Origin of the sequence: Rugosimonospora acidiphila (genome assembly GCF_039543385.1) — a bacterium.
GTDB classification, from domain to species: domain Bacteria; phylum Actinomycetota; class Actinomycetes; order Mycobacteriales; family Micromonosporaceae; genus Rugosimonospora; species Rugosimonospora acidiphila.
The window spans coordinates 9,122-66,792 of record NZ_BAABJQ010000030.1 but is presented as its reverse complement, the minus strand read 5'-3'; the positions used below and the strand labels follow the sequence as shown (position 1 = coordinate 66,792).

The 57,671-nt window shown below is 72.1% G+C and carries 48 protein-coding genes and 1 pseudogene (1 of these 49 cut by a window edge); 29 read left to right on the top strand and 20 right to left on the bottom strand.

What is annotated here, in order from left to right:
* A protein-coding gene (locus tag ABEA87_RS34580) for a GntR family transcriptional regulator (protein ID WP_345636932.1) crosses the window boundary here: on the bottom strand, positions 1-61 show its beginning. The gene continues 641 nt to the left of window position 1, outside the view; only the first 61 of its 702 coding nucleotides appear in the window; its start codon is at positions 59-61; the stop codon falls past the left edge of the window.
* Between the two features lie 143 nt (positions 62-204).
* On the opposite strand from ABEA87_RS34580, the gene ABEA87_RS34575 reads away from it, so the two are divergent.
* Both ABEA87_RS34575 and ABEA87_RS34570 read left to right on the top strand, forming a co-directional pair.
* Positions 205-1,107 (top strand): class I SAM-dependent methyltransferase, encoded by a 903-nt coding sequence (locus tag ABEA87_RS34575; protein WP_345636930.1) that lies wholly within the window; start codon positions 205-207, stop codon positions 1,105-1,107.
* Positions 1,107-1,775 carry a TetR/AcrR family transcriptional regulator gene (locus ABEA87_RS34570; protein ID WP_345636928.1) on the top strand — a complete coding sequence of 223 codons (669 nt, stop codon included), beginning with the start codon at positions 1,107-1,109 and terminating at the stop codon, positions 1,773-1,775. Before ABEA87_RS34575 ends, ABEA87_RS34570 begins: the two co-directional genes overlap by 1 nt.
* Positions 1,776-1,877: 102 nt before the next feature.
* Here ABEA87_RS34570 and ABEA87_RS34565 read toward each other — a convergent pair whose 3' ends face one another.
* Both ABEA87_RS34565 and ABEA87_RS34560 read right to left on the bottom strand, forming a co-directional pair.
* Positions 1,878-2,681 (bottom strand): SGNH/GDSL hydrolase family protein, encoded by an 804-nt coding sequence (locus ABEA87_RS34565; RefSeq protein WP_345636926.1) that lies wholly within the window; start codon positions 2,679-2,681, stop codon positions 1,878-1,880.
* 219 nt (positions 2,682-2,900) lie between these two features.
* The gene (locus ABEA87_RS34560; RefSeq protein ID WP_345636923.1) at positions 2,901-4,733 is read right to left on the bottom strand and encodes a polysaccharide biosynthesis protein; all 1,833 of its coding nucleotides are present in this window, start codon (positions 4,731-4,733) and stop codon (positions 2,901-2,903) included.
* Between the two features lie 193 nt (positions 4,734-4,926).
* Between ABEA87_RS34560 and ABEA87_RS34555 the strand changes: the two genes are divergently transcribed.
* Together ABEA87_RS34555 and ABEA87_RS34550 are read left to right on the top strand one after the other, a co-directional pair.
* On the top strand, positions 4,927-6,123 hold the full coding sequence (locus ABEA87_RS34555) for a glycosyltransferase (RefSeq protein WP_345636921.1): 1,197 nt from the start codon (positions 4,927-4,929) through the stop codon (positions 6,121-6,123).
* Complete coding sequence (locus tag ABEA87_RS34550; RefSeq protein WP_345636919.1) at positions 6,120-7,550, top strand: glycosyltransferase family 4 protein; 1,431 nt, start codon at positions 6,120-6,122, stop codon at positions 7,548-7,550. Before ABEA87_RS34555 ends, ABEA87_RS34550 begins: the two co-directional genes overlap by 4 nt.
* Here ABEA87_RS34550 and ABEA87_RS34545 read toward each other — a convergent pair.
* The gene (locus ABEA87_RS34545; RefSeq protein WP_345636916.1) at positions 7,443-8,339 is read right to left on the bottom strand and encodes a glycosyltransferase family 2 protein; all 897 of its coding nucleotides are present in this window, start codon (positions 8,337-8,339) and stop codon (positions 7,443-7,445) included. The genes ABEA87_RS34550 and ABEA87_RS34545 overlap by 108 nt on opposite strands.
* 60 nt (positions 8,340-8,399) lie before the next feature.
* Between ABEA87_RS34545 and ABEA87_RS34540 the strand changes: the two genes are divergently transcribed.
* Together ABEA87_RS34540 and ABEA87_RS34535 are read left to right on the top strand one after the other, a co-directional pair.
* Complete coding sequence (locus tag ABEA87_RS34540) at positions 8,400-9,161, top strand: class I SAM-dependent methyltransferase (RefSeq protein ID WP_345636914.1); 762 nt, start codon at positions 8,400-8,402, stop codon at positions 9,159-9,161.
* Complete coding sequence (locus ABEA87_RS34535) at positions 9,158-9,856, top strand: class I SAM-dependent methyltransferase (protein ID WP_345636912.1); 699 nt, start codon at positions 9,158-9,160, stop codon at positions 9,854-9,856. Before ABEA87_RS34540 ends, ABEA87_RS34535 begins: the two co-directional genes overlap by 4 nt.
* Here the strand turns inward: ABEA87_RS34535 and ABEA87_RS34530 are convergent.
* The 6 genes from ABEA87_RS34530 to ABEA87_RS34505 form a co-directional block, all read right to left on the bottom strand.
* The gene (locus tag ABEA87_RS34530; RefSeq protein WP_345636910.1) at positions 9,819-11,162 is read right to left on the bottom strand and encodes a lipopolysaccharide biosynthesis protein; all 1,344 of its coding nucleotides are present in this window, start codon (positions 11,160-11,162) and stop codon (positions 9,819-9,821) included. The genes ABEA87_RS34535 and ABEA87_RS34530 overlap by 38 nt on opposite strands.
* 206 nt (positions 11,163-11,368) lie before the next feature.
* A complete protein-coding gene (locus ABEA87_RS34525; protein WP_345636908.1) occupies positions 11,369-12,571 on the bottom strand; it encodes a class I SAM-dependent methyltransferase in 1,203 nt (400 codons plus the stop codon).
* Positions 12,572-12,628: 57 nt separating this feature from the next.
* Positions 12,629-13,813, bottom strand: a complete 1,185-nt coding sequence (locus ABEA87_RS34520; protein WP_345636905.1) for a lipid II:glycine glycyltransferase FemX — start codon at positions 13,811-13,813, stop codon at positions 12,629-12,631.
* Between the two features lie 31 nt (positions 13,814-13,844).
* On the bottom strand, positions 13,845-14,663 hold the full coding sequence (locus ABEA87_RS34515) for a GNAT family N-acetyltransferase (RefSeq protein ID WP_345636903.1): 819 nt from the start codon (positions 14,661-14,663) through the stop codon (positions 13,845-13,847).
* Positions 14,660-15,346 carry a sugar transferase gene (locus ABEA87_RS34510; RefSeq protein WP_345636901.1) on the bottom strand — a complete coding sequence of 229 codons (687 nt, stop codon included), beginning with the start codon at positions 15,344-15,346 and terminating at the stop codon, positions 14,660-14,662. Before ABEA87_RS34510 ends, ABEA87_RS34515 begins: the two co-directional genes overlap by 4 nt.
* A 113-nt stretch (positions 15,347-15,459) precedes the next feature.
* Positions 15,460-16,614: an aminotransferase class I/II-fold pyridoxal phosphate-dependent enzyme gene (locus tag ABEA87_RS34505; protein ID WP_345636899.1), complete on the bottom strand. Its 1,155-nt coding sequence runs from the start codon at positions 16,612-16,614 to the stop codon at positions 15,460-15,462.
* Between the two features lie 308 nt (positions 16,615-16,922).
* Here ABEA87_RS34505 and ABEA87_RS34500 point away from each other — a divergent pair, with 308 nt between their 5' ends.
* From ABEA87_RS34500 to argS, 6 genes are all read left to right on the top strand, one after another.
* Entirely contained in the window at positions 16,923-17,963 is a 1,041-nt protein-coding gene (locus ABEA87_RS34500; RefSeq protein WP_345636897.1) for a polysaccharide biosynthesis protein, read from the top strand.
* Positions 17,960-19,087, top strand: a complete 1,128-nt coding sequence (locus ABEA87_RS34495; protein ID WP_345636895.1) for a polysaccharide biosynthesis C-terminal domain-containing protein — start codon at positions 17,960-17,962, stop codon at positions 19,085-19,087. Before ABEA87_RS34500 ends, ABEA87_RS34495 begins: the two co-directional genes overlap by 4 nt.
* Positions 19,088-19,176: 89 nt before the next feature.
* A complete protein-coding gene (locus ABEA87_RS34490) occupies positions 19,177-20,412 on the top strand; it encodes a glycosyltransferase family 4 protein (protein WP_345637004.1) in 1,236 nt (411 codons plus the stop codon).
* Positions 20,413-20,431: 19 nt separating this feature from the next.
* A complete protein-coding gene (wecB, locus tag ABEA87_RS34485) occupies positions 20,432-21,544 on the top strand; it encodes a non-hydrolyzing UDP-N-acetylglucosamine 2-epimerase (protein WP_345636893.1) in 1,113 nt (370 codons plus the stop codon).
* A gap of 19 nt (positions 21,545-21,563) precedes the next feature.
* Entirely contained in the window at positions 21,564-22,304 is a 741-nt protein-coding gene (locus ABEA87_RS34480) for an arsenate reductase/protein-tyrosine-phosphatase family protein (protein ID WP_345636891.1), read from the top strand.
* 83 nt (positions 22,305-22,387) lie between these two features.
* Positions 22,388-24,130 carry an arginine--tRNA ligase gene (argS, locus tag ABEA87_RS34475; RefSeq protein ID WP_425571009.1) on the top strand — a complete coding sequence of 581 codons (1,743 nt, stop codon included), beginning with the start codon at positions 22,388-22,390 and terminating at the stop codon, positions 24,128-24,130.
* Positions 24,131-24,175: 45 nt separating this feature from the next.
* Here the strand turns inward: argS and ABEA87_RS34470 are convergent, their stop codons facing one another.
* Complete coding sequence (locus tag ABEA87_RS34470; protein ID WP_345636886.1) at positions 24,176-25,435, bottom strand: MFS transporter; 1,260 nt, start codon at positions 25,433-25,435, stop codon at positions 24,176-24,178.
* A 57-nt stretch (positions 25,436-25,492) separates the two neighbouring features.
* On the opposite strand from ABEA87_RS34470, the gene ABEA87_RS34465 reads away from it, so the two are divergent.
* Positions 25,493-26,467, top strand: coding sequence for an ArsR/SmtB family transcription factor (locus tag ABEA87_RS34465; protein WP_345636884.1), 975 nt, complete (start codon positions 25,493-25,495; stop codon positions 26,465-26,467).
* 4 nt (positions 26,468-26,471) lie between these two features.
* Here ABEA87_RS34465 and ABEA87_RS34460 read toward each other — a convergent pair whose 3' ends face one another.
* The gene (locus ABEA87_RS34460; protein WP_345636882.1) at positions 26,472-28,238 is read right to left on the bottom strand and encodes a tyrosine-protein kinase domain-containing protein; all 1,767 of its coding nucleotides are present in this window, start codon (positions 28,236-28,238) and stop codon (positions 26,472-26,474) included.
* A gap of 158 nt (positions 28,239-28,396) precedes the next feature.
* On the opposite strand from ABEA87_RS34460, the gene ABEA87_RS34455 reads away from it, so the two are divergent.
* Positions 28,397-29,623, top strand: coding sequence for a CehA/McbA family metallohydrolase (locus tag ABEA87_RS34455; protein ID WP_345636880.1), 1,227 nt, complete (start codon positions 28,397-28,399; stop codon positions 29,621-29,623).
* Between the two features lie 43 nt (positions 29,624-29,666).
* Here the strand turns inward: ABEA87_RS34455 and ABEA87_RS34450 are convergent, their stop codons facing one another.
* The gene (locus ABEA87_RS34450) at positions 29,667-30,155 is read right to left on the bottom strand and encodes an OsmC family protein (RefSeq protein ID WP_345637002.1); all 489 of its coding nucleotides are present in this window, start codon (positions 30,153-30,155) and stop codon (positions 29,667-29,669) included.
* A gap of 59 nt (positions 30,156-30,214) precedes the next feature.
* Between ABEA87_RS34450 and ABEA87_RS34445 the strand changes: the two genes are divergently transcribed.
* Positions 30,215-30,991, top strand: a complete 777-nt coding sequence (locus ABEA87_RS34445) for a crotonase/enoyl-CoA hydratase family protein (RefSeq protein ID WP_345636878.1) — start codon at positions 30,215-30,217, stop codon at positions 30,989-30,991.
* A 17-nt stretch (positions 30,992-31,008) separates the two neighbouring features.
* Here the strand turns inward: ABEA87_RS34445 and ABEA87_RS34440 are convergent, their stop codons facing one another.
* From ABEA87_RS34440 to ABEA87_RS34420, 5 genes are all read right to left on the bottom strand, one after another.
* The gene (locus tag ABEA87_RS34440; RefSeq protein ID WP_345636876.1) at positions 31,009-32,733 is read right to left on the bottom strand and encodes an MFS transporter; all 1,725 of its coding nucleotides are present in this window, start codon (positions 32,731-32,733) and stop codon (positions 31,009-31,011) included.
* Between the two features lie 26 nt (positions 32,734-32,759).
* On the bottom strand, positions 32,760-33,206 hold the full coding sequence (locus tag ABEA87_RS34435; protein WP_345636874.1) for a MarR family winged helix-turn-helix transcriptional regulator: 447 nt from the start codon (positions 33,204-33,206) through the stop codon (positions 32,760-32,762).
* A gap of 133 nt (positions 33,207-33,339) precedes the next feature.
* Complete coding sequence (locus tag ABEA87_RS34430) at positions 33,340-34,284, bottom strand: carbohydrate ABC transporter permease (RefSeq protein ID WP_345636872.1); 945 nt, start codon at positions 34,282-34,284, stop codon at positions 33,340-33,342.
* Between the two features lie 62 nt (positions 34,285-34,346).
* Positions 34,347-35,333, bottom strand: a complete 987-nt coding sequence (locus tag ABEA87_RS34425; protein WP_345636870.1) for an ABC transporter permease — start codon at positions 35,331-35,333, stop codon at positions 34,347-34,349.
* 100 nt (positions 35,334-35,433) lie between these two features.
* Positions 35,434-37,146, bottom strand: a complete 1,713-nt coding sequence (locus tag ABEA87_RS34420) for an extracellular solute-binding protein (RefSeq protein ID WP_345636868.1) — start codon at positions 37,144-37,146, stop codon at positions 35,434-35,436.
* A 199-nt stretch (positions 37,147-37,345) separates the two neighbouring features.
* On the opposite strand from ABEA87_RS34420, the gene yicI reads away from it, so the two are divergent.
* The 10 genes from yicI (at position 37,346) to ABEA87_RS34370 (ending at position 51,077) form a co-directional block, all read left to right on the top strand.
* The gene (yicI, locus tag ABEA87_RS34415) at positions 37,346-39,769 is read left to right on the top strand and encodes an alpha-xylosidase (protein ID WP_345636866.1); all 2,424 of its coding nucleotides are present in this window, start codon (positions 37,346-37,348) and stop codon (positions 39,767-39,769) included.
* 168 nt (positions 39,770-39,937) lie between these two features.
* Positions 39,938-41,212, top strand: a complete 1,275-nt coding sequence (locus ABEA87_RS34410; protein ID WP_345636864.1) for an ROK family transcriptional regulator — start codon at positions 39,938-39,940, stop codon at positions 41,210-41,212.
* A gap of 229 nt (positions 41,213-41,441) precedes the next feature.
* On the top strand, positions 41,442-41,720 hold the full coding sequence (locus ABEA87_RS34405; RefSeq protein WP_345636862.1) for a hypothetical protein: 279 nt from the start codon (positions 41,442-41,444) through the stop codon (positions 41,718-41,720).
* A complete protein-coding gene (locus tag ABEA87_RS34400) occupies positions 41,717-42,061 on the top strand; it encodes a hypothetical protein (RefSeq protein WP_345636861.1) in 345 nt (114 codons plus the stop codon). Before ABEA87_RS34405 ends, ABEA87_RS34400 begins: the two co-directional genes overlap by 4 nt.
* A gap of 415 nt (positions 42,062-42,476) precedes the next feature.
* Positions 42,477-45,362, top strand: a complete 2,886-nt coding sequence (locus ABEA87_RS34395; RefSeq protein ID WP_345636859.1) for a glycoside hydrolase family 3 C-terminal domain-containing protein — start codon at positions 42,477-42,479, stop codon at positions 45,360-45,362.
* On the top strand, positions 45,359-46,405 hold the full coding sequence (locus tag ABEA87_RS34390) for a LacI family DNA-binding transcriptional regulator (RefSeq protein WP_345636857.1): 1,047 nt from the start codon (positions 45,359-45,361) through the stop codon (positions 46,403-46,405). The genes ABEA87_RS34395 and ABEA87_RS34390 overlap by 4 nt, the downstream gene beginning before the upstream one ends.
* Before the next feature lie 120 nt (positions 46,406-46,525).
* Positions 46,526-46,924, top strand: a complete 399-nt coding sequence (locus ABEA87_RS34385) for a VOC family protein (protein ID WP_345636855.1) — start codon at positions 46,526-46,528, stop codon at positions 46,922-46,924.
* A 52-nt stretch (positions 46,925-46,976) separates the two neighbouring features.
* A complete protein-coding gene (locus ABEA87_RS34380; protein WP_345636853.1) occupies positions 46,977-47,804 on the top strand; it encodes a PHP domain-containing protein in 828 nt (275 codons plus the stop codon).
* A gap of 5 nt (positions 47,805-47,809) precedes the next feature.
* Positions 47,810-48,916: a galactose-1-phosphate uridylyltransferase gene (locus tag ABEA87_RS34375; RefSeq protein WP_345636851.1), complete on the top strand. Its 1,107-nt coding sequence runs from the start codon at positions 47,810-47,812 to the stop codon at positions 48,914-48,916.
* Positions 48,917-49,082: 166 nt separating this feature from the next.
* Positions 49,083-51,077, top strand: coding sequence for a S53 family peptidase (locus ABEA87_RS34370; protein ID WP_345636849.1), 1,995 nt, complete (start codon positions 49,083-49,085; stop codon positions 51,075-51,077).
* Between the two features lie 75 nt (positions 51,078-51,152).
* Here the strand turns inward: ABEA87_RS34370 and ABEA87_RS34365 are convergent, their stop codons facing one another.
* Positions 51,153-51,488 carry a Rossmann-fold NAD(P)-binding domain-containing protein gene (locus tag ABEA87_RS34365; protein ID WP_345637009.1) on the bottom strand — a complete coding sequence of 112 codons (336 nt, stop codon included), beginning with the start codon at positions 51,486-51,488 and terminating at the stop codon, positions 51,153-51,155.
* Between ABEA87_RS34365 and ABEA87_RS34360 the strand changes: the two are divergent.
* The 3 genes and pseudogenes from ABEA87_RS34360 to ABEA87_RS34350 all read left to right on the top strand — a co-directional run.
* Positions 51,483-51,611, top strand: a pseudogene (locus tag ABEA87_RS34360) (helix-turn-helix domain-containing protein); the annotation flags it as partial. The gene ABEA87_RS34365 and the pseudogene ABEA87_RS34360 overlap by 6 nt on opposite strands.
* Positions 51,612-51,903: 292 nt before the next feature.
* Positions 51,904-52,458 (top strand): GNAT family N-acetyltransferase, encoded by a 555-nt coding sequence (locus ABEA87_RS34355; RefSeq protein ID WP_345636846.1) that lies wholly within the window; start codon positions 51,904-51,906, stop codon positions 52,456-52,458.
* A 63-nt stretch (positions 52,459-52,521) separates the two neighbouring features.
* Complete coding sequence (locus tag ABEA87_RS34350; protein ID WP_345636844.1) at positions 52,522-53,547, top strand: LacI family DNA-binding transcriptional regulator; 1,026 nt, start codon at positions 52,522-52,524, stop codon at positions 53,545-53,547.
* Positions 53,548-54,025: 478 nt separating this feature from the next.
* On the opposite strand, the gene ABEA87_RS34345 is transcribed toward ABEA87_RS34350, so the two are convergent.
* Positions 54,026-55,081, bottom strand: a complete 1,056-nt coding sequence (locus ABEA87_RS34345) for a glycosyltransferase family 4 protein (RefSeq protein WP_345636842.1) — start codon at positions 55,079-55,081, stop codon at positions 54,026-54,028.
* 920 nt (positions 55,082-56,001) lie between these two features.
* On the opposite strand from ABEA87_RS34345, the gene ABEA87_RS34340 reads away from it, so the two are divergent.
* A partial coding sequence (locus ABEA87_RS34340; protein WP_345636840.1) for a hypothetical protein occupies positions 56,002-57,671 on the top strand: 1,670 nt, incomplete at its 3' end.

Sequence of the window (57,671 nt, the reverse complement as noted above, 5' to 3'; positions counted from 1 at the left end):
TGCCCGGAGACCCCGCCCGGATCTCCCGAGCCAGCGTCTCCGCTATGTGCCGATGCTTCACCGGCTGCACCTGTCCAGACATGTTCAGAAGAACCTAGGCCGGGGCTCGGGCATTCCGGTATGACCCGGGCCTGTCGCCCCGATCACAGATCCGACCCGGACACCGGTATCGAAAATGAGCGCTCATTCATTAAACTTCGCGGCATGGATGCCGATCGGGCGAGCCGCACCGCCGAGCACGTGGCACTGTTCCGGGCCCTGGAGTCGCGCCGGCGCGGCGACCGGCTGTTCGACGACCCGTACGCGGCGGCGTTCCTGACCGGGCAGTACCGGCTGGTGGCCCGGCTGGCCGCCGTCGCGCCGCTCGGTCGGCGCCTGGAGCGGTACATCGACGGGCGGTGGAACGGTGGCCCCCGCGCCTCCGCCGTGGTGCGCACCCGGCTCATCGACGACCTCGTGACCGAGGCCCTGGCCGGCACGGCTGGCGACCCAGACCGGTCGTGCCAGCTCCTGCTGCTCGGCGCCGGGTACGACAGCCGGGCGTACCGGCTACCGGCGGCGAGCACCACCACGGTCTTCGAGGTCGATCACCCCGCGACGCAGGCGGCCAAGCGGCGGCTGCTGCGCGGTCGGCTGCCGGCGGGGAGGATGTCGCACGTCCACTTCGTCCCGGTCGACCTGCTGCACGACGACCTCGGAGCGGCGCTGCGACGGGCGGGCTTCGCCAGCGCCCAGCGCACGGTGGTGATCTGGGAGGGCGTGACCAACTACCTCACCGCCGAGGCGGTGGACGCCACGCTGCGCCTGCTGGCCGGCACCACCGGACCCGGCAGCCGGATCATCTTCACCTATGTCGACCGGGCCGCCCTGGACGGCACCGGACGGTTCGCCGGATTCGAGCGGTGGCGCGACTCGGTACGCGACGCCGGTGAGCCGTGGACGTTCGGCTTCCACCCCGACGAACTGCCCGGGTACCTGACGCACCGGGGGCTCGTACTGATGTCGGACCTGTCCACCCGCGAGGCCGCCGTGCGGTACCTGGCCCCGCTGGGGCGCGACGAGCCGACCGCCGAGTTCTACCGCGTCGCCGAGGCGGAGGTCCGATAGTGCCGAAGGTCAGCGACGCGCACCGGCAGGCCCGCCGCCGCGAAATCCTGGACGCGGCGGCGGCGTGCTTCGCCCGCGACGGGTTCCACCGCACCTCGATGCAGGACATCGTCCGTGAGTCCGGGATCAGCGCCGGCCTGGTGTACCGCTACTTCGCGAGCAAGGACGAGGTGATAGCGGCGATCGTCGGGCAGTGGCACGAGCACCGCGCGGCGCTGCTGACCGGCGACTCAGCGACCGACAACCCCGCGACCAGCGACTCCGCGACCAGCGACTCCGCGAGGAAACACCCGGCGGAGCGGGCCACCGCGGCGGCGTTGCCCGCCTACCTCGACATGCTGCGCGCGATCGGGGCGCCCGAGTCCGCCGCCGACCTGCGGCTGGGCGTGCAGGTCTGGGCCGAGGCGCTGCGCTCCCCCGCCATCGACGCGCTGGTGCTCGGCGGCGTCGAGCGGTTCCAGGAGTTCGCGGCCAGGGTGATCCGTTCGACGCAGCGCGACGGCGGCCTGCCCGCCACGCTCGACCCCGACGCCCTGGCCCGGGTGCTCATCGCCATCTACCAGGGGCTCATGCTGCAGACCGCCTGGGACGGGACGGTCGACAACGACGCGTTCGTGCACGCCGTCGCCGACCTGGTCGGCCCGCTGATCGGACCCGGACAGGCCTGACCCCGACCGTCCATTCGAGATCATGGTGGCGAACCTCCCCCGGAGGGTGGGATCGCCACCATGATCTGAGTGGGCGGACGCCGGACGGCGCCGGCGGGATGATCAGCCGGCGGCGGAGGTGAACACCGGCAGGAAGCCGCCGGACTGGCCGTCTGCGGTCGGGTGGTACGACTCGCTGATGTCGAGGATGTTCAGGGAGTGCAGCCAGTTGGTGCCGCTGGCGCAGAGCTGGTGCCCGACGAATTTCGAGCGCACGTCGCCGAAGGTGAAGCCGTGCTGGGACGCGGCCGTGCTCAGGATGCCGTCGAGCAGGTTGATGCCCTCGTCGATCTTCGAGTGGGAGGTGGCGCTCAGCCCGATGCAGGTCGTGCCGAGCTGGTAGAAGACCGGGTAGTCCAGGACCACCACGCGCGCGCTGGGCGCGTGCGAACGGATCCCGTTGTAGACGTTGTTGAGCAGGCCCGGCAGCGTCGACTGGGCGGAGTTCTCCGCGCTCTGCACGGCGCTGACGCACGCGTCGGTACCCTGCAGCGCGCAGGTCTTCATGATGTTGGAGAACCCGACATCGTTGCCGCCCACCGTGACGCTCACCAGCGTGGTGCTGGAACTCAGCGCCGACAGCTGGGAGTTGATGACGGTGGCGGTGGTCGCCCCGGAGCAGGCGACCGAGGTGTAGGAGGCGGGGGCGTGGGCCGCCGCCCACAACGCCGAGTAGGCCTTGGTGCTGCGGTCGCACGAGCCGCTGGAGCTGATGTAGCTGCCAGAGCCGAGGCCGGACGCGTAGGAGTCGCCGAGGGCGACGTAGTGGACGGCGGTGGCCGCCTGCGCGGGAACGGCCATGGCCAGCGCGGCGACGGTGGCCGTGGCGACGCCGATGGCAAGGGTGACCAGACGCGTGCTTCGCACTTGTCCTCCTGGGGGATGGAGACCGGTGCCGTATAGATAACATCTGATCAATTCGGAAGGAAGGCCTCCGGCCAACTATTTGCGATCTTCGCCGAACCGGGCGGGAGCCGTTCGCCGCTGGCCCGCAAACCCTTACCACACAACGTTTCCATCACCGATGAACGTTGGTCGTCCACCCGCCCGCGCCGCCGTGAACGCTTCGGCCGCCGACGTCGCCCGCTAGGGGCGGGGCGGCTGCCCGCACAGCCACGCCAGCTGATGGATCAGCTTCTCCGGCTCGGCGAACGGATCGAGGTCGACGACCTCCCGCGGATCCAGCACGGGTACCGAGACGTGCGAGATCAGCGGATGGAGCGGGCGCACGTCGTCCTCGCCCTCGCCGAACAGGTCCTCGTGCAGCTTCTCGCCCGGCCGCAGGCCGGTGTACACGATCTGGGCGGGGCCGGGGCTCAGGGCGGCGAGTTGCCGCGCCACGCTGTCGATGCTGACCGGCCGGCCCATGTCGAGTACCAGCGCCTCGCCGTCCCGCCCGATCTCCGCCGCCTGCAGGACGAGGTGCACGGCCTCCTGGACGGTCATGAAGTACCGGGTCACCTCGGAATGGGTGACGGTGATCGGCAGTCCCGCCTCGATCTGCGCCCGGAACGCGGTGACCACGGAGCCGCGGCTGGACAGCACGTTGCCGAAGCGCACGCTCAGGAACGTGCCGTCCGCCGCCTCCGCCGCGTGCGCGGTCAGGCGCTCGGTGATCCGCTTGGAGTAGCCCAGCACGCTGACCGGGTTCGCCGCCTTGTCGGTGGAGATGTTCACGAACCTCGCCACGTCGCGGCACGCCTCCAGGACGTTCAGCGTGCCCCAGACGTTGGTCTTGACGGCCTCCGCCGGATGCCTCTGCAGCAGCGTGAGGTGCTTGAGCGCGGCCGCGTGGAACACCACGTCCGGTCGACGGTCGGCGAAGATCCGGGCTATGCCCGCCCCGTCGCGCAGGTCGGCGAGGATCAGCTCGGGGCCGTCGAGCAGCGCCCGGCCGGACAGCGACATCTGCAGGCTGTGCAGCGCGGACTCGTCCCGGTCGAGCATCATCAACTCGCCCGGGTTGGCCCGCATGATCTGCCGGCACAGCTCGGAGCCGATGGAGCCGCCCGCTCCGGTCACCAGCACCCGGCGCCCGGCCAGCCCGGCGTCGCAGGCCAGGTCGGCCACCACGTGCCTGCGCCCGAGCAGGTCATCGATGCTCACGTCCCGGACGTCCGCGACGCTGATCCGGTGGTTGACCAGTTCGCGCACCGGAGGCACCACCTTGAACTGCGCGCCGGCGCGCAGGGTCTGCGTGCGCACCTCGCCGATGAGCTCGGCGTCGGCGTTGCTGACCGAGAGGATCACCGTGCTGGCGCCGGTCTGTTCGACCGCGGACACCACGTCGCGCCGGCCGCCGAGCATGCGCACGCCGTCGATGCGCAGCTGCCGCTTGCCGGGGTCGTCGTCGAGCAGCCCCACCGGCAGGTACCCGCCGTGCGGGTCGGAGACCATGGCGCGCAGCAGGCCGCGACCCGCCGAGCCGAGGCCGAACAGCAGGACCGGGCGCGCCGAGTTGGCGTCGGGCCGCAGCAGCCGGTCCTGGTGGTGCCGGTACATCGCGCGAACGGACAGCATGAGCAGCAGCGCCACGGCCGCGCCCAGCGCCGGGGTGCTGGCCGGGACCGGCCGCTCCCCCAGCGGTACGACGGCGCACAGCATCACCAGGGCGGTGCCGGCGGCCGTAACGGCCAGCGACCGGGCCTCCTGCAGGCTGCCCAGGGGGTCCCGGCCCCGGCGCGCCCGCAGCGCGGTCGCCGCCGCCAGGTACAGCACGGCGGCGACCAGGCCGCCGAGGAGCACGGGTACCACGTGGCTGCTCAGGTCGAACTCGAACCGGGCCCACGCGGCCAGAAGGAAGCCGCCGATCCAGGCTGCCGTGTCGGCGATGAACAGCGTCGATGTCCGGCGCCACGACTCCGTTCGGGGGCGGGCCGCGCCCGAAGGACGGGTGGCGACGGGCGCGATGACCTGCATGCACGTGCTCCTGGTCGATCAATGCCGATTAATCGAACGACGGCAGACCCATACGAAACATGTCTGATTTCGCCTGAAAAGGACGTATGAACCACTCTAGCGGCTTTGAGGAATTACGGGGCCTATAAGGGGCTTCAGTCACTTTTGGGGCGTCGTCTCGTTGAACGGGGTGCCTCGACGACGGGAGGACCCGATGGACGCAGTGTCCCGATCCGGCCTCGACGGGCCCGGGTTCCGGGTGCTGAGCACGTGTGGCGCCTTCGAGCCCGGCTTCCGCGGCGGCGGCCCGGTCCGGTCGATGGCGCACATCCTCGACACGCTGCCGGAGAACACCGCCCTGTCGCTGGTCACCCGGGATCGCGACCTGGGCTCCCCCGAGCCGTACCCGGGGCTGTCCGGCCGCTGGGTCAGCCGCCCCCGCGCCCGCGTCTTCTACCTCAACACCGGCCGGCCCGACCAGTGGCTGCGGCTGTGGCGCGAGCTTCGCGGCGAGCGCTTCGACCTGCTGTACCTCAACAGCCTCTGGGCCCCGACGTACACGGTGATGCCGGTGCTCGCCGCACGGCTCGGGCTGATCCACGCCACCCGGATCCTCATCGCGCCGCGCGGCGAGCTGTCGCCCGGCGCGCTGGCCCTCAAGGCCGGCAAGAAGCGGCTGTTCCTGAGGTGGTGGGGGTCGTACCTGCGGCGGGCGGACGTGGTGTGGCACGCCTCCACCAACCGCGAGGCCGACGACATCAGGTCCGTCTGCCCCTGGGCGCGGGTCGAGATCAACCAGGATCAGAGTTCACTGCCGGTCGAGCCGGTACCGGCGACGGACACCGTCGACGGCCCGGCCCGCCTCGTCTTCATCAGCCGGATCACCGCGAAGAAGAACCTGGAACTGGTCCTGCGCGCGCTGCCGGCCCTGCGGGGGCGGGTCGACCTGGACATCTACGGGCCGCTCGAGGACGCCCGATACTGGGCGCGCTGCCAGCGGCTGACCGAGTCGCTGCCCGCCCCGATCCGGGTCAGGTACCGGGGCGAGCTGGCACCGGAGGCCGTCCGGCAGACCTTCAGCCGCTACGACGCCTTCGTCTTCCCGACCCTCGGCGAGAACTTCGGGCACGTGATCGCGGAGAGCCTCTCCGCGTCCTGCCCGGTGATCTGCTCCGACCAGACCCCGTGGACGGACGTGCTGGACAAGGGGGGCGGGACGGTGGTGCGCGACCTGACGGTCGCCGGCCTGGCCGAAGCGATGCAGCGCGTGGTGGCCATGAGCCCGCCGCAGCGCCTGCTCGCCCGGCAGTGCGCCGGGGCGGCGTACCGGCAGTGGCGCGAACAGACCCGGGGGCGTGAGGTCAACATCGTCGAGCAGGTCCGGCGGGCGCTGTGGCCGGCCGCGACGTGAGCGCGCGGATCGCGCTCGTCACCCACGGGTTCGACACCACCGGCGGGGTCGGCACGGTGACCCGCTGGCTGCGCGACGGGCTGCGCTCCACCGGCGAGTACCGCGTGGACGTGCACAGCCTGGCCACCTCCAGCCGGGACCGGCACAGCCGGCGCCTGGCCGCACCGGGCTCCTGGCTGCGCCGCAGCCTCGACGGCGGGGATGCCGGCCCGCGCGGGGACGCGCGCGAGCACCGCTGGGGCGCCAACGCGGTCGAGGTCGAGTTCATGCGGTACCGGCCACGCCACGAGCTGACCGAGGTGCTGCGCGGGTACGACCTGGTGCAGGTGGTGGCCGGCGGGCCGGCGTGGGCGGCGGCCGTCGCCGGGGCCGGGGTGCCCGTGGTGCTGCAGGTCGCCTCGCGGGCCTGCTGGGAGCGGGAGTCGCAGCGCACCGGCCAGCCCCTGCCGCTGCGCGGCTGGCGTGCGGCCATGACCCGGTGCACCACGCGGATCGAGCGCACGGCCCTGGCCCGGGTCGACGCCGTACTGGTGGAGAACGCGGCCATGTACGACTGGGTACGCGGCGCCGGGCCGGCCCGCGTGATCAAGGCCGCACCCGGGGTGGACACGACGCTGTTCGCCCCCGCCGACCGGCCGTGGCGCCCCGACGGCCACCTGCTTTCGGTGTGCCGGCTCGGCGACCCGCGCAAGGGCCTGGACCGGATGATCCACGCCTACGCCGCCCTGGTGCGCCGCCACGAGCCCACCCCGGACCTGGTGATCGCCGGCCGGGGAGCGCTGCCCGGGCCGCTGCGCGAACTGGTGGCCGGGCTCGACCTGGGCGCGCGGGTACGGGTACTGGCCGACGTGCGCCCGGACGAACTCGTCGAGCTGTACCGGGGCGCGTCGGTGTTCCTGCAGACCTCGCACGAGGAGGGACTCGGGATGACCGTGCTGGAGGCGATGGCCTGCGGGCTGCCGGTGGTGTCCACCGAGACGGCCGGCAGCCGGGAGACCGTGCGGGACGGGGCGACCGGATGGCTGGTGCCGCAGTCGCCGGCCGGCGGGGTCGCCGCGGCGGTCGCCGACCGCACGCTGCGGGTGCTGTCCGACCCGGGCTGCGACTTCGGCCGCCGGGGGCGGGAGCGCTGCCTGAGCCTGTTCTCCTCGCGGGTCGCCCTGCGCCGCTTCACCGACGTCTACGACGACCTGCTGGGCCGCGGCCCGGGTGGGCGGGTGGGGACCGGCGATCCGCACGGGGCCGGCGATCCGCACGGGGCCGGCGGTGCGCGCGGTGCGCGCGAGGCCGGCGCACCGGGGTGGACGGCCGGCCGGCGGTCAGGAGCGCAGCAGCCGGTCGGGCAGGGGCTCCCCCGCGAGCGGACCCTCGGCGGCGGTCGGCTTGCGCCACCAGGCGTGCGCGAGGGCCAGCAGGCACAGCCGTGACGCGGTCATGTCGCCGCGCTTGACCAGGTCGGCCAGCGCCACCCGGGGCAGCAGCGCCGCCGCGCTCAGCCAGTTGAGCATGGCCGGGCCCAGGCCGAAGCACGACCGGGTGTACCAGACCCGGTTGCGCGTGGAGTAGTAGTTCCACCGCGCGCCGATCACCCGGGACCCGTGGTGGGTGGCCACCGCGTCGCCGCAGCACAAGATCCGCCAGCCGGCGCGCCGGGCGCGGATGCACAGGTCGGCGTCCTCGGCGCCGAGGAAGAACGAGCCGTCCATGCCGACGCCGTCGGCCACCTCCCGGCGAATGAACATCACCGCCCCGGTGACCCAGGCGCACTCGACCGTGACCGGGCCCGGGTCGACCAGCACCTTGGGTACCCGGCGCCAGCGGGTCAGCCAGGCCGCCCCGGACTGCAGGGTGTTGTCCTCGTGCCGCAGCACCGGCCCGACGATGCCGGCACTCTGGTCGGCGAGCAGCACGTCCAGGCAGCGTTCGAAGGTGTCCCGGGGCAGCGCGATGTCGTTGTTGAGCAGCACCATCGCCTCGGTGCGGCGCCCGCGTACGGCCGTCGTGAACGCCTCGCCGTAACCGAGGTTGCGCCCGGGCACCAGCCACTCCACCGCCGACCGCAGCGCGTCCGGGCGGGCGGCGCCGTCGTTGGCCACGACGACGACGTCGGTGTCGAAGTCCGCGAGATGGTTGGCCAGCCGGAGGGTCGGTTCGACATCGCCGTAGTGCACGACTACCGAGGTCGACCGGGGCACCGGCCTTTCCGAGCGCGTCATCAAGGTACCCACGTTAGCCTAGAATACGGATACAACGCCCAGATGACGCTAAGAGGTTCGATGTCGTATGAAAAGTGGCGGCACCAGGTCGCCGAGCGCACCCCGGCGCCCGTCCGCAACTGGGTGGCCGCGGCCCGGCTGGCCCGGCTGCGCCAGCGCAACGCCTCCCGGTCGGCCCAGGAGGTCTTCTCGGAGGTCTACGCCGCCCGGCAGTGGGGCCTCGGCGACCGCTTCGACTCCGGCACCGGTTCGCGCGGCGACGCCCCGATGCGCTACGCGGACTTCATCCGGCGGCTCATCGAGGACAGCGGGGCGCGCAGCGCCGTCGACATCGGCTGCGGCGACTTCCGGGTGGCGTCCATGTTCGTCGACGCCCTGGAGCGGTACGAGGGGGTGGACGTCGTACCGGATCTGATCTCGCGCAACCTTCAGGCGCACGGCCGGCCGGGGGTGAACTTCTCGCTGCTCGACGCGGCGAACGACGACCTGCCCGAGGCCGACGTGTGCCTCATCCGCCAGGTGCTCCAGCACCTGTCCAACGCTCAGATCACCGCGATCCTGGACCGGTGCCGCCGGTACCCGCTGGTGGTGGTGACCGAGCACGTGCCGGCCCCCGACCGCGCCCGGGAACCGAACCGCGACAAGCCGCACGGGCCGGACACCCGGCTGGACACCGGCTCGTGGGTGGACATCGAGCTGTCCCCGTTCGGCTGCGCACCGGTCCGGGAGGTGCTGCGGATTCCGGCGCCCACGCCGCTGTACAGCCCCGGCGAGATGCTGCGCAGCCAACTGTGGCGCCCGGTCCAGGGCGGCCAGTGGTGATCGAGGTCGCCGACAAGGTCTACCGCAACCGGGGCAACACCGCCGTGCTCGACCTCGTCGACCGCGACGCGGTGACCGTGCTGGACGTGGGGTGCGGCGCCGGCGACAACGCGGCGTCGCTGCAGCGGCGCGACCCGCACAAGCGGATCTTCGGGATCACCGGCTCGCCGAAGGAGTGCGCGCTGGCCGGCGAGCACATGGAGCTGTGCTGGGTCGCCGACCTCGAGGCGGAGCTGCCGCCGGAGATCGACAAGATCCAGTTCGACTGCCTGGTCTTCAGCCACGTGCTCGAACACCTGCGCGACCCGGCGGCCCTGGTCGCCCGGCTGGTGCCGAGCCTCGCCCCGGGCGGCACCTGCGTGATAGCGGTGCCCAATGTGCTGAACTGGCGCGACCGGCTGGACTTCCTGCGGGGACGGTTCGAGTACCGGGACATCGGCACCCTCGACGCGACGCACCTGCGCTTCTACACGTACCGCACGGCGGCGCGGCAGCTGCTGGCGACGGCGCCGGAGCTGGCCGTCGAGCTGGTGACCGTCTCCGGCGACGTGCCGCTGTGGCGGCTGATGCGCAGGCTGCTGCCCGAGCGGACCTGTGTCGGGATCCGGGAGCTGGGCCGCCGGCGGTGGCCCAACCTGTTCGGCTGGCAGGTGCTCATCAAGGCGCGGCGGGTCGAGGCGGCCGGCAACCCGTAGCCGCCGTCGCCGCCGTCGCCGAGCGCCGCGACCGCGCCGCCGCCAGGAACACCACCGAGGACACCGCGTACCCGACGCCGGGGATCACCGCGATGCCGGTGGTCGGCCAGTGCCACAGGATGGCCAGGCCGAAGCCCGCGGCCACCACGGCGAGCCCGGGCACCCGCAGCAGGATGACCCGGCCGCCCAGCCCGGCGATGAGCGCCTCGTGGCCCAGCAGATAGTCCACGGACTGCATGACCCCGACGCCGCAGAGCACCGCCACGATCGGCGCGGCGGGCAGGAACGCCGACCCGTACGCGCCGCCGATCCACAGCCGGACGGTCAGCGTCAGGGGTACGGCCACCGCCAGCGAGGTGCCGGCGGTGCGCCACAGCTCCCGGCGCAGCGCGCCGGCTCCGGCGGCGAACGTGCCGCCCTGCCGGCGGGAGAACCAGTGCATCCCACGGGACTGCCCGGCGGCGAGCACCGCCCCCTGTGCGGCCACCCCGATCGCGTAGAACGCGACCACCTCCGGCCGGAACAGCGCGGTGACCGCCAGCAGGTCGAACCGGTACTGCAGCTGGGTCATCCAGTTGCCAGGCGCCAGGCGCACCGAGTCGGCGAGCGTACGGCCGATCGGGATGTGGCCCACCCGCCCGCGCTCGCAGCAGCGCCACAGCCACAGCGCGGTCGCGGCGGCCTGGGCGACGGACACCGCTACCAGCCAGCCGGCCAGCCCGGTGGAGCCGGCCACCAGCAGGCCGCCCATGGCCAGCAGGGCAGCGGCCTGCGGCACGATCCGAGCGGCGTTGAACTCGACGCTCATCCGGCCCATCCGCTGGGCCTCCGCGGCCCCGAGCGAGCTGAACTGGTTGGCCAGCACGATGAGCACCGCGGCGACGAACACCACCGCCGCCGGGCGCAGGAACGCCGCGACCCCGGCGAGGGCCGCCAGCGCCGCGGCGATCGACAGCAGCAGCGGCGTGGCCAGCTCGCGCAGCTTGTGCCGGCCGGGCGTCCAGTCGTCGAGCACGAGCACCTGCGGCAGCCCGCCCAGCGCGAACACGCCGATGGTGGAGGCCCAGGTCTGCCAGGTGACGTACTGGCCGCGCCCGGCGGGGCCGAGCACGCGGGAGACCAGGACGCTGGACAGCAGCCCGCCGACCAGGAGCCCGCCGTTGGTCAACAGGGTCGACGCGCGCCCGGCAAGCGGGCGCAACAGCAGGCGCGGCAGCCGGCGGGCCGGCCGGGATCCGCCCGGCCGCCGAACCGCCGACGGCTCGGCCACCTCGGGCGCGTCGGCTACCGCCGGCGGATCAGTCACCGTTGGCGGATCGGCCGCCGTCGGCGCGTCAGCCACCGTCGGCGGATCAGCTACCGCCGCCGGATCGGCTACCGCCGGCGCGTCAGCGGCCGTCGGCTGATCGGCCAGCGCCGCCTGGGGAGGCTGGAAGGGTTGGGGAGGCTGGGGTACCGGCGGCCGGGCGGCCGGTGCCGGCGGGACCGGATCGGCCCGCTCGTCCGCGACGCTCATGCCTGGGGGCGGCGATCAGCGGGCTCGCTCCCGCCATCCGGATCGCCCGGGGGGCGCGGTGCGACCGAGCGCCTGGGCCGGGGCGTGAGGCAGGCGGCCAGCGTGGCCGGCCGGTGTCCGCGCCCGGCGTCCGGGATCTCGCGGAACCGGGCGCGGTCGACCGCGTGCGACATCAGCGCCAGGGATCGGGCCACCCCGCGCCGGGCGCGGCACGGCAGGCTGCGCTCCCGGCGCAGCGCGATCGACAGCTCGCCCGACGCGGTCAGCAGCGGCGGCCAGGCGCCGCGCGGCGACCGGCTGGGCCGCAGCGCCTCGATGACGCGCCCCGGCACGGCCGGTAAGACCACGTCGCAGTTGACCTGCGCGGCCAGCTCGCGCAGCGCGCCGACACCGAACCACAGCAGGTGTACCGGCGGCAGGTCGGTGTCCCAGATCGCGTGGGCCGGGCTCGCGTCCCGGTTGGGCGTGGTCACCAGCACGCTGCCCCCGGCGGCCAACGACGCCAGCGCGCCGGTCAGCAGGTGGGTCGGCGCCGCGACGTGCTGGATCAGCTCCAGCGCGATGACCAGGTCGACGGCCTCCGGCGGTCGGGCGGCGAACTCCTCGGTGGTCAGGAACCAGTCGTCGTGGCCGAACCGGGTGCGCGCCCGGGCGACGGTGGTGGCCGAGAGGTCCACGCCGACGCAGGCGATACCGGCCCGGCGCAGCGCGTACGTCAGGTGCCCCTCGCCGCAGCCGAGGTCGACCACCCGGGCGCCGGGGCGCAGCCGGTGGCGGACGTGATCGCGGACGTACCAGTAGGGCAGCTCGCAGGAGGCGAGCAGGTCCAGCGGTTGCGGGTGGCGGGTCACCGCCGCCGCGTACCCGGCGCGCTGGTCGTAGCCGGGCAGCTTGCCGGTGTGCCGGTAGATCGTGTCGTACAGCCCGGCGGGTACGTCCAGGCGGCTACTGAACCGCAGCAGGCACCGGGGGCATTCCAGCACGCAGACCCGGTAGCCCTCGACGTAGCCGTCGAAGTCTCCGGAGACCCGGTCGCTGCCGGTGCGGCAGGTCGGGCACGGGGTGCCGACCGGCGGCGGGTGCCGCCGGTCCTGCCACGTCCGCTGCTCGCCCGCTCGGCCCGGCCGGGCGGGCCGCAGAGTCGTCGCCCCGGCATCCGATCGGCCGCCGTCCCCGACGGGACGCTGTGCATGCTCCACCTGAAGCCCCAAACCCCCGTGAGTAACAGGTACCCGTAAAGCACGCTATAGGGTCTTTCAGGCTCCTTGGGCGTTTTCCGGGGAGACGGGGTCCGGCAGCGGGCAGCGGTACCCGGGGAAAAAGGCCGGGCCGGGCCGCCAGCCGGGATCGCGGCGCAGCCCCTCGGCATGGTGCGCGCCCAGCAGCCGCGCGTACCCGGGCTCGTCGAGCACCCTGGTTCCGACCGAGTACGGCACCAGCCCGGTCGGGGCGAACGCCCGCTTGTACCGGAAGATCCCGTCGTCCGGGGCGTACCCGCCGCCGAGCACGAACCGGCTCGCGCCGGCCGCCCTCCCCCACCGGCAGACCTCGAACTTCAGCAGGTCGTTCGGGCGCAGGTCGAACGCGTCACGGTCGGTCCCGCCCAGGTACGAGTAGAGGGTGTCCGCCGAGACCAGCACGAGTTCGGTGGAGACCACGCGCCCCGCGTGCAGGGCGTGGAAGAACGCGAACCGGCCGGGCATCCCGGCGACGATGGTCTCGAAGAAGGCGCGCGGGAAGTAGAAGCCGTCCGCCGCGCTGCGGCGGTCCATGGTGCCGGCGTAGACGCGCAGGAAGTCGTCCAGCCGGGCGCCAACCTCGTCCACCTCGACCGTCACGCCGGCGCGCCGGGCCTTGTTGACGTTCTTGCGCACCTTGTGGTCGAAGCCCCGCCACTGCGCGTCCTCGGGCATCCGCAGGTCGCACACGACGTTCGTGAGCCTGGGCTCGACCCGGCCGGGGTGAGCCAGCCGCTGGTCGTCGAGCAGTGACAGCCGGGTGAACTCCGAGACGACCCGCCGGTCCCGGCAGAACTCGTCGAAGGCCACCCAGAACTGCTTGGCGTCGGGCTCGTCCAGCGGGGCCTGGCAGAACGCCCCGGCGTACCCGTACGCGCTGGTCACGTCGAAGGCCGGCGGGCCCTCCCGGCCGCTGGTGGGGCCGCTGGCGGGGCCGAGGAACGAGGCGTCGCGGTCAATCGGCCGCTGGCGCGTCAACCCCGCGGCGAGGTGGGGCGCGTCGACCGGGCGCAGGACGAACGGGTACAGCACCGGGCCGGAGTCGGTCTCCGCGAACGCGGCCAGCGCCTCCTGCCCCTCACCGGCGAACAGCCCCACGTAGGCCGGGTGGGCGAACACCTCCCGGGTCGGCCAGGCGTCGTGAACGGCCTGCCAGCGCTCGCGGTCGCGAGGGACCCGGGCGTTGTAGATCTCGAATCTCATCTCGTCTTTCCGTCGCGCTGCCGGGGCGGGGTCAGATGCGCCGCGCCGAGCGCCGCTCACCGTACTCGACGCGGCCCCGGCCGGGGTCGCTCAGCGACATCCGCATCCGCACGAAGCGCGCGAACCACGCCGTGGCGCAGCCGGCCGCGGAGCCGGGCCGCACCGCGTAGACCCGGGACGGCGCCACCAGTTCGGCGAGCCCGTGCGCGATGCCGGCGCCGGTCGCGCCGGGCTCGACCCGCAGCACGCTGCCCACCATGCGCACCCTGCTCACCTGGCCGTCGCCGTGCCGGACCGACAGGTCCCCGAATCCGTAGGCCGCGCGCTGCGCCTGGAAGGTCGGCCAGTCGAGGATCCGCAGCGGCGTGCGCGCCGCCCCGGCCCCCGGTGTCGGCACGTCCTCCCACCACGAGTACCCCATCTCCTCGAAGCCCAGCTTCTGGTAGAGCGCGTACGCGCCCACGTTGTCCACCTCGACGTCCAGCCCGAGCGCCGACACGCCGAGGTCGCGGGCGATCCGCACCCCGTCGTCGAGCAGCCGGGTGCCGTAGCCGTGCCCCCGGTACTGGGCGCGCACCGACAGGCCGTTCAGGAACAGCTGGGCGTGCATGATCCGCCAGTCGGCCACGGCGATCACCTCGCCGGCGACCCGGGCCGCGCGCAGGATGACCGTGCGCTGCCCCGGCGCCGGGGACAACGCGGCGCCCAGGTACGCGTCGGCGCCGGTGGCGTGGTACGCGACCAGCCCCTGGCACTCGACGGGTACCGACGCGGCCAGCAGCCGGGCGGCGGCCCGCCGCCCGTCGCCGTCGTGGCCATCAATGGACTGGATGTCCGTCTCCCCGATCATGGGCGGGACATCCCCCTCTCCTCATCCAGGTCGAGCATGTCGCCGGCCGGGTCGGCCGACACTCCGGAACTCGCGAAGACCCGGCCCACCGTGCGCAGCGCGATCCGGGCATCCAGCCACAGCGACCACTGCGCGACGTACCGCGCGTCCAGCGCGAGCCGGTCGTTCCAGCTGGCCGCGTTGCGCCCGGTGACCTGGGCGAGCCCGGTGATGCCCGGGCGCACCGCGAAGCGCAGCAGCTCGGGGCCGGCGTAGCAGCTGTCGTACCGGGGCAGCAGCGGCCTCGGTCCGATCAGGCTCATCTCGCCGCGCAGCACATTGATCAGCTGGGGCAGCTCGTCGATGCTGTACCGGCGCAGGAACCCGCCCAGCGGGCGGGCCCGGTCGCGGTCGGGCAGCAGCCGGCCCTGGGCGTCCCGGGCGTCGGTCATCGTGCGCAACTTGAGCAGCCGGAAGTGCCGCATCGAGCGCCCGGTCCGCTCCTGGACGAACAGCACCGGGGCGCCCATCCGCACCCGGACCAGGCCCGCCGCGACGAGCAGGATCGGCCCGGCCAGCACGAACACCAGCCCCGCCAGCATGACGTCGACCAGGCGCTTGACCGCCGCCGGCAGCCCGGCCGGCCCCACGCCCGACGGCGCGGCCGTGCCCGGCGCGCCAGCGGCATCCGCCGCGCGGTTCACGCCCGACGACGCGACTGACGACGACGTGGCCGGCGACGACGTGGCCGGCGACGACGTGGCCGGCGGCGCGGGCGCGTTCAGCGGTCCGGCGGGGTGCGCCGGACCGGCCGAACTCACCGTTCGTCCAGGAACTGGCCGATGGCGCCGAACACCCGCCCGAGCTGCTCCTCGCCGAGCGCCGACCCGCTGGGCAGCGCGAGCCCGGTCTCGAACAGCCGCTGCGCCGCACCCGTGATCAGCGCGTGCGCGCCGGAGAACAGCGGCTGCAGGTGCATCGGCTTCCAGAGCGGTCGGGTCTCGATCTCGGCGGCGGCGAGGTGGGCGGCCAGGTCCCGGGCCTGCCAGCCGGCCCGCTCCGGGTCCACCAGGATCGTGGTCAGCCAGCAGTTCGCCCCCGGATCGCCGTCGCCGAGCAGGCGCACGCCGGGGACCGAGGCGAACAGTTTCGCGTACCGCTCGCGCAGTTGCCGGCGGCGGGCCAACATGCCGTCCAGGCGCACCAGCTGGGCGCGGCCGAGGGCGGCCAGCACGTTGCTGAGCCGGTAGTTGTACCCGACCTCGGTGTGCTCGTAGTGCGGCACCGGCTGCCGCGCCTGCGTGGACAGGTACCGGGCCCGCTCGGCCAGCAGCGGGTCGTCGCAGACCAGCATGCCGCCGCCGGAGGTGGTGAGGATCTTGTTGCCGTTGAAGGACAGGATTCCGGCCCGGCCGAACGACCCGGCCGGCCGGCCCCGGTAGGTGGCGCCGAGGTACGTGGCGCCGAGCGCCTCCGCCGCGTCCTCCAGCACCGGTACCGAGGCGGCGGCGCACACCGGCAGCAGTGCGCCGTAGTCCACGCAGGCGCCGAACATGTCCACCGGCACCACCGCGGCCACCCGCCGCCCGCTGACCCGCAGCTGGCGCAGCAGCTGGGCGACCAGGCCGACGTCGATGTTGCCGTTGACCGGGTCGCAGTCGACGAAGACCGGCTCGGCGCCGGTGTAGCGCACGGCGTTGGCGGTGGCGACGAAGGTGAGCGTCGGCACGATGACGACGGTGCCGGGGCACGCGCCGTAGGTCTGCAGGGCGAGGTGCAGCGCCGCGGTGCCCGAGCTGAGCGCGACCGCGTGCGCCCGGCCGACCCGGGCGGCGACCTCCCGCTCGAACGCGTCCACCTGCGGACCGAGCGGCGCGACCCAGCCCGAGCGCAGAGCGTCCATGACGTAGGCCTCTTCGACGCTGCCGACGTCCGGGGCGGACAGGTACACCCGGCGGGCATCAAGCTTCACGGAATCTGGCCTCCGACCGCAGAAGACACGTTGTAGCTCCCGAAGGCGTTCTATCAGCCCAGCGGCCCGGATATGGCGTCTTTCCGGATACTTGTCTGTTTCGGCGCCATTTACGGTCAAAATCGGGCGAGCAGTGGCCAGTCTGCCTCTATCGCCCGTTGACGACCATGATGCCCGATATTATGTCTTTCGAGGTAACTATCTGCTTTGATGGTCGTTGACCCAAACGCTGGCTAAATGCGCGTAGTGGAACCGGGTCGGCCAGCCGAGCCAGCCAGAGGCGTCGAGCCAGTCAGAGGTGTACGCGAATGAGCTTCCTGCCAGCGGGATGCCGGGTATTGATCACCGGGGGAACCGGCTCCTTCGGCCAGACGATGGTGCGCCGGCTGCTCGGCCACGACATCGGCGAGGTGCGGGTACTCAGCCGCGACGAGGCCAAGCAGGACCTGATGCGCCGCCGGCTCGGCGACGACCGGGTGCGCTACCACGTCGGCGACGTACGCGACCCGGACACCGTGCTGCGGGCCACCCGGGAGGTGGACTTCATCTTCCACGCCGCCGCGCTCAAGCAGGTCCCGTCGTGCGAGTTCTTCCCGCTGGAGGCCGTGCGCACCAACGTGCTGGGCAGCGCGAACGTCGTCGAGGCGGCGCAGGTCAACGGGGTGCGCTCGGTGGTCGTGCTCTCCACCGACAAGGCCGTGTACCCGGTCAACGCGATGGGCATGAGCAAGGCGCTGATGGAGAAGGTGGCCCAGGCGCACGCCCGCAACAATCCGCGCAGCCGCACGACCGTCGCCTGCGTGCGGTACGGCAACGTGATGTGCTCCCGGGGCTCGGTCATCCCGCTGTTCATCGAGCAGATCAAGGCCGGCCGGGCGCCCACGGTCACCGATCCCGCGATGACCCGGTTCCTGATGTCGCTGGACGACTCGGTCGAGCTGGTGGAGCACGCGTTCACCCACGCCCGGGCCGGCGACGTGTTCATCCGCAAGGCGAGCGCCTGCACCATCGGCGACCTGGCCACCGCGATCTGCCAGCTGTTCGACGTGCCGGCCAAGCTCGACGTGATCGGGGTGCGGCACGGCGAGAAGCTGGACGAGACCCTGGCCAGCCGCGAGGAGCTGGCCCAGGCGGAGGACTTCGGCGACTTCTTCCGGGTACCCCTGGACGCCCGCGACCTCAACTACGCGCTGTACGTCTCGGACGGCGACCCGGCCGGGGCCAGCTCCTCGGCCTTCAACTCGGCCAACGCGCCCCGGCTGGCGGTACCGGAGATCGTCCGGTTGTTGCGCACCCTGCCCGAGGTCAACAACGAGCTGGTGGCCGCCGAGCTGGAGCTGGCCTCGTGAAGATCGCCCTCACCGGAGCCGGCGGCTTCCTGGGCTGGCACGTGCGGGTGTTGCTGCACGCGCTGGGCTGGCCCGAACCGGTCGTGCTGGGCCGCGCCGAACTGGCCGACCCGGTGCTGCTCGCGAGCCGGATCAGCGGGGTCGACCGGGTACTGCATCTGGCCGGCGTCAACCGAGGCGGCGACGAGGACGTGGCCGCCGGCAACGTGGAGCTGGCCGGCGCGCTGGCCCGGGGCCTGCGCCGGTGCCCGGTGCCGCCCACGGCGGTGGTGTTCGCCAACTCGACCCAGGTCGGCAACGGCACCGCGTACGGGGACGCCAAGGCGGTCGCCGCGGCCACCCTGGCCGACGCCTGCCTGGGGGCCGACTTTGTCGACGCCCGCCTGCCGAACCTGTACGGGGAGCACGGCCGGCCGTTCTACAACTCGGTGGTGGCCACGTTCTGCCGGCAGCTGGCCGACGGGGGCGAGCCCGGCGTGCACGGCGACCGCGAGCTGGAGCTGGTGCACGCGCTCGACGCCGCCGCCCGGCTGGTCGGCGCACCGCCCGGTGGCGCCTGGGACGCGTCCATGCCGACCAAGCGCACAGGGGTGCGGGAGCTGGCCGCCTGGCTGGCCACCGCCGCCGCCACCTACCGGGCCGGGGAGATCCCGCCGCTGCGGGACCGGCACGACGTGCGACTTTTCAACACGTACCGGTCGCACTGCTTCCCCGCCCACTACCCGATCCCGCTGGTGCGCCACGCCGACGCGCGCGGCGACCTGGTAGAGGTGATCAAGGTGCACGGCCCGGGCGGGCAGGCGTTCCACTCCACCACCCGGCCCGGCGTCACCCGCGGCGAGCACTACCACCTGGCCAAGGTCGAACGGTTCGCGGTGATGCGCGGGCGCGCCGAGATCGCGCTGCGCCGCATCGGCGGCGACGAGGTGGTCAGCTTCACGGTCAGCGGCGACGAGCCGGTGGTGGTGGACATGCCCGCGATGTGGGCGCACAACATCACCAACACCGGCCGGGACGAGCTGCTCACCCTGTTCTGGAGCAACGAGATCTTCGACCCGCGGTACCCGGACACCTACCCCGAGCCGGTACGCGAACCCGGGCTCGAACTGATGGCGGCGGCATGACCACGGCCAAGGCCCGGGCACGCAAACGCGACGCCCCGCCGCCGAACGCCCCACCGGACACGCCGCCGCCGGACACCGGCGGTGCCCGGATGAGGGTGGGCATCCTGTCCCAGTGGTACCCGCCGGAGCCCGCCTTCATCCCCGGGGAGCTGGCCCGCGAGTTGGCCACCCGTGGCCACGAGGTACGCGTGCTCACCGCCTTCCCCTCCTACCCCGAGGGCCGGGTCTACGCCGGGTACCGGCAGCGCTGGAACGACCGCACCACCACCGGCTCGATCACGGTGCGGCGGGTCCCGGCGTACCCGAGCCACGACAACTCCGCCGCCCGCCGGGTGGCTAGCTACCTGTCCTTCGCGGCCACCAGCTCGCTGGCCGGGCTGCGTTACCTCAACGGCGTCGACGCGATCTACGTGTACCACCCGCCGCCCACCGCGTACGCGGCCGCCGGGCTGCTGCAACTGGCCCGGCGCATCCCGACCGTCCTGCACGTGCAGGACATGTGGCCGGAGTCGGTCACCGCCTCGACCATGGCGCCGGGCGGCCGGGCCGGGTCCGCGCTGCACCGGGCCCTGGCCGCGAGCATGCGCCGGCTGTACCGGGCCGCGTCCGGCATAGCCGTGATCGCGCCGTCGATGGCCGCCCTGCTGATCGAGCGGGGCGCGGATCCCGGCAAGGTCCGCACCGTGCTGAACTGGACCGACGAGAACCTGTTCCGCCCGGTGCCGGCCACCGCGGCGGCGCGGCGCGCGATCGGCCACCGCGACCGGTGCACCGTGATGTTCGCCGGCAACCTGGGCCCGTTCCAGCGGGTGGAGACGGCGGTGCGGGCGGCGGCCGCGGCCGGCGACCGGATGGATCTGGTGATCCTTGGCTCCGGCACGCAGGAGCCCGCGCTGCGCCAGCTCGCCCGGCAACTGCGCGCGACCAACGTGCGGTTCCTCGGGCACCGCCCCGCGCAGGAGATGGCCTCGCTGTACGCCGCCGCCGAGTACCAACTGCTCACCCTGCGCGACCTGCCGGCGTTGCGGGGCACCGTACCGTCCAAGCTCCAGGCCGCCCTGGCCTGCGGCCGGCCGGTCATCGCGTCGGCGGCCGGCGACGTCGCGCGGCTGGTGGAGTCCGCCGGCGCCGGACTCACCTGCGCCCCGGAAAACTGGCAGAAGCTGGCCGAGACGTTCCTGACCGCCGCGGCCACCCCACCGGCGCAGCGCGCCGAGACCGGCCGCCGCGCCCTGGCGCTGTACCAGGACCGGATGTCGCTGCGGGTCGGCGTCGACCAGATCGAGGACATGCTGGCCAAGGTCGGCACGCGTGAGGCGGTGTGAGCGCGGCGTGAGCCGGGTCATGACGGTGGTAGGCACGCGGCCGGAGATCATCCGGCTGTCCCGTGTGCTGTCCAGGCTGGACAGCACCGTGGACCACGTGCTCGTGCACACCGGGCAGAACTGGGATCCGAACCTGTCCGACGTCTTCTTCACCGAGCTGCGGCTGCGCCCGCCCGACCACTTCCTGCGGGTGGACACCAGCTCGCTCGGGCGCGTGCTGGGCGGGGTGCTGACCGGGATCGAGGAGGCCATCGCCGACCTGCGGCCGGACGCCCTGCTGGTACTCGGCGACACCAACAGCTGCATCGCGGCGCTGATGGCGCGCCGGATGCGGGTACCCGTGTACCACATGGAGGCGGGCAACCGCTGCTTCGACCTCAACGTGCCCGAGGAGACCAACCGCCGGCTGGTCGACCACATCGCCGACTTCAACCTGGTGTACACCGAGCACGCCCGGCGCAACCTGCTCGCCGAGGGGCTGCATCCACGCCGGATCCTGCACACCGGCTCGCCCATGCGCGAGGTGCTCGACCACTACTGGCCGGACGTCGAACGCTCGACCATCCTCGACCAGCTGGGGCTCGAACCCGGCGGCTACTTCCTGGTCAGCGCGCACCGGGAGGAGAACGTGGACGACCCCGCCCGGCTGCGCCGCCTGCTCGGCTGCCTGCGCGCGGTGCGCGGTACCTGGTCCCTGCCGGTCCTGGTCTCCACCCACCCGCGTACCCGCAAGCGGCTGGAGGCGCTGGCCGGCGACGGCATGAGCCTGGACGGCGTGGCGTTCCACGAGCCGTTCGGACTGTTCGACTACGTACGGCTACAGACCTCCGCCCGCTGCACGCTGTCCGACAGCGGCACCATCAGCGAGGAGGCCGCGATCCTCGGCTTCCCGGCGGTGACCCTGCGGGAATCCATCGAGCGCCCGGAGGCGCTGGACAGCGGCAGCATCATCATGACCGGCCTGGAACCCGAGGGCGTGATCGAGGCGGTCGCGGTCACCGTGGAGCAGGTCGCCGCCGAGGGGGTCCGCTGCCCGGCCGATTATCAGGTTGCCGACACCTCTCGCCGGGTGGTCGACTTCATCTTGTCCACCGTACGCCGCCATCATGACTGGGCCGGGATCCGGCGCTAGACCGACCACGAGGACCGCCGTGCTTACTTCCGCGGGCATCCGCGACACGCACCTGCCACTCAACTCGGCCCCGCCGCCAGACCCGGCCGCGCCGCGTGACTCGGCCGTGGAGTCGCAGCCCCGAGCCGGCCGGGGAGGTGCGGCGACGCTGGCCTCCGGGATCCTGTTCGTCTGCTACGCCAACATGTGCCGCTCGCCGATGGCCGAGTACATCGCCCGCGACATGTTGGGCCGCCAACTCGGCGCCCCGCGCACCCCGATCGCCGTGGCCAGCGCCGGCACCCACGCGCTGACCGGGCACGGGATGCACCCGCACGCCGCCGAGGTGGCCGCGGGGCTCGGCGCCGACCCGACCGCCTTCCACAGCCGGCGGCTGAGCACCGACGTGCTCGCCGAGGCAGGACTGGTACTGGCCGCCACGCGCCGGGAACGGGCCGCGTGCGTGTCCCTGCTTCCGGCCGCCGTCCACCGGACCTTCACCCTCCGGCAATTCGCCCGGCTCGCGGCGGCGGCCCGACAGACATCCAATGTAGACGGACGCAGCGGTGGCGCCCCGCCCAGCGACCGGGACGCGGCCGTGCGGCTGGCCGCCGCGGTGGCCGCGGCCGCCCGCGCGCGCGGCCGGCTCCAGCCCGTCGATCCCGAAGAGGACGACCTTGCCGATCCCATCGGCCAGCCGATGGTGGCGTTTCGCGAGTGCGCCGGGCAGATCGAGGCCGCCCTGGCTCCGGTGATGCGGCTCATCGTGGCCTGCGGGTAGCCGCCCGTCCGCGCCCGAGCGAGGTATCGTCCCGCCAGTCGAGCAGAGAGGGCGCCAGGGTGAACGACGACGATGTCCGCTCATTGAACAGCCAGGTCGAGGCCGCCGTATCCGGCGCCATCGGCCGGCAACTGCCCGACCTGGCCGATGCCGATCCGGTGGTGCGTCGATCCGAGCACGCGGACTTCCAGGCCAACGCCGCTCTCGCCCTCGCCAGGCGCGCTCGCACCCGCCCCGCCGAACTGGCCGGTACCCTTGCCGACGCGCTACGCACGGCGGAGGCGACACCGGTCGCCGAGGTGACCGTGTCGGGCCCAGGTTTTCTCAACCTCGTCGTGAGCGACTCGGCGATCTGGGGACAGATCGCCGCGCGGCTGGCCAGCACCCGACTCGGTGTCGCGGCCAGTGAGCAGGGGCGCCGCACGGTGGTCGACTACTCCGGGCCGAACATCGCGAAGGACATGCACGTCGGTCACCTGCGTACCACGATCATCGGCGACTGCCTGGCCCGCGTGCTGACGTTCCTGGGCGCCGACGTCATCCGGCAGAACCATCTCGGCGACTGGGGCACCCAGTTCGGCATGCTCATCCAGTACCTCGAGGAGCACCCGGACGCGCCCTGGCACCACGACCAACTCACCGACGGTGCCTCCACCGTCTCCGCGCTCGACGGCCTGTACCGGGCCGCCCGCAAAGCGTTCGACGCCGACCCGACATTCGCTGACCGGGCGCGCGCCCGAGTGGTGGCCCTGCAAGGCGGTGACGGGGCCACCGTCGCTCGCTGGCGAGAAATCGTCGCCGAGTCCGAGTTCGCGTTCCGCGAGATCTACGACCGCCTCGGGGTGCTCCTGCAACCCGAGGACTCGGCCGGCGAGTCGTTCTACAACCCGTGGCTGCCCGAGGTCGTCGAGGAGCTGACCGCGGCCGGCATCGCGGTGGAAAGCGACGGCGCACTCGTCGCCCTCTCCAATGAGATCACCGGCCCCGACGGCAACCCGGTCACGCTCATGGTCCGCAAGACCGACGGCGGCTACGGCTACGACACCACCGACCTCGCCACCATCCGCTACCGCATCCGCGACCTCAAGGCGGACCGGATCCTCTACGTGGTCGATGCCCGGCAGGCCCTGCACTTCACCCTGATCTTCGAGGCTGCCCGCCGCGCAGGCTGGCTCACCGACGACGTCGACGTCACCCATGTCGCCTTCGGAACCGTGCTCGGCCCCGACGGGCGACCGTTCAAGACCCGCTCGGGCGACACCGTCAAACTCATGGACCTGCTCGACGCCGCCGTCGATGCGGCCTCCGCCACCGTCCTCGACAGGAGCCACGACCGCAGCGACGAGGAACTGGCCACCATCGCGGCGCAGGCCGGCATCGGGGCCGTCAAGTACGCCGACCTGTCTACGTCCCGCATCAAGGACTACGCCTTCGACGTCGAGCGCATGGTGTCCTTCAACGGCAACACCGGCGTCTACCTCCAGTACGCGCACACCCGCATCTGCTCCATCCTGCGCAAGGCCGCGGACGCCAACGCCGAGATCGACCCGACCATCCCGCCGCACTCGGCCGAACGTGTTCTCGCCCTGCAGTTGGATGCCTTCGGTGACGCCGTGGCGGAGGTCGGCCGGGATTTGGAGCCTCACCGGCTGGGCGGCTACCTGTTCGACCTCGCGAAGGCGTTCACGGACTTCTACGAATCGTGCCCCGTGCTGTCGGCCGAGCCGCCGGTCAGGAACAACCGCCTGGCGCTGTGCCAGCTCACGGCCCGTACCCTCGGCCAAGGTCTCGACCTGCTCGGCATCGCGGCCCCTGAACGCATGTAGCGTGCCCCATGACGACGGGAACACTGATACTTCGCGGCGCGACGGTCAGGCGGCCACTCGTCGTACCTGCCGGTGGACAAGCGCCATCGTCGATGACCCCGCGACGAGGAAGAGCACGCCGAGCACGGCCCAGCCAGCCAGGCCATGCTCGATCGCGGTCGCGGTGACGACCAGCGGCGCGAGCATCGACCCCAGCGCCGCCCCGGTTTGGCTGACGCCCTGGTACGCGCCGGCGTTGGCGGGGTCGGCGAGTTCGAAGGCGAGCGTCCAGCTGCCGGCCTCCGACAGGATCTCGGCGAGGCTGTGCGCCACGGTCGCGAGCGTCAGTACCGTCACGGCGGCCGCGACCGCGCCGTGGGCCGCCGCGGCGTACAGGCCACAGGCCAGGGCGAGCAGCGCGCCGGCCCCGGCGACCGCACGCCCGGCCGAGTGGAGGTCTCTTGCCCCACGTGCCGCCCAGATCTGCAGCAGGGACACGATGGCGGTGTTCAGTGCCAGGAGCGCCGCCACGGTCACCGTCGGCACCCTCGTGGAACCGGCAACCCACAGCGGCACACCCACCGTGAGCAGGCTGAACTGCATGGCTATCAGGGCGTAGAGGCCGGTGACGATCAGGTACGTGCGATCGCGCAGCGGTGATCGGCGCCTTTCGGCCATCCGTGGCCCGTCGGCCACACCGGGTTCGGCGGTGCCCTTGACCCGCCGCAGCGGAAGCGCGGAAACCAGCAGCAGCGCTCCCGTGACGAGCATCGCCAGCAGGTACGCCGATTTCGTGTCGATGGCGAGGGCGATGGCCGCCAGCGCGGTTCCCACGCCGATGAAGGCGTTGGTGATCGCGCGCAGCCGGGCGCGGACCTCCACCCGGTCCGGCCCGACGAACGACTCCGCGATCATCGTCGTCAGCGCGGTGCGTTGCATCGCTTGTTGACCCACCGCGGCGCAGGCGACGAGGACGAAGGCGGTCGGCGTGCGGACCACGAGGTAGGCGACCAGCGCCAGGCCCTGGCCGGCGGTCGTGGCGAGCAGCACCCGCCGGGCGCCGAACCGGCGGGCCAGGTAGCCCGCGCCCAACGCGGCGACGACGGCGACCGCCCCGGCGACCGTCAGCCCGAACCCGACAGTGGTCGCCGTGAACCCGGCTACCCGGGTGAAGAACAGCACGCTGACGCTGAAGAAGACTCCCCTGGACAGCGAACTGGACATGGTGGCCCAGGTCAGCGCGCGGGCGACCGGATCGTCGGGACGCAGGTAACGCCGGACCCAGCCGGCCGCCCTCGACTCGGAACGGTTCGTGAGAAGCACCATGGCAACAGTTCTCGCAGCATGCCGCCCGGCAACACCAACGATGTAGTGTTTTGCTTCATGGTTCGGTACGAGCTCCTGGGCATGGACGCGGCCGATGTCCGGTTCGCGGTGTCTCCGCTCAACGAACTGGTGCTGTCTCTGCGCTCCTGGCGTGACCCGGGGAGATTTCCGCTGCATCTGCGCTGGCTACACGCGCTTGACGGAGCGCGCGACGGGCTCGACGAGCCCCTGCTGCTCGCGCTGACCAACGTTCGCCTGTGGACGCCCGACTTCCTCAATCCGCGCCCGTACTCGCCGTTGACCCGGATCGCCGACGAGCTGGAAAAACTGGCGCACGTCGACCCAGCCGTCGTCCGGCGGGACCTGCGGGCCGTACATGGCGGGGCGCTACCCGGTCCGCTGCGCGGCCCCGCGCCGCGGGTGCTCGCCCGGATCATCGACGCCCTCGGCGAGTACTGGCGGCTGTGTTTTGAGCCGTACTGGCCACGGATGCGCGCGCTCCTGGAAGGCGACGTGACCTTCCGGGGGCGACAGATCGCACAGCGCGGTCTCGCGGCGATGCTCAGCGGGCTGTCGGACACGGTGCGGCTCGTGGACAACGTCGTCGAGGTCCACCTGCGCTCCAAGCTCGACTACTCGCGAGCGGCCACCGGCGGACTGACCCTGGTGCCGACCCTGTGGGCCCTCATCGCCTCGACGCCCATCTCGGCCGACGAACCCCCGATGATCCTCTACCCCGCGCGCGGCATAGCGACCCTCTGGGAGCCGCAGTCCCTGCCCACGCCGGACAGCCTCGCCGGGCTGCTTGGCGCCACTCGGGCCGGCCTGCTCATCCACCTCGACACGCCCGCCTCCTCCACCGAGTTGGCCGTCCGCCTCGGCGTCACCCCGACGGCGGTCAATCAGCACCTCCGGGCGTTGCGCGCGGGTGGGCTGCTGGTCAGTACCCGGTACGGCCGGTCGGTGCTCTACCGCCGCTCCGACCTCGGCGACCTTCTGGTCGCCTCGGCCCGCCCGAGAACTGCCAACTAGTCGATCACATCGAAGTTACCTGGTCCTCGTCCGAGCCAGACGCGTGGCGCGCGTGGGCCGGCTCGACCGGCTCCCCCGCCCCCGGCTCCATCGCCCGGGACTCCATCGCCCGGGACTCCGCCGCCAGGAACTCCGCCGATCGGGACTCCATCCCCCGGGACTCGATCCCCCGGGATTCCGCCGTCCGAAGCTCCTCGGCGTCCGTCGGCTCCGGAGTCGCCCGCGAGTCCTCGCGAACAGCGCGCGGATCGTCGCGCACAGCCCGCGGGACCTCGTCGTGCACCGACTGCCGGTCCGGGGTCGCCGCCGGCGGACGGGGCTTCTGTGCCGGTGCGGGCAGGCTGGTGGCCTCGCCGGAGGACTCCGCGACCAGGGTGTCATCCGGGCCGGCGGCGTCCGGCCGGGCCGTCGACGCCGCGTCGGGGGCCAGGATCTTGTACGACTTGTAGTAGTAGGCGTCCGCCCTCGACGCCTTGGTCATGTTGAGCACGCAGCCCAGCAGCCTCGCCGGCACCGTCTGCAGCGCCCGTACGGCGGCGGTGACCTGCGCCTGGGTGGTCTTCCCGGCGCGGGTGACCATGAGCGTACCGTCGGCCTGCACCGAGACCACGGCACCGTCGGTGACCGACAGCAGCGGCGGGGTGTCGATGATGACGATGTCCACCCAGTCCCGGAGCTCGCGCAGCAGGTCCGTCATGCGCGCCGAGCCGAGCAGCTCGCTCGGGTTCGGCGGCACCGAACCGCTGGTGAGCACGTACAGCTCCTTCTCGCCCCACGGCTGCGCCGCAGCGCGCACCGTGACCTCACCGATCAGCACGTCGGTCAGGCCCACCTCCGACGCCAGGCCGAAGTAGTGTCCCACCTTCGGTCGGCGCAGGTCGGCGTCGATGAGCAGCACCCGGGATCCGGTCTCGGCCAGCGTGATCGCCAGGTTGCAGCAGGTCGTCGTCTTTCCCTCGCCCTGTGTGGCGCTGGTGACCGCGATGACCCGGCTCGGTTCCTGGATGTCCACGAACCGCAGGTTGGTGCGCAGCTTGCGGAGCGCCTCGGCGCGCAGCGACTGGCCGGCGGACCCGACGATCAGCGGCGTCGTCTTGCTCTCCCCGTCGTAGGGCACCTGGCCGAGGACCGCGGCGGAGGCCACCCGCTGCAGTATGGCGGTGCTGCGCACCGTGTTGTCGAGCTGCTCGCGCAGGATCGCCCCGATGACGCCGGCCAGCAGGCCGAGCAGCCCGGCGAGGGTGAGGTTGCGGGCCGGGCGCGGGGAGACGGGGTCGTTGCTGAGCCGAGGGCCGTTCACCAACTCGACCTTGACGGTGGGCTGCGACGCGCCGGGAGGCGTCTCGATCTGCTGTACCAGGGCCGGGAAGGTCTTGGTGAGCGCCTCGGTGAGCTTGAGAGCCCGCGCCTGCTTGGTGTCGGTCACGGTGGCCTGCAGCAGGACGGTATTGGTCTCGGTCGATCCGCTGACCCGTTTCCGCACCGCGTCGGTGGACAACCCCACCTTGGAGCTGGCGGCCAGGCTCTGCGCGAGCCGGTCACTGCTGAGCAGATCCACGTAGGACTTGACCCGCTGCTGGGTGAACAGGTTGCCCTGGTAGGCGTCGGTCACCCCCTCGTTCGGGGTGTTGACGAAGAACGTCACCGTGCTGGCGTACTCCGGCTGGGCCTGCATCGTCAGCGCGGTACCGATGCCCAACGCGATCAACACCGCCGCGAGCACGACCCACCACCGCTGCCGTACGGCACGCAGATAGCTACGCAAGTCCATGAGTTACCGGCCTCCCATCTCGGGTAATAACGGTGTATCGGGCTAAAGGGTGACGACTTGTGCAAAGAGGAGATACCGGAGGGAGCCGCCGGCCGGGAGCGCATGGTCCCACCGGTGATACGGCTTGCGGGGACGGGCGTTGGTGGCACCCTTGTCGGGTGAGCAGCAGCGTCCGCAATGGGGTATGGCGGCCGGAGGACCGGGCCGCGTCGATCTACCAGTACCTGCCGGTCGAGATCGACCCCGGACAGCACGCGCTACGGGTGGAGTTGGCCTACGACCGGTCGGCCGGCGTCCTCGACCTGGGGTGCCTGGATCCGACCGGCGCGTTCCGCGGCTGGTCCGGCGGGGCGCGCGACGAGTTCACCATCGCCGAGACCTGGTCGACCCCGGGCTACCTGCCCGGCCCCCTGCCGGCGGGGCATTGGCAGGTGATGCTGGGGCTGCACCGGATCCCGGCCGACGGGATGCCCTGGCAGGTGACCGTGTCCACGTCGCCGGAGCCCGGCCCGGCGCCCGAGGCCGCGGCACCGCTGGCGCCCTGGCCCGAGCGGCCGGCCCGGCCCGGTCCCCCGCTGCCGGCCCCGCCCGGGTACCGCTGGCTGGCCGGCGACCTGCACGCGCACAGCGTGCACTCCGACGGGTCGCTGACGGTCTCGGAGCTGGCCCGGCTCGCCGTGTCGAACGGCCTGGACTTCCTCGCGGTCACCGATCACAACACGGTCAGCCATCACCCGTGGCTGCCCGACGAGTCCGGCATCGTGCTGCTGCCCGGCCAGGAAGTGACCACGACGCGCGGCCACGCGAACGCGTACGGGGACATCGGTTGGGTGGACTTCCGGCTGCCCGCCGAGGAGTGGCTGTCCATTGTGGATGATCGCGGTGGACTGATGTCGATCAACCATCCGCTCGCCGCCGACATGGCCTGGATGCATCCGCTGCACGGGCGGCCCCGGCTGGTCGAGGTGTGGCACTCCGGCTGGAGGGACCGCACCTGGGGGGCCCCGCTGTCCTGGCTGCTCGCCTTCGATCCGGACGCGCTGCCGGTGGGCGGTTCGGACTTCCACAGCCCGTCCGACGGCGGGCCGCTGGGCAGCCCCACGACGTGGGTACTGTGCCCGGTCGGCGATCCGCGCGAGGCGACCGTGGGCGTGCTGCTGGACGCGCTGCGCACCGGCCCGGTGGCCATCGGCGAGTCGCCGCAGGGGCCGGCCCTGCTGCGGCTGGGCGACGAACTGGTGGCGGTCGGCGCCGACGGCACCCTGCTGACCGACTTCACCGGGCAGCGCCGGCGGGTCATCGGCGACCGGGTCACCTTCCCGGCCATGCCCGGCCCGCACTGGCTGGAGGACGAACGCACTCAGGTGCTGGCCATCGCCGGATAGCTGGCCTCCGGCGCGGTGCGGATTCCCGCCGGCGCGGTGCGGCTCAGTCGGTCGCGACGGCGGTGGTTACCAGCGTCGTCGGCTCGTGCCGCACCGGGAAGTTCACCGAGTTCGCGATGAAGCACAGCCGGTGCGCCGTCTCGTGCGCCTCCGCCGCCCGCTGCGCCATGGCGGCGTCGGCCACGGTGACCTGGGGGCGCAGCAGCACCTCGGTGAAGTGGCCGGCGCCGTCCGGCGTCTCGACCATCTGCCCGAGCGGCGTGTCGGTGTAGCCGACCACCACCACTCCCGCGTTCACGCACGCGTGCAGGTAAGCCAGCAGGTGACACTGCGCCAGCGCGGCGACCAGCAACTGCTCCGGGTTCCACCGATCGCGATCGCCGCGGAACGTCGGATCGGACGAGCCGGCGAGGGTGGGCAGCCCCGGCGCGGTCACCTCGTTGGTCCGGTCGTAGTCGCGGTACCCGCTGGTGCCGCTGCCCCGGTCGCCGGTCCACGTCACGGTCAGCTCGTAGCTGTGCGTCCTGCCCAGGTTCACGTCCGTCACGTTAATATCTGCCGGATGCGAACGGGCTGCCGGGGGCCGGGCTGATGGCCGGCGACACGCAAGCGGTGCGGGTGGAGCGGTCCGGGCCGGTGACCACCGTCATCCTCGACCGCCCGCGGGTGCGCAACGCGGTGGACGTCCAGACCGCCGCCGCGCTGGCCGACGCGTTCCGGGCCTTCGACGCCGACGAGCGGGCCCGGGTGGCGGTGCTGTGGGGAGCCGGCGGCACCTTCTGCGCTGGGGCCGACCTGCACGCGATCGCCGCCGGCCGGCGCAACCGGTTCGAGCCCTCCGGCGACGGGCCGATGGGTCCGACCCGGATGCGGCTGGCCAAGCCGGTCATCGCGGCGGTCAGCGGGTACGCGGTGGCCGGCGGGCTCGAGTTGGCGCTGTGGTGCGACCTGCGGGTGGTCGAGCGGGACGCCACGTTCGGCGTGTTCTGCCGGCGCTGGGGGGTGCCGCTGGTCGACGGCGGCACCGTGCGGCTGTCCCGGATCGTGGGCGTGGGCCGCGCCCTGGACCTGATCCTCACCGGCCGGCCCGTGGACGCCGAGGAGGCGCTGGCCATCGGCCTGGCCACCCGGGTGGTACCCACCGGTACCGCGCGCCAGGCGGCCGAGGAGCTGGCCGGAACCCTCGCCGCGTTCCCGCAGACCTGCCTGCGTTCCGACCGGGCCTCGGTGTACGACGCCGAGGGGCTCGACCTGGACCGGGCGCTCGCGGTCGAGTACGAGCACGGGCGGGCGGCCCTGGACACCGACGCGGTACCCGGTGCCGCCCGCTTCGCCGAAGGGAGCGGCCGGGGCGGGGCCTTCGAATAGCCCCGCCACCGGCTGGCTCAGCGGCGGCCGGAGTCCGAGGCCTCCACCCGGTCCGCGTCGCGCTCGCCCGTGGTCTCGTTGTCCGGGTGCGTGTACCGCTTGCCGCGCAGCACCGAGGCCAGGGCGGTGATCAGCGCCATGATCATCGCTGCCACGAACACCGTGACCAGCCCGTGGTGGAACGGGCCCGAGATGATCTGCGGGAACAGGTGGTTACCGGTGAGCGTGGACACGGCGTGCGCCGGCAGGGAGGTCAGCACCCCGGTGCCCTTGAGCAGCGTACCGATCGGGTTGTACCCGAGGAACGCGGCGAACAGCGCGCTGACCGGGGGCAGGTGCGAGATGTTCGAGGCGACCGAGCCCGGCACACCCTGAGCGGTCAGGCCGCTGGCCAGCGAGTGCGGCAACGAGCTGGCCAGCCCCGCGACCATCAGCGAGAAGAACACGCCGATGGACAGCGCCTGCCCCGAGTTCTGGAACGTCGAGCGCATGCCCGAGGCGACCCCGCGCCGGTTGTTCGGCACGCTACCCATGATCGACGAGGTGTTGGGCGAGGAGAACATGCCCATGCCGATGCCGACCAGTGCCAGCAGCGCGGCGAACAGCGGGTACGAGAAGTTGACCGGCAGCTCCATCAGGCCGAGGAAGGACAGCCCGACCAGCAGCGCCCCGCCGGTGGCCAGCGACCGGGCGCCGAACCGGTCGGACAGCCAGCCGGAGACCGGCCCGGCCACCAGGAACCCGAAGGTCAGCGGCAGCATGTAGATGCCCGCCCACAGCGGGGTGTCCTCGAAGCGGTACCCGTGCAGCGGCAGCCAGATCCCCTGCAGCCAGATGATGAGCATGAACTGCAGGCCGCCGCGGGCGATGGCCATCAGCAGCGCGGCGATGTTGCCGAACGCGAAGGCACGAATCTTGAACAGCGCCAGGTCGATCATGGGGTCGGCGACCCTGGTCTCCACGAGGCAGAAGCCGGCCAGCAGGACGACACCGGTGATCAGGCCGCCGAGCACCCACGGGTTGCCCCACCCGGTCGCGCTGTTGCCGTACGGCTGGATGCCGTAGGTGATGGCGGCCAGCAGGCTGGTGGTGCCGCAGACGAAGGTGATGTTGCCCATCCAGTCGATCCGGGACCGCCGCGCCACGCTGATCTCCCGCAGGCTGCGGTAGGACCAGATGGTGCCGAAGATGCCGATCGGCACGTTGATCCAGAACACCGCCCGCCAGTCGATCGCCGCCAGCAGACCACCGGCGACCAGCCCGAGGAACTGCCCGGCCAGCGCGGTGACCTGGTTGATGCCCAGCGCCATGCCGCGCTGGCGCGCGGGGAACGCGTCGGTCAGGATCGCCGCCGAGTTCGCGGTGAGCATGGCGCCGCCGACGGCCTGCACGATCCGCCAGCCGATCAGCCAGAGGGCGCCCTTGGCGTGGGTGAACGGGTCGACCGACAGCGCGAGGGAGCCGAAGCTGAAGATCAGGAAGCCGAGGTTGTACATCTTGACCCGGCCGAACATGTCGCCGAGCCGGCCCAGCGCGACCACCAGCACGGCCGACACCAGCAGGTATCCGAGGATCATCCAGAGCAGGTAGCCGATGTTGCTCGGTGCGAGGGGGTCGAGTCCGATGCCCCGGAAGATGGCCGGCAGCGAGATGATCACGATCGATGCGTCGAGGGTCGCCATCAACACACCGAGCGTGGTGTTGGACAGCGCGACCCACTTGTACCTGTCCGGGGTGCTCACCGGGGACGTACTCCCTTCCGAAACGCTCACAGCTGGTCCGCCAGCCGCTCCAGTAGCGGGACCGCCTCCGCCAGCAGCCGCAACTCGGCCGGGGTGAACCCCTCGGCCAGCGCGCCCCCCATGCGCTGGGCGCTCGCCGAGGCGCGATCCATCAGCAGCCGCCTACCCGCATCGGTCACCGACAGCACGACGCGCCGGCCGTCGGCCGGGTCGCCCGCGCGGGTCACCAGGTCACGCCGCTCGAGGGCGGCGAGCGTGACGCCCATCGCCTGCGGCTGCACGCGCTCCAGCTCGGCCAGCACGCTCGGGGTCGCCGGTCCGTCCCGGTTGAGCCGGGACAGCACCGATGCCTCGGACAGTGTCAACTCGCCGGCCTTGTGCCCCTGCCGCACCCGGCGCACCACGCGTCCCAGCGCGAGGCGCAGGTCTTGACCGAGGTTCACCGGGTCGGCGGCATCCTTCTCCGCTTCCACGGATACTAATCGTAGACTTATCAATCTGGCTTTACAAAATGTGGCCGGCGAAGACGTGACGAGGGGCACGCTCCGCGCGGGCGTGCCCCTCGCCGGATCCGCGTGTCCCAGTCGCGGCCCGCCTGTCCGGTTCTCAGCCCTTGATGGCCCCCAGCAACATGCCCTTGGTGAAGTGCCGCTGCACGAACGGATAGATCAGCACTATCGGCAGCAGGGTGAGAGTGACCACCGCCATCTGCAGCGACAGCGGCGCGATCTGCTGCTGCCCCGCGTACTGGCCGGTGTTGGTGACCCCGGTACCGGCCATGGAGCTACCGTGCAGCGTGTAGGTGTAGATCACCAGTTGCAGCGGCCACATCCCGTTGTCGGGCACGTACAGCAGCGCGTTGAAGAAGGCGTTCCAGTATCCGACGGCGTAGAACAGCGCGATCACGGCGGTCACCGCGCGGGAGGTCGGCAGCACCACCCTCCACAGGATGCGCCACTCCCCCGCGCCGTCCATCCGCGCCGCGTCGATCAGATCCGGCGCGGTGCTGGCGAAGAACGCGCGCATCACCAGGATGTTGAACACCGACACCGCGCCGGGCAGGATCAGCGACCAGTACTGGCCGTATCCGCCGAGCGAGGAGACCAGCAGGAAGGTCGGCACGATGCCGCCGCTGAAGAACAGCGTGATGACCAGGATCATCAGGATCGTACGGTGCCCGAACGTTCCCGCGCGTGACAGCCCGTACGCGCACATCACCGTCACCGCCATCGAAAGGGCCGTGCCGACGATGGTGATCCCGAGGCTGACCAGCAGCGAGTGCACGATCAGCTCGTTGGTGAAGATCTGCTGGTACGCGGCCAGGGTGACGCCGTGCGGCACCAGCACCAGGCCGCCGGCGACGTTGATCGACGCCTGCGTGGAGAAGCTGGTGAGCACGACCGCGTACAGCGGCACCAGGATCAGCGCGAGCACCACCACGAGGGTGACGCCCTTCGCCGCGTTGCCGGCCGCGGTGGGCTTCTCCTCCCAGATCGGGCGCTCGGTCGCCGGTCGACGGCCGGTGCCGGGCGGCCTCGGCCGGAGGCTCATCGCCGTCATTCAACGCACCGCCCAGTCATGTGAGATAGCCCAGTCAGGTGAGGTTCGGCCAGTCATCTGCGGTACAACCCGTCCTCGCCGAAGGCGTGCGCCAGCCTGTTCGCCGCCAGTACCAGAATCAGCGACAGCACGCCCTTGAACAGGCCGGCCGCCGCGCCGTAGCTGAAGTTGTTGGCCGCCACGCCGTAGTAGTACGAGAAGGTGTCCAGCACCTCGGAGGCGTCCCGGCCCACCGCCTGCCGCTGGACGAGCATCTGCTCGAACCCGACGGTCAGCGCGTTGCCCAGGCGCAGTACGAGCATCAACACGATCACCCCGCGCATGCCGGGCAGCGTGATGTGCCACAGCCGCCGCCACCGGTTGGCTCCGTCGGCCGCGGCGGCCTCGTACAGCGACTGGTCGACCGCGGCCAGGGCGGCCAGGAACACGATGATGCCCCAGCCGGCCTCCTTCCAGACCGCCTGCGCCGTCACCAGGTACTTGAACGTGGTCGGGTCGGTCATCACGTTCCAGACCCCGAGGCCGTGGCGGCGCAGGATCGTGTTGAGCACGCCGGCACCACCCAGCATCTCCTGAAAGATGGTGACCACCAGCACCCACGAGAAGAAGTGCGGCAGGTACACCACCGCCTGCACGAACGAGCGGACCCTGCTGTTGAGCACCGAGTTGAGCAGCAGGGCCAGGACGATCGGGATCGGGAAGTAGAGGATCAGCTGCACGGCGCTGATGACCAGCGTGTTCTCGAAGGCGTGCCAGAAGATGCGGTCACCGAACAGGTTGACGAAGTTGGTCAGCCCGACCCACGCGCTGCCCCGGAAGCCCTGGTAGATGTCGTAGCTCTGGAAGGCGCTGACGTTGCCGGCGATCGGGACGTAGGTGAACACGGCCAGCAGCAGCACCGCCGGCGCCGTCATGATCAGCAGCGACCGGTCCCGGCGCAGCCGCACCCACCACCGGGTCCGCCGGGCCGCGGGAGCACCGGCCCTGGCGGCCTCGCGCGAGGCGCCCGGTGCCGCGCCGTCCTCGGTGATCGCGGACATGTATCTCCTCACCTTCCCGACCGGTCTGGGTCGTCACTCGGCGCCGGACGCGCGGATACCGGCCCGCGCCTGGGCAAGGGCGCGGGCCGGAGTCTGCCCGCTACTGGCCGGTCCCGTACTTGCTGCGGATCCCGTCGTAGAAGGTGCGCAGCGCGTCGCCACCCTGCTTGCGCCAGGTGTCCACGGCGTCGGTGAAGGCGGAGATCGGCTTGCGGCCGAACCGGACGTCGTCGATGGTGTCGTCGACCGGCTTGTTGATGGCGCTGTACTGACTCGGCTCGGCGATGTTCATGTCGAAGAACAGCGGCTTGACCGCGTGCTTGACGGCGTCGCCCTGCCAGGCGGCGTAGTCCTTGGCCACCTGGGTGAACCCGTTCTTCGGCACGGTCGCGGCGGGCGGGCAGGCCAGGAACTGGAAGGTGGTGGCCACCTCCTTGTTACCCTGCGCATTCAGCACCGGGTTGCCGTCCTTCATGGTGTAGTCGACGCCCTCGTCGCCGAAGTTCACCTTGAGCCACTCCGCCGAGCCGTAGGGCGCGGCCAGGTAGTTGGCGATGGCCAGACATTCCTTGATCTGCGCCGCGGAGAGCTTCTTGTTGAGGTAACTGAACATGGCCGCGCCGTTGCCCAGTTCGATGGTGGGTGGCTTCGCGCCGTCCGGGGACAGCAGCGGCAGGGCCTGCCGGACGTAGCCGGGGTTGGCGGCCACGCCGGACTGCGCGTCCAGGCCGTCCCAGGCGCCGGTGCCGTCCACCTGGATCAGCACCTTGCCGCTCCAGAACCGCTGCTTGGCGTTCTGGTTGTTGTTGGCTATCGCGTCCGGGTGCACATAGCCGGCCTTGACCAGCTTGACGTACCAGTTGAGCGCCTCGACGATGCCCTCGGTCTCGTACTTGTAGATGAGCTTTCCGCTGCCGTCGATGCCCCAGTGGTTCGGAAACTGGAACAGCTGGCTGACGTACGCGGCGCTCTGGCCGAACAGGTCATCGAACGCCCACACCCCGCCCTTGGCGTTGGTCAGCTCCTTGCCCAGGCCGGCCAGGTCGTCCGCGGACTTGAAGCCGGTCACCGACACGCCGGCGGAGTCCAGCAGGTCCTTGCGGTAGAAGTAGGCGCCGTTGAACACGGCCGCCGACGGGTAGCTCGGGATGCCGTAGAGCTTGCCGTCCCAGACCCCGGCGGCCCACGCGGCCGGCGGCACGTTGGCCAGGTTCGGGTACTGCTTGGCCTTGTCGCCGGCGAGGTACGGGGTCAGGTCGGCGAACTGGGTGGTCATCGCCTCGCCCAGGTTCAGCTGCACGTTGAGCCAGCCCGGGATCATGATCCAGTCGGGCAGCTTGTTGGCCGCGAACACCGGTGGCAGCGCGTCGCCGTAGGTGTTGCCGTCGGAGGGCTGGAGCTTCAGGGTCGCGCCGATCGCCTTGTTGACGGTGGCGTAGTAGGCGTTGCCGCTCGACGCCGGGATGGCGCCCCACAGCGGCGTCATGGTCGTGTAGCTGCCGCCGGACCCGACCAGCCCGCTGACCGTGGTCACCGGGCTGGTCGGATAGCTCAGGAAGCAGGGATCGGAGATCGCACCGTTGACGCCGGTCACGCTCGGGACGTCGGCGTTGACCGAGTTGTTGGCCAGGTAGGCCGGCAGCGCGCGGTCCACGTCGCTCTTGCTGGTCGTACCGGGGCCGCCGGACTTCTTCCCACTGCACGCCGACAGCAGGGGTGAGGCCACCGTCGCGCCGACCGCGACCGCCGCCGCGGACAGCAGACCGCGCCGGGACAGGCCGTGGGGTAACGATGGCGAGGCTTCGGGTGGCATGACGATCACCCTTCGAGGTGTCTGGATATGGGGGTGTGGGCGCGGCGAGCTGGCTGCCGTCGAGTCAGTGAGAAGGTCGAATTAGTTGGGAGGATCGTTAAACAAATTAGCCCACCCCCAGTGCGCACCACAAGCGTCGGGCACTCAAAGAGTCGTTCGGGAGGTTGACGTTTGTTTGGTTAGTCGGAAAACTAATTCCATGCCCTACCGCCCGCCGCTGGTACCCCACGAGACCTTCGTCGCCGACCCGGTCGACCTTCCGGTGCGCCCGCCGGGCACGGGAGGACTGTCCGCGCTCATCCGCGCCGAGTTGCTGGCCACCGATCCCCACGGGATCAGCGTCAAGGCGGTCACCGCCGACGGCCAGGTGCTCACCGCCGAGATCAGCGCAGCCGGCGAGGGCGTGGTCCGGGTGCGGCTCGCCCAGGATCTGGACGCCCGATCACGCTCGGCCGCGGTCGCCACGCTGGTGCGACCGGACACCGATCCGCGGGCCCGGGTCGAGGTGGACGACCGGCGGGTGCGTCTGCGCACCGGCCCGCTCACCGCCGAAATCACCCTCGACCCGTGGCACCTGCGTTTCCTCGACGGGTCCGGCCGGGTGCTGGTCGCCGAGGACCGCGGAGAGGTCGACATCAGCGGCCGGATGCGCACCCTGCCGCTCGGCCGGTCCACGGTGGACGGTTCGGTGGTGGCGTACCACGAGAGCTTCGCCGCCGCCGCCGACGAGCACTACGTCGGGTTCGGCGAGAAGTTCAGCGGCTTCGACAAGCGCGGCCAGCGCGTGGTGATGTGGAACTACGACGCGTTCGGCGCGGAGTCCGAGCGCGCCTACAAGAACGTGCCGTTCTACCTGTCCAGCCGGGGCTACGGCGTGATAGTCGACAGCGGTACGGCGACCGAGTTCGACGTCTGCCACTCCACCCACAGCAGCCTGCAGATCGTGGTGCCGGACGACCTGATCGACTACTACGTGCTGGCCGGGCCCACCCCGGCCGAGGTGATCGCCCGCTTCGACCGGCTCACCGGCTCACCGGCGCTGCCGCCCAAGTGGGCCTTTGGCACCTGGGTCTCGTCCGGTTTCTTCGTCGACACCCAGGAGGCGGTGCTCGCCCGCGCCCGCGGCCTGCGGGACCGGGCCATCCCCAGCGACGTGCTGCACCTGGACTGCTACTGGCAGACCGAGCGGCACTGGTCGGACCTGCGCTGGGACGCCGAGCGCTTCCCCGACCCCGCCGGGATGCTGGCCGCCCTGGCCGAAGCCGGGTTCCGGGTGTGCCTGTGGATCAACCCGTACATCAGCCAGTTCAGCCCGGACTTCGAGGACGCTGCGCGGCACGGGTACTTCCTGCGCCGCGAGGACGGCTCGGCCTACGTCGCCGACGTCTGGCACGGCAGCCATCCGGCCTGCGGCATCGTCGACTTCACCAACCCGGCCGCGACCGCGTGGTACTCCGACCGGCTGCGTGCGCTGCTGGAGCAGGGCGTGGCGGTCTTCAAGACGGACTTCGCCGAGGGAGTACCGGTCGACTCCGTGGCCAGCAACGGGATGAGCGGCAACAGCCTGCACAACGTGTACAGCCTGCTCTACAACGACGCGGTGGCGCGGGTGACCCGGGAGGTGGCCGGGCACTCGATGGTCTGGGCGCGCTCGTCGTTCCTGGGCGGCCAGCGGCACTGCGCCCAGTGGAGCGGCGACACCAACGCCACGTACCCGGCGATGGCCAGCAACCTGCGCGGCGGCCTGTCGCACGGGCTGTCCGGGGTCCCGTTCTGGAGCCACGACGTGGGCGGGTTCCACGGCACCCCGGGCCCGGATCTGTACGCCCGCTGGGCCCAGTTCGGCGCGCTCTCGCCGCTGGTGCGCTTCCACGGCACCACCTCCCGGCTGCCCTGGGAGTTTCCGCCGGAGGCGGCCCGCGACGCGGTCGACGCGCTGCGGCTGCGCTACGAACTGATGCCGTACCTGTACTCGGCGGCCGTGGACTCGGCGCGCACCGGGCTGCCGATGATGCGGCCGCTGCTGGTCGAGTACCCGGACGACCCGAGCGCCTGGCACGCCGACCTGGAGTACCTGCTCGGCCCAGACCTGCTGGTCGCGCCGATGACCGACCCGGCCGGCGTGCGGCGGGTCTACCTGCCCGAGGGCGACTGGATCGACTACTGGACCGGCGTCCGCACGGCCGGCGGCCGGTACGTCACCGCCGCCGAGACGGACGGGAACCTACCGCTGTTCGTGCGCCGCGGCGCGCTCATCCCGACGGTCGACGCCGGCGACACGGTCGACGAGCACGCGTTCGGGGAGCTGACCCTGGTCTTCTGGGGCGACGGCGCGGCCGGGGCTGCCGAACCGGCCCCGGCTGCCGAACCCGCCGGGACGGGCGGACCGGCGCGCGAGAGCGAAATGCGCGAGACCGTGGTGCGCGACGTGGACGGCGACACCGGGATCAGCGCCGAGTACCGGGACGGCCGGCTGGAGATAACCGTGGCCGGCCCGGCACGGGTACGGCGGGTGGTCTTCGCCGCGGTACCTCCGGACGGGGTACCCGCGTCGGTGAGCGTGAACGGGGTGGTAGCCGCCATGGTGACGGTCGACGGACGGACGACCGCCGAGGTGCCCTGACCCGAGGTCCCCTGACCCGCCCGACACGCGGGCCGTGATGGATGATGCGGTGGCGGTGACCGGCCGGTACAGTTTTGTTTGGTTCACAAACAAAAGAAAGGTGCCGGCGCAAACCCGGACAGGCAGCAACCGGACCGGCGCCCAGCCGAGCGAGAAGCGGGACAGATTTTGACCACGACGTACACCGGCCCGGCCCCGGCGGACTTCGCCGACGTGCGCGCGACGAACCTCGCCGTCGTGCTGGGCTACGTGCGGGGCAACGCGCCCTGCTCGCGGGCGGACATCGCGGCGTCCACCGGGCTGAACAAGGCCACGGTGTCCAGCCTGGTCGGCGAGCTCATCGACCGGCGGCTGCTGCGCGAGACCGGACTGACGGAGCGGCGCATCGGCCGGCCCGCCACGATGATCGTCCTTGACGGTGCCCCGTACGCCGCGATCGGCCTGGACGTCACCGCCGACCACCTCACCGCCGTCGCCATGGACCTGGGCGGCGAGCAGCTGCTGGCCTGGCGACGCTCGCTGAACGGACGCGGCGCTCCCGCCAGTCGGTCGGTGGCCGCCATCGCCGCCCTGGCCCGGCGCGCCCTGGCCCGAATGCACGAGCAGGGCCGGCAGGTGCTCGGCCTGACCGTCGGGGTCGCCGGGCTGGTCGACCCGGCCGGGGTGGTCCGCCGGGCGACCGGCCTGGACTGGCGCGACGTGCCGCTGCGTGAGCCGCTGACCCGGGCACTCGGCCAGCCGACCTTCCCGGTGACCGTGGAGAACGGCGCCAACCTCGCGGCCCTGGCCGAGTACCGGTACGGGCCGTACGCGGGCACGCCGGACCTGGCGTTCCTGCACGGCGAGGCGGGCGTGGCGGCCGGCATCGTGACGGGCGGCCGGCTGCTGCGCGGGGCGGGCGGCTACGCCGGCGAGATCGGCCACCTGACGGTCGACCCGGAGGGCCCGGAGTGCGACTGCGGCCGGCGCGGCTGCCTGCAGGCGGTGGCGAGCGTCGAGGCGCTCATCCGCCGGCAGAGCGGCTCGGGGCAGGGCGGCTCGGGGCTGGGCGGGTCGGGGCAGAGCGGCCCGGGACAGGGCGGCTCGGAGCCGGACGCCGACCTGGAGCCCGCGGTGGCCGATGCCGTGCGCCGCGCCCGCGCGCAGGAGCCGGCGGCGCTCGCGGCGCTGCACGAAGGCGGCCGGCGGCTGGGCCAGGGCGTGGCGGTGCTGGCCAACCTGGTCAACCCCGGCGTGGTCATCCTCGGCGGATACTACGTGCCGCTCGCACCGTGGATCCTGCCCACGGCGGCCGAGGAGTTGGACCGACTGGTGGTCGCGCCGAGCCCGCCCGGCGTGCGGCTGGTCGCCTCGGCACTGGGCCACGACGCGGCGGCGATCGGCGGAGCGGCCGCGGTGCTGGACTCGGTCGACGCGGGCCGCCTGCCGCTGCCCGCCGCCTGACCGGCCCCGCCGCCCGCTCACCCGTTTCCGTCTCGACTGACGGTCCGGCCGGCGCATTCCGTCTGGACCGGAATGTCGCCCGAACGACGGGTATGACCTCTTTGTGCGCGTGATTCGCTGCGTTCGGCGACGTCGGATCCCTGAACGGTCCGGTTGGTCACCCGGGTGATCCGGATCCTCGGCCTCGGTTCCCGGCCCCTATGTAATACTGGCGTAGTACGCTGGCATCGTGCCGTACGAGTGGGAAGAATGGGCCATCCGAGCCCTCCTGGGCATCGAGCCTTATGAGGTTCGCCAGGTACTCGAAGCCAAGCGCCGGTGGCCCCGGCCGGCTCTCGACCGCTCGGTCGGACTCCAGGTACTGACGATCTGGGGCCGGACGCTCACCGGACGTCCCCTGATCGTGGCCGTGCATCACGTTAGTGATCTCACTTGGAAGATCATCGGGGCCAGGGACCTGACGCCCGAGAACCTGGTCGAATTCGAGCGCTGGGAGGAGACGCAATGACAGACGAGCAAGGGTTGCCGCGCAGCCCCGAGCAGACGCGTGAGCTGATGGAGAACCTCGACTTCGAGCCGGCGCCCGCCCCCGACCGGGAGGCGGCACTGCTGGCGACGCTGCCGCCGCCCGGTTCCGAGGTCATGGTCGTCCGGTCTCTACGCCTGTCGATGGAGCTCGACGAAGCGGTCACCGCCGCGGCCAACGCCTCGGATGTAGCGAAGAGCACGTGGATCAGGCAGGCGATCGAGATGGCGCTGGCCATGCAGGCGGATGAGGATCAGCCGATCTCTCGCGCCGACGCGCTACGCGCGCTGACGCTGCTCCGCACGGTCAGGCACGCCGCCTAGCCACCCGGTCGCTGGGCTACGTCTGACCCCGCACCCTGAAGCATCGCGCCGGACGGATGGTCGTCGCGGTCGAGAGTTCGGGCGCGGGGGAACTGGGCCGTCCGGACCCAGAAGTGGCGCCCACGTTGGTTGACCGATCTTGACTTGCCCTCACCTCCCGGTACCGACCCTCCATGCACGGTGGCGGCAGGCAGCGTCGCGCAGCGGGTGACGGCGCCGGGCGTCAACGCGAATCGATGTCGCCTCTTGACGTGGCGCTGACCGCGGTGCAACCTAACGGAAATCATTAATCGAAGCGCTTCGAAGGCTCATCGCGGCGTCAGCGGCCCGTTCGCGATGATCGAAGCGCTTCGACTGCCGAGCATCCGGCGAGTGGCGCCGACGCCGGCAGCGTCACCGGCCGGGAGGATTCGACATGGGTGAGCCGGACAGCTTCCAGAACGCGGACCTGCCGCTGGCGCAGCGGGTTTCCGACCTGATGAACCGGCTCACGCTGGCGGAGAAGGTCGGGCTGCTCCACCAGCACCAGGCGCCGGTCGACCGGCTGGGCATCGGCCCGTTCCACACCGGCACCGAGGCGCTGCACGGGCTGGCCTGGCTCGGCCCGGCCACCGTCTTCCCCCAGGCCATCGGATTGGCGAGCACCTGGAGCCCCGAGCTGGTCCAGCGGGTCGGCGCGGCCGTCGGCGACGAGGCGCGCGGATTTCACCACAAGAACCCGGACCGGGGCGGCCTGAACGTCTGGGCGCCGGTGGTCAACCTGCTGCGGGACCCCCGGTGGGGCCGCAACGAGGAGGGGTACTCCGAGGATCCCCTGCTGACCGGCGTGCTCGCCACCGCGTACGCGCGCGGCCTGCGCGGCGACCACCCCACGTTCCTGAAGACCGCGCCCACGCTCAAGCACTTCCTGGGCTACAACAACGAGACCCGCCGGGACACCACCTCCAGCAACCTGCCGCCCCGGGTGCTGCGCGAGTACGAGCTGCCGGCGTTCGCCGCACCCGTGCGCGCCGGCGCGGCGGTCGCCGTGATGGCCTCGTACAACCTGGTCAACGGCCGGCCGGCGCACCTGTCGCCGCTGCTGGCCGCCGAGCTGCGCGGGTGGAGCGAGGACGAGATCCTGGTGGTCAGCGACGCCCAGGCACCGTCCAATGTGGTCGACGCGCAGCACTACTACCCCGATCACGTATCCGGGCACGCCGCGCTGGTGCGGGCCGGGGTGGACAGCTTCACCGACAACGGCGAGCACCCGACGCTGACCGTCGAGCGGCTGTCCGCCGCGCTGGCGAGCGGCCGGCTCACCGAGGCGGACGTGGACGCCGCGGTGCGGCGATTGCTGGCCATCCGGTTCCGGCTGGGCGAGTTCGACCCGCCGGGGTCCAACCCGTACGAGGAGATCACCGAGGAGGTCATCAACTGCCCGGCCCACCAGGACCTGGCGGCGCGGGCCGCACGGGAGGCGATGGTGCTGCTGAAGAACGACCGGGCACTGCCGCTGCCCGCGTCCGGGCTCGGCAGCGTCGCGGTGCTGGGGCCGCTCGCCGACAAGGTGTACCCGGACTGGTACAGCGGCACCCTGCCGTACGCGACGACGGCGCGTGGCGGGCTGGCCGCCCGATTGCCCGACCCGGGCGCGGTGCGCTACGCCGAGGGCGTGGACCGGATAGCCCTGCGGGTGGCGGCGGGCGCCGGTGCCGCAGCCGGCCGGTACGTGACGGCCGACCAGGCGCCCACCGGCGGACCGCTGTGCGCCGGGGCCGACCGCGCCGGCCCGGACACCTGGCTGGACGTGTGCGACTGGGGCCGGGGAGTGCTGGCCCTGCGCTCGGTGGCCAACGGGCGGTACCTCACCGTCGACGCCGGCCGCGCGCTGGCCAACGAGTCCGCGTGCCCCGGCGGCTGGGTGGTCAACGAGACCTTCGAGCTGGTCGACCGCGCCACCGAGGTGATCGTGCGGCACCTGGCCAGCGGGCGGTTCATCACCATCGCCCCGGACGGAACGCTGCGCGCCGACGCCGGCAGCGCGGCGGAGGCCACCGGGTTCACCGTCGAGCTGATCGACGACGGGGTCGCCGAGGCCGCCGCGGTGGCCGCCACGGCCGACGTCGCCGTCGTGGTGGTCGGCAACCACCCAATGATCAACGGGCGGGAGACCGAGGACCGGGTCGACCTGGGCCTGCCGCCCGACCAGGAGCGGCTGGTCCGCGCGGTGTACGCGGCCAACCCCCGGTGCGTACTGGTGGTCACCAGCAGCTATCCGTACGCCATCGGCTGGGCAGACGAGCACGTGCCGGCCATCCTGTGGTCCGCGCACGGCGGGCAGGAGTTCGGCCGGGCCCTGGCCGACGCGCTGTTCGGTGACGCGGCACCCGCGGGGCGGCTGACCCAGACCTGGTACCGGAGCGCGGCGCAACTACCGGACCTGCTCGACTACGACATCGTCGCCACCGACGCCACCTACCTGTACTTCCGCGGCACCCCGCTCTACCCGTTCGGCCACGGGCTGACCTACTCCCCCGTCGAGTACGGCGGCCTGCGCCTGTCCGCGCCCGGCGCCGGCCCGGACGGCTCGGTGACCGCTGGCGGCGAGCTGACCGTCAGCGTTGAGGTGAGCAATGCCGGCGACCGGGCCACCGACGAGGTGGTCCAGCTCTACACCCGGCAGCGCGGCTCCCGGGTCAAGCAGCCGATCCGGCAGCTGCGCGGGTTCCGCCGGGTGCACCTCGCGCCGGGCGAGCGCCTGACCGTCCGCTTCGTGCTGAGGGCCGCCGAGCTCGCGTTCTGGGACGTGACCCGGCAGCGGTTCGTGGTGGAGCGGGCCACCCACGACGTCCTGGTCGGCCGCTCCAGCGCCGACATCCGGTGCGCCGCCGCGCTGAGCGTGGCCGGCGAGACGATCCCGCCGCGCGCCGCGCTGGGCCGGACGCTGCAGGCCGCGGACTTCGACGGGTACGCGGGGATCACCCTGTGCGACGCGGGCCCGGAGCGCGGCGACGCGGTCACCGCCACCGAGCCGGGCGGCTGGATCTGCTTCGACGGTACGGACTTCGGCGACGGTGCCGCGCGGTGCCGGGCCGAGTTGGCGCGGGTCGGCAGCGGCCCGGCGGCCGTCACCCTGCGCCTGGACGACCCGCTGGACGGTCCGGTCGTCGGCGCGCTGGCGACCGAGTGCCGGTCCGGCCGGTACGGGTTCGCCACCGCCACCGCGCCGTGCGCCGCACGCGGGATCCGCGACCTGTACGCGGTGTTCGACGCCCCCGGGGTCGCCCTGCGCACCCTGAGCTTCGAGGCCCTGCCGTGATCCCGCGGCGGTCGCAGCGCACCGGCGTGATCACGATCCTGGACGTCGCCCGGCACGCCGGGGTCGCACCCAGCACGGTCTCCTACGTGCTGAGCGGAAAGCGGACCATCTCGGCCGGCACCCGGGCCCGGGTACTGGCGAGCATCCGTACGCTCAACTACCACCCGCACGCCGGGGCGCGGGCCCTGGCCAGCAACCGTGCCAACGTGATCGCCCTGGTGCTGCCGCTGCGGGCCGGCATGCACGTCCCGGTGGTGATGCAGTTCGCCGTCTCCGTGGTCACCACCGCCCGCGAGTTCGACCAGGACGTGCTGCTGATGACGGCCGACGAGGGCCCCGACGGGCTGCGCCGGATGGACGCCAGCGCCCTGGTCGACGGCCTGATCCTGATGGACGTGGAGCTGAACGACGCGCGCATCCCGCTGCTGTGCGAGCTCGACCGGCCCAGCGTGCTGATCGGCTTCCCCGCCGAGCCGGACGGGCTGACCTGCGTGGACCTCGACTTCTACCGGGCCGGGCAGGTATGCGTGGAGCACCTGGCCCGGCTCGGGCACCGGGAGGTCGCCCTGATCGGCGCGCCCCGGGCGGTGTACGAGCGGGGCACCGGGTTCGCCCGCCGCACCATGACGGGGTTCCTGGACCTGGCCGCGACGCTGAACCTGGCGGCCGACGCCGGGCCGTGCGAGGAGGACCCGGTCGCCGTGGAACAGCGGGTCGGCGAGGTGCTCGCACGGCGCCCGTCGCTGACCGGGCTGGTGGTGCACAACGAGGCGGTCGTCGACCAGCTTCTGGCGGCGCTGCTGGCGCACGGCCGGCGGGTGCCCGAGGACGTGTCGGTGGTGGCGATCTGCCCGGACGGGCTGGCGCTGCGAGCCACCCCGGCGCTGACCTCGGTGCTGATTCCGGCGGAGGAGGTGGGCACCCAGGCCGTCCGGCTGCTGATGCGCAAGCTGGCCGGTGAGGCGGTGCCGGACTCCAGCCTGCTGCCGCCCCGGCTGACCGTCCGGGACAGCACGGCGGCGGCGCCACTGCCCGCGCGCTGAAGGCCCACACCACTGCCCGCTCGCCGAAGTGAGCCCCGCGCCGCCGCCGGCGCTCTGTGGGCCCGCGCCGCCGCCGCTGAAGTGGCACCGCGGCGGCGGGTTCCGGAGGATGATCGTGGCGTGGAGGTACTCGGCAGCCGCATCCTGCTGCGCCCGACCGACCCGGCCCGCAGCCACCGCTTCTACCGGGACGTGCTGAGGCTGGCCGTGTACCGGGAGTTCGGGCCGCCGGACGGTCCCGCGAGCGCTGGCGGTGTCGTGTACTTCCTCGGGCAGGGGTTGCTCGAGGTGTCCGGGCGGGGCGAGGAGCGCCCGAGCCCGGCCCTGCGGATCTGGTTGCAGGTGCGCGACGTGCGCGCCGAGCACGGGCGGCTGAGCGCCGCCGGGGTGAGCGTGCTGCGCCCGCCGCTGCGGGAGCCGTGGGGCTTGATCGAGATGTGGATCGAGGACCCGGACGGGGTACGGATCGTGATCGTCGAGGTACCCGATGATCATCCCCTCCGCCGCGATCCGAGGTGAGGCCCGACACGACCGGGGGCAGCGGGCCGGTGCGCGTGGCAGACTCGGCAGCGTGCTGCCGGTTGACAATCATGTGCATTCGCAGTGGTCATTCGATACCGACGGACAGGGGTCGATGGCCGCGACCTGTGAACGCGCGCTGGAGCTGGGCCTGCCGGCGGTCGCGTTCACCGAACACGTCGAGTGGACCGACTGGCTAGCGGACGACGCCATCGCGGCCGGACCGCTGACGCTGGACTGGTGGGAGAAGATCCGGCCGCTGGACGTCACCGGCTACCTGGCCGACATCGAGCAGTGCCGGGAGCGGTACAAGCCGCTGCGGGTCCTGTCCGGCGTGGAGGCCGGCGAGCCGCACCTGTTCGGGGCCAGCATCGCCGGCCTGCTGTCCACCGGCCCCTTCGACCGCGTGCTCGGCTCCCTGCACGCCCTGCCGCACAAGGACCACCTGGTCGGCGCCGAGCAGCTGTTCTACCTGCTCGACGACGGCGAGGACGAGGTGATGCGCCGCTACTTCGCGGAGCTGGTCCGGATGATCGAGGGCCCCGGCCAGTTCGAGGTGCTGGCCCACCTGGACTACCCGCGCCGGTACTGGCCGAGCGGGCCCGCGGCGTACGACGAGGCGGTCTTCGAGGAGGAGTACCGTGCGGTGCTCCGGGCGCTGGCGACCTCCGGCCGGGTGCTGGAGATGAACACGAAGTCGCCGCTGGCCTCGGTGTCCCTGCTGCGGTGGTGGCGCGAGGAGGGCGGCCGGGCGGTGTCGTTCGGCAGCGACGCGCACCGGCCCTGGCTGGTGGGCGGCCGGTTCGACCTGGCCGTCGACATCGTCGAGGCGGCCGGCTTCCGGGCCGGCGAAGATCCGCTGGACTTCTGGCTACGGTAGGGCGCATGGTCGAGGCCCGCATCGACAGCGAGACCGGCGGCTGGAGCGTCATGGCGCCCCGGCGCGCCGCCCGACCCGACGACGGGCGCGCGCCCGCCGCGCCGGGGTCGTGCCCCTTCTGCCCCGGCAACGAGGGCATGACGCCGCCCGAGGTGCTGCGGGTGCCGGCCGGTGCGCGGGACTGGCGGGTCCGGGTGGTACCCAACCTGTACGCGGCGACCGGCGAGCGCGGGCCCACCGATCCGGCGGGCACCGGCGGGCCCGGGCTTCCCGGCAGGCCGGAGCCTTCGCCCGGCGGGCCGGCGTCCTCGCCCGAACCGGACCTCGCGATGCCGTTCACCGGGCGGCACGAGGTCGTGATCGAGTCCGCCCAGCACGATTGGGACCTGCGCCGGGGAGACCCCGACCAGGTCGCCGAGATCCTGTCCGCGATGCGCGAGCGCTGCCGCGCCCTGGCCGACGGGGGCGCCGCGGCGATCACCGTCTTCCGCAACTACGGTGCGCGGGCCGGCGCCTCGCTGGCCCACCCGCACAGCCAGATCGTCGCGCTCGACCTTGCCGACGGGGCTGGCTCGGCGCGTCTCGCGCCGCGCCACGACCCAGACGAGTCGCGCGATCACTGGCTGCCGCCGGGGCTGGCCGACCGCTGGCGGCGGGCGCGGGAGCACCATGAACGGACCGGTGAGTGCCTGCACGACACGCTGGCCGCGGCCGAGCGCCGGGCCGGCGACCGGGTGGTCCTGGACGACGGCGGCGTGCTGGTCTTCCAGCCCCGGGCCGCGTCCGTGCCGCACCAGACGACGCTGCTGCCCGCCGGGCGCGGCGCCGGGCTCGCCGAGGCCTCCGACCGGGATCTGACCGCGCTGGCCGCTACCCTGCCCAGGGTGCTGTCCGGCCTCGCCGCGGTGCTCGACGACCCTGCGTACAACCTGGTGGTGCACGCCGGTCCGGTCGGTGACCCGACCGGCCACCGCTGGTACCGCTGGCATCTCACCATCTACCCGAGGCTCACCACTGTCGGCGGCCTGGAGTTCGCCACCGGCGTGTCGGTCAACCCGAGCCCGCCCGAGTCGACCGCGCCGGTCTTACGGCAGGCCATCGCGGGTCGCTGACTGGTCGGCGACCCGGCAACCCTCGTCTTCACCCTCGCCGGCCCACCCCGCAGCCGCGATCTCCGGATTCGCCGCAAACACGCCGATGTTTGAATCTTGACCGAGACTCATCAATCTGTATTTGCTTAAGCCATCGAACACCTTCCGTGTGAGATGGAGGAATCGCATGGAAAGATCGCCGCTACGCCGGCGACGTCTGATGGTCGGTCTCGCGATCGCGGTGAGCACGGTGACCGTCAGCGCTCTGGCCCCCTCGGCGTTCGCTGCCCCGAGCAGGCAGGTCATCCCGGGGAGCATGCCCCAGTGGGAGGGCCAGGCACATCCGCTGAGCAACACCTCGACGAGCGACCAGATCGGCTTCGGGGTACTGCTCGGCATGCGCAACAGCAGCGCCGCGGTCGCGACACTGCAGAAAATCTCGGACCCGACCAGCGCGAGCTACGGCAAGTGGCTGACCAACGCGCAGTTCCGGGCCCAGTTCGCGCCGAGCGCATCCGACGTGAACACCGTGAAGGACTGGCTGACCAAGCAGGGCTTCCGGGTCACGAAGACGCTGACCAGTGGCATGTACGTCGAGGCCAGTGGGACCGCGGGCCAGATCGAGAAGACCTTCGCCACCACGGTGAAGAACTTCTCGTACCAAGGCAAGACGGTGCGCGCCAACTCCTCGGCGCTGTCGTTCCCGGCCGGCACGCCGGCCGCGGTGACCGGGGTGATCTCGGGTGTCCTGGGCATCGATCAGGGCGCCCAGTTGCACAAGCCGGCCGACATGGAGCCCGGGCCGCCCGCGGGTGAGCGCTTCGGCGTCGACCCGTGCTCGGACTACTTCGGCCAGAAGGTGGCCACGGACAAGCCCTCCGCATACGGCAAGAAGCAGCCGTACGCGGTGTGCGGGTACGGGCCCCAGCAGTACCAGTCGGCGTACGGCGAGAGCAGCCTGCTGCGCGCCGGCATCGACGGGCGCGGCGTCACGGTGGCCATCACCGACGCGTACGCGGCGCCGACCATCCTCGCCGATGCGCAGAAGTACAACCAGGTACATGGGCAACCGCTGTTCAAGCCCGGCCAGTTCAGCCAGATCACGCCGGGTCCGGACGGGTACGACCTGATCGACGACTGCGGTGCGTCCGGCTGGTACGGCGAGGAGACCCTCGACGTCGAGGCCGTGCACGCGATGGCTCCGGGTGCGAAGGTCGTCTACGTCGGCGGGTCCGACTGCAGCAGCGGTCTGGACGACGCGTGGGCCGAGACGATCGACAACCACGTGGCGGACATCATCACCAACTCGTGGACCGACGGCACGGACGACATCAACACGCTCAGCCAGGACTACGTCGACTTTTACACCGAGTTCTCCCTCGAGGCCGCGCTCACCGGCATCACCGTGAACTTCTCCAGCGGTGACGCGGGTGACCGGACGGTGGGTGGTACCGATCCGGCGTCGAAGAGCGTCGAGTTCCCGGCTGACTCGCCGTACGTGACCGGTGTCGGTGGCACCAGCGTCGCCATCGGCAAGAACGGCCAGCGGATCTGGGAGCACGGCTGGCAGAGCTCGTACTCGTTGCTGACCAACGGAGCCTGGGACCCGGCACCGCCCGGCACCTACAGCTCCGGTGGTGGCGGCGGCACCAGCGTCCTGTACGCGCAGCCGTTCTACCAGCGGGGCAAGGTACCCACGTCCATCTCGGAGTACTTCGGCGGCAAGACGCCGATGCGCGCCGTGCCGGACATCTCGATGCCGGGTGACCCGAACACCGGCTTCGAGGTTGGGCAGACCCAGGTCTTCCCGGAGGGTACCCACTGGGACCAGTACCGCATCGGCGGTACGAGCCTGTCCTCGCCGCTGCTGGCCGGCGTGGTAGCGGTGGCAGACCAGTTCTCCCACCGCAAGCTCGGCTTCATGAACCCGTTGTACTACAAGCTGTTGAACACGCCCGCTCTGAACGACATCACCGCGCCGACCAGCCCGCTGGCCGAGGTGCGGACGAACTTCGCCAACTCGGTCGACAACACGCAGGGCAAGACGTACCAGCTGCAGACGATCGACGTGCAGAGCACCACGATTCACAGCAAGCGTGGCTACGACGACGAGACCGGCGTCGGGTCGCCGGGCGGTCTGCTGTTCTTCCTCGGACTGCCGATCGCCGCGCTCCTGCACTAGGAACGCGTCACCCGGTTCACACCGCACCACCGGCGGCCCGGTCCCCTCGGGGGGACCGGGCCGCCGGCCGTCCGGCTACCGGCGCGAACGAGGGCTCCACCGGCCCGCGGCCGCCGCCTCGGCGACGAAATCCTCAAACCGCCTGGGCGGCCGGCCGAGGGCCCGCGGCACGCCGTCGGCGATCGACGCGCCCGAACCGTCGCGGATGGCCCCGAGTACCCCCGCCAGCACCCGCGCGACACCGGGCGGAACGCCGTGGGCGACCTGGCGCTCGACGTACGCCTCGGGGTCGATGTCGACGTGCCGGATCGCGCTACCGGTGGCCGAGCCGATGAGGCCGACCGCCTCACCGAAGCTGATCGCGCGGCTGCCGGTCGTACCGGTGCCGCCGAGGATGAGAACGCTCGTCATGGCCAGGCCACCGTCGCCACGGTGGCCCGCAGGGTCGGGTACGAGGACGCCTTCGCCTTCAGCGTGGCGTTCAAGCGTGCCCGCGGCGTCAGCCCCTCGGCCTGGCGGCGCCAGTCATCCTGATCCGACCGCCGTCGGGACGCTCGCCTCGCGGAACCGGCATCGGAGGGTCATCGGCCGCATCGGAGGGTCATCGGCCCGGGAATCAGCACGGGGCGCAGCACGTGACTGTTACATCACGGCTACGCCCCGGCTCTCCCTTGCGGGAGGACTCAAGCTTATAACGCGCAATACCGGCGGGTGGGGTAAATCGGAAAAAGCCCTCCCGCGATCGGAGGCGAGCGGCTGGAACGTTCCAGATTCCGCGCGGGAGCGCGGTGGCGGGAGCGCGGGCGGCCCGAGGGAAGATGATCCGATGATCACCCTGGAGACCGATCGCCTCATCCTGCGCCCCTTCCGGGACGACGACCTCGATCCACTCGCCGCGCTGAACGCGGATCCGGAGGTGATGCGCTACATCGCCGACGGCTCCACCCGCGACCGGGAGCAGACCTCGGCCGGGCTGGCCCGGATGCGGCAGGACTGGGCGGAGCGCGGCTATGGCGCGTTCGCCGTCGAGATCCGGGACACCGGCGAGTTCACCGGCTGGGTCACCCTCGCCATCCCCACGTTCCTGCCCGAGGTGCTGCCGAGCGTCGAGATCGGGTGGCGGCTGGCGCGGGAGTTCTGGGGCCGGGGCATCGCCACCGAGGGCGCGCGGGCCGTGCTGCGATTCGGGTTCGTCGACCGCGAGCTGGACCGGATCGTCAGCATCCGGCACGTGGACAACCAGGCGTCGGGCCGGGTGATGGAGAAGCTCGGACTGCGCTTCGATCGCGAGACGACGGTACCGTCGTTTCGCCAGCAGCCGGCGGTGGTGTACGCACTGACCCGCGACGAGTATCTTGCCCGCGCCGCGGCGCCCCGTTAGCCTTCGAAGAAATTCGAAGCGCTTCGACCACCAGGTTTTTCCCCGGATCAAGGAGTTGCGCCGGTGGCAACCATTGCCGACGTCGCGCAGGCGGCCGGCGTGTCCACGAGCACCGTATCCTACGTCCTAAGTGGACGCCGGCCGATCTCGCCCGCCACCCGGGCCCGGGTCGAGGCGAGCATCGCCGAGCTGGGCTACCGTCCGCACGCCGGCGCCCGGGCACTGGCCGGCCGGCACACCAACGTGCTGGCGCTGGCCGCCCCGCTGCGCAGCGACATCAATGTTCCGGTCATCATGCAGTTCGTCACCTCGGTCGTCACCGCGGCCCGGTCCTACGACCACGACGTCCTGCTGCTGACCAACGACGAGGGCTCCGACGGCCTGGAGCGGGTCGCCGGCAGCGCCATGGTGGACGCCCTGATCGTCATGGACATCGAGAGCGACGACGCGCGCATCCCGGTGCTGCGCCGGCTGCGGCAGCCCGCCGTGCTGATCGGCCTGCCCAACCGCCCGGGCGGAATCAGCTGCGTCGACCTCGACTTCGCCGCGGCCGGGTACACGGCCGTGGCGCACCTGGCCGAGCACGGGCACCGTACGGTCGGGCTGATCGGGCCGCCGCCCGCGGTCTACCAGCGCGGCACCAGCTACGCGACGCGGTTCCTCGCCGGCTTCGAGGACGCGGTCGACGAGTTCGGCCTGGCATCGGTGAGCCGGCCGTGCGAACCGACCTTCGACGGCGCGCTGTCGTGCGTGAACCTGATCGACGAGCAGCTGCCGGGCGTCTCCTCGCTGGTGGTACACAACGAGGCGGCGCTCTCGCCGCTGCTGGGCATCCTGCGCGCCTCCGGACGGCGGGTGCCGGAGGACGTGTCGGTGGTGGCCATCTGCCCGCAGGACGTGGCGCTCGGGCTGCCCATCGGGATGACCTCGGTGGACATCCCCGGGCACCAGCTGGGCGCCCTGGCGGTCGAGCGGGTGATGAGCCTGCTGCGCGGGGAGCGCGGCGCGGAGACCCGGCTGCTGGCGCCCTGCCTGGCGGAGCGGGACAGCTGCGCCGACGCGCCCTCCGAGCCGGGGCCGGCGCGCTGACCGGGCAAGCGGCTCGAAGACCCGCGGGCCGCCGGGCGACCGGCTGATGGACGCGACCACCACCAGCGCGTGCGCGCCGCTGGGCATCGTCCCGGCGATCGTGTTCTTCCTGGCCTTCCAGCGCACCCTGGCGCGCGGCATCATGGCGGGAGCGGTCCAGTGACGGATGGTCCCGGCGGTCGCATTCCCCTCGACCTCCGTCATTGCGCCGGAATCCCTCGACTGAGGATCGGATATCGACGGCACTCGCGACTCCGACCTCCGCTGAGGCGAAATTCATACTGATCTGAATCAATATGACGATCGACCCGACGCCCGGGTGGCGACGGCGCGCGACCCGCGCGCGAGGCGCGACCGCCCTGGCTGCCCATCGTGGTGAACGAATCGTCGGCGACGAGGCCGCGATGGGCGACCGTCCCCGCGTGCACCCGATATCGAAATGCGAGTCGCGCTCATCCGCCATTCGGCGGCGAGGGATTCACCCCGACGAGGTGCCCGACGCCGGCCGGGCCGGCCTCTCGGCGCCGATCAATTCCGCGTAGAGGTCGAGGTGGTCGGCGACCATGCGCTCGGTGCTGAACCGGCCGACCGCCGCCTCGCGGCAGGCCTCGCGGCTCAACTCGCCGAGCCGCCCCAGGCTGGATGCCAGACCGGCGATGTCCTCACGCAGGAAGCCGGTCACGCCGTCGTTGATGATTTCCGGCGCCGAGCCGGCCGGCGTGGCGATCACCGGAGTACCGGCGGCCAGGGCCTCGATCATGACCAGGCCGAACGGTTCCGGCCACTGCATCGGGTTCAGCAGCGCACACGCGCCGCCCAGCAACTCGTACTTCTCCTCGGTACCCACCTCACCGAGGTACTCGATGTCGGAGTTCAGCAGCGGCGACACCGCGCACTCGAAATACTCCCGCTCGCCTTTTTCCTCCATCTTGGCGGCGATCCGCAGCGGAATCCCGGCCTCCCGGGCGACCATCGCGGCCTCGCGCACGCCCTTGCTGGGGTTCATCCGCCCGAGGAAGCAGGCGTACCCGCCCGAACCGTCGCCGATCGGCACCGAGTCCACATCGATGCCGTGGTGGATGACCCGGGCGATCGGCACCCCGTTGGCGGTCGACGCCTGGTGGTGGGAGATGGCCACCAGCGACACGTCCCTGCCCATCGCCTGGTAGATGTCGCGCAGCTGGGCGCGGAACGGGCCGTGGTTGGTGGTGACGATCGGCAGGCCGGGCGGCCGGTGCCGGTACAGCGGCCCGCACAGCGTGTGGTCGTGCACCAGATCCATGTCCGGCATCGCGTTGTAGGCCCGCACGACGTGCCCGAGCTCGACCTCGCTGAGCCCCATCCCGTCGACGTCGGCGGGCGGGGCGTCCGGGATCAGCCGCGCGGGACACTGGCTGTCACCGGGCGCGGCGACGAGCACCTCGTGCCCGGCCGCGATGAACCCGCGAGCCAGCCGGTCGACGACACCCTCGATGCCGCCGTACGCGGGCGGCGGCAGCGGTGTCCACGGCGTCGAGATAACTCCGATCCGCACGACCGCCCCCGTTCACGGCAGCTCGGTTTTCTCGCTCGGCCCCGGACCGCGCCGGGTCCACAGCGGGTCCACGGCGGGGTGCCTACAGACCCCGTTCCAGGCCAGTCAACCATCATCGCCGGCCGGGTACCCGGGTTTCCCGGCCGGTTGGTCGGCGGGCGGCCAGCGGGGGCGACGGGAATGGGCCGGAACGGGACGCGGACGGCGTTCCGGCCGTCACGGATGTGTCTCGCCGCGGGTGTGTCTCGCCGCGGATGTGTCTCGCCGCGGATTACGCCCACCGGTCGGCAACCGGCCCATCGGCAACCGGCCCGTGCGGCCGCGAGCCAGCGAACCAGCGCGCCCCGGCGCGATCCCGCCGGGAGCGACCCGGAGGTCCCCGAGGCAACGGCGGGGAGGTCCCGGGGACGGCCGGGAGGTCCGAGGAACACCCCGCGATCAGGCGCGACCGGGCCCGCGGATGTGCCAATCAGGGATTCGAGGCCGTCAAGACGCCCGACTCCTCCCCTGGTATCGCAGACCTTTACGATAGGTGATCGTCGGCCGTACCCGATAAGCATGGATAGTTGAAAACCGTAATGGTACGGTCCCCGGCGGGAATGACAATTCCGCCGACCAGAGACGTGGGAGGACCAAAACAGATCTGGTGCTGCTTGTCGAAGGTTCACCGCGACGCCCGTAACACATAGTTGTCGCCCGGAACGTTCGCGTAGTTGAGTCAATCTGGCACAGGACAGGAACCGCCGCCGGTCGCGGGATCAGTCCGCGAAACCCGCGGCACCGACGCAAGAGATCGAGGAGCCGTGGCTAGAGGAGCCTTCAGCCAGCCTTCTGTCCAGGCTAGAAATACCCCGGCCAGCCGCCCGGGCGCGCCGCGCGTATGGGTAATCGCGCTCGTCATCGCCGGTCTGATCGCGGTCGTGGGCGCGGGACTGGCCTTCACCGGCGCCGGCAAGGCCGTCATCTCCGCCGTGTACAACTTCCTGGAGTTCTACTCCGGCGTCTTCTCCCTGGTCTCACTGTCCATCGCGGTGATGGTCGGACTGGCCGCCACCGACCGCATCGTGCTGATGGTCCGCCACCGCGTGCTGCTCCAGGCCGTACACCGGGCGACCGCGTCGACGGCCATGGTGTTCCTCGGCATCCACATCTTCACGAAGATCGTGGAAGGGCACGCGAGCGTCGTCGACGTGGTGGTGCCGTTCCTGGCCTCGCACCGGGTGCTCTACGTCGGGCTGGGCACGCTGGCCAGCTACCTGATGATCCTGGTGACCTGGACCGGCATCATCCGCGGCCGGTTCGCCGGCAGCGCCCATCCCGGGCTGTGGCGGGTGGTGCACGCCTCGGCGTACCTGTCCTGGGTCTTCGCCCTGTTCCACGGCCTGGAGTCGGGGCGGCACGCGAAGACCTGGGTGACGGTCAGCTACGTGGTCTGCGTGCTCCTCGTCGGGCTGGCCCTGCTGGTGCGCCTGTCGGTGACCTGGGGACGGCGGATGCGCTCCCCCAAGGCGCAGACCACCGGCACCATCAAGGCGATCGGCAAGCCGCTGGCGGCGTCGAAGGGCTCGGCGCCGCGCGCACTCCCCCGGGACGAGCCGCTGGCGCCGGTCGGCCGGACGATCGAGGACGAGCTCTCGTTCGCCCGCCGGCCGCTTTCCGACGACCCGTTCGAGCGCCCGACCCGCGCCGAGGACGACGCGTTCGCCCGGCGGGCGCTTTCCGACGACGCCGCGCCGTCCGGTCGCCCGGCCCGCGCCGGCCGCGGCTCGGACCTGGACCAGCCGCTCACACTCGAGGGGCCCGGGGTCGAGTGGTACGACGAGGCGGGCAACCACTCGTTCGCGGCCGGCCCCGCGTTCGCCAGGGGCGCGTCTCGGGGCAACCACTCGGCGCCCGATGACGACGATGCCCCACTGACCGGGCAACCATTGACCGGGCAACCGCTGCCCCGGCTGTCCTACCTGGACGATCCTCGGGCCCGCTTCGACGAGCCGGGCGGCCACCGGGCGGAGCCGGAGGTGCGCTACCAGGCTCCGGAGGAGGAGCCCAGCTTCCCGGCCAGCGTGTACCTCGTCCCGGACGGGGACGGGGACCGATCCGGCACCGGCTCCCACCGGCAGGTCCGGAACGACCCCACCGACACCGGCTCGTACCGGCAGGTCCGGGCCGACCGCGAGGCCGAACGCTCCGAGACCGGCACCCACCGGCAGGTACGGGCCGAACGCTCGGACACCGGCACCCACCGGCAACTCCGCGCCGACCCCACCGACACCGGCTCGTACCGGCAGGTCCGGGCCGACCGCGAGGCCGAACGCTCCGAGACCGGCACCCACCGGCAGGTGCGGGCCGATCGCGAGGCTCGGGAGCGCGACGGCGCCGAACGCGACGGGGCCGTGCGCGACGGGGCCGTGCGCGGCCACCCGGACGCCCGCTACGGCGAGGCCGGCAACCAGCGCGGCTACTCCGACGGGCGTCGGCAGGACAGCATCGCCGACGGGCGTCGGCAGGACAGCATCGCCGACGGGCGTCGGCAGGACAGCATCGCCGACGGGCGTCGGCAGGACAGCATCGCCGACGGGCGTCGGCAGGA

Coding starts and splice junctions, on each gene's coding strand:
- ABEA87_RS34575 (WP_345636930.1), top strand. CDS start 205: ATGGATGCCGATCGGGCGAGCCGCACCGCCGAGCACGTGGCACTGTTC.
- ABEA87_RS34560 (WP_345636923.1), bottom strand. CDS start 4,733: ATGCAGGTCATCGCGCCCGTCGCCACCCGTCCTTCGGGCGCGGCCCGC.
- ABEA87_RS34555 (WP_345636921.1), top strand. CDS start 4,927: ATGGACGCAGTGTCCCGATCCGGCCTCGACGGGCCCGGGTTCCGGGTG.
- ABEA87_RS34545 (WP_345636916.1), bottom strand. CDS start 8,339: ATGACGCGCTCGGAAAGGCCGGTGCCCCGGTCGACCTCGGTAGTCGTG.
- ABEA87_RS34540 (WP_345636914.1), top strand. CDS start 8,400: ATGTCGTATGAAAAGTGGCGGCACCAGGTCGCCGAGCGCACCCCGGCG.
- ABEA87_RS34520 (WP_345636905.1), bottom strand. CDS start 13,813: ATGAGATTCGAGATCTACAACGCCCGGGTCCCTCGCGACCGCGAGCGC.
- ABEA87_RS34515 (WP_345636903.1), bottom strand. CDS start 14,663: ATGATCGGGGAGACGGACATCCAGTCCATTGATGGCCACGACGGCGAC.
- ABEA87_RS34500 (WP_345636897.1), top strand. CDS start 16,923: ATGAGCTTCCTGCCAGCGGGATGCCGGGTATTGATCACCGGGGGAACC.
- ABEA87_RS34490 (WP_345637004.1), top strand. CDS start 19,177: ATGAGGGTGGGCATCCTGTCCCAGTGGTACCCGCCGGAGCCCGCCTTC.
- wecB (WP_345636893.1), top strand. CDS start 20,432: ATGACGGTGGTAGGCACGCGGCCGGAGATCATCCGGCTGTCCCGTGTG.
- ABEA87_RS34470 (WP_345636886.1), bottom strand. CDS start 25,435: ATGGTGCTTCTCACGAACCGTTCCGAGTCGAGGGCGGCCGGCTGGGTC.
- ABEA87_RS34465 (WP_345636884.1), top strand. CDS start 25,493: ATGGTTCGGTACGAGCTCCTGGGCATGGACGCGGCCGATGTCCGGTTC.
- ABEA87_RS34460 (WP_345636882.1), bottom strand. CDS start 28,238: ATGGACTTGCGTAGCTATCTGCGTGCCGTACGGCAGCGGTGGTGGGTC.
- ABEA87_RS34445 (WP_345636878.1), top strand. CDS start 30,215: ATGGCCGGCGACACGCAAGCGGTGCGGGTGGAGCGGTCCGGGCCGGTG.
- ABEA87_RS34430 (WP_345636872.1), bottom strand. CDS start 34,284: ATGAGCCTCCGGCCGAGGCCGCCCGGCACCGGCCGTCGACCGGCGACC.
- ABEA87_RS34425 (WP_345636870.1), bottom strand. CDS start 35,333: ATGTCCGCGATCACCGAGGACGGCGCGGCACCGGGCGCCTCGCGCGAG.
- ABEA87_RS34420 (WP_345636868.1), bottom strand. CDS start 37,146: ATGCCACCCGAAGCCTCGCCATCGTTACCCCACGGCCTGTCCCGGCGC.
- yicI (WP_345636866.1), top strand. CDS start 37,346: ATGCCCTACCGCCCGCCGCTGGTACCCCACGAGACCTTCGTCGCCGAC.
- ABEA87_RS34400 (WP_345636861.1), top strand. CDS start 41,717: ATGACAGACGAGCAAGGGTTGCCGCGCAGCCCCGAGCAGACGCGTGAG.
- ABEA87_RS34395 (WP_345636859.1), top strand. CDS start 42,477: ATGGGTGAGCCGGACAGCTTCCAGAACGCGGACCTGCCGCTGGCGCAG.
- ABEA87_RS34375 (WP_345636851.1), top strand. CDS start 47,810: ATGGTCGAGGCCCGCATCGACAGCGAGACCGGCGGCTGGAGCGTCATG.
- ABEA87_RS34370 (WP_345636849.1), top strand. CDS start 49,083: ATGGAAAGATCGCCGCTACGCCGGCGACGTCTGATGGTCGGTCTCGCG.
- ABEA87_RS34365 (WP_345637009.1), bottom strand. CDS start 51,488: ATGACGAGCGTTCTCATCCTCGGCGGCACCGGTACGACCGGCAGCCGC.
- ABEA87_RS34355 (WP_345636846.1), top strand. CDS start 51,904: ATGATCACCCTGGAGACCGATCGCCTCATCCTGCGCCCCTTCCGGGAC.